48 protein-coding genes, 1 tRNA gene and 1 other annotated feature are annotated in these 55588 nt (G+C 37.9%); of the genes, 31 read left to right on the forward strand and 18 right to left on the reverse strand.

The genetic code is table 11. From position 1 onward, the window contains the following. Positions 1 to 172: 172 nt before the first annotated feature. Positions 173 to 1381 carry an NRAMP family divalent metal transporter gene (locus EF384_RS04825; protein ID WP_123779857.1) on the forward strand — a complete coding sequence of 403 codons (1209 nt, stop codon included), beginning with the start codon at positions 173 to 175 and terminating at the stop codon, positions 1379 to 1381. A 152-nt stretch (positions 1382 to 1533) separates the two neighbouring features. On the opposite strand, the gene EF384_RS04830 is transcribed toward EF384_RS04825, so the two are convergent. From EF384_RS04830 to EF384_RS04855, 6 genes are all read right to left on the reverse strand, one after another. Beyond that, on the reverse strand, positions 1534 to 1716 hold the full coding sequence (locus EF384_RS04830; RefSeq protein ID WP_123779858.1) for a hypothetical protein: 183 nt from the start codon (positions 1714 to 1716) through the stop codon (positions 1534 to 1536). A 176-nt stretch (positions 1717 to 1892) separates the two neighbouring features. Further along, a tRNA-Lys gene (locus EF384_RS04835) sits at positions 1893 to 1965 on the reverse strand. 164 nt (positions 1966 to 2129) lie between these two features. Beyond that, a complete protein-coding gene (locus EF384_RS04840; protein WP_123779859.1) occupies positions 2130 to 3422 on the reverse strand; it encodes an adenylosuccinate synthase in 1293 nt (430 codons plus the stop codon). 17 nt (positions 3423 to 3439) lie between these two features. Further along, a complete protein-coding gene (gene dnaB, locus EF384_RS04845; protein WP_123779860.1) occupies positions 3440 to 4828 on the reverse strand; it encodes a replicative DNA helicase in 1389 nt (462 codons plus the stop codon). A gap of 144 nt (positions 4829 to 4972) precedes the next feature. Further along, on the reverse strand, positions 4973 to 5425 hold the full coding sequence (rplI, locus tag EF384_RS04850) for a 50S ribosomal protein L9 (RefSeq protein ID WP_094518606.1): 453 nt from the start codon (positions 5423 to 5425) through the stop codon (positions 4973 to 4975). Positions 5426 to 5427: 2 nt separating this feature from the next. Beyond that, complete coding sequence (locus tag EF384_RS04855) at positions 5428 to 7455, reverse strand: DHH family phosphoesterase (RefSeq protein WP_123779861.1); 2028 nt, start codon at positions 7453 to 7455, stop codon at positions 5428 to 5430. 2838 nt (positions 7456 to 10293) lie between these two features. Here EF384_RS04855 and EF384_RS04860 point away from each other — a divergent pair. The 5 genes from EF384_RS04860 to opp4A are packed head-to-tail and all read left to right on the forward strand — an operon-like array spanning position 10294 to position 16056. Then, positions 10294 to 11322 carry an ABC transporter ATP-binding protein gene (locus EF384_RS04860; protein WP_233570039.1) on the forward strand — a complete coding sequence of 343 codons (1029 nt, stop codon included), beginning with the start codon at positions 10294 to 10296 and terminating at the stop codon, positions 11320 to 11322. Continuing rightward, entirely contained in the window at positions 11322 to 12278 is a 957-nt protein-coding gene (locus EF384_RS04865; RefSeq protein ID WP_123779862.1) for an ATP-binding cassette domain-containing protein, read from the forward strand. Before EF384_RS04860 ends, EF384_RS04865 begins: the two co-directional genes overlap by 1 nt. Before the next feature lies 1 nt (position 12279). Further along, on the forward strand, positions 12280 to 13242 hold the full coding sequence (gene opp4B, locus EF384_RS04870; protein ID WP_123779863.1) for an oligopeptide ABC transporter permease: 963 nt from the start codon (positions 12280 to 12282) through the stop codon (positions 13240 to 13242). Between the two features lie 26 nt (positions 13243 to 13268). Continuing rightward, positions 13269 to 14186, forward strand: coding sequence for an ABC transporter permease (locus tag EF384_RS04875; protein ID WP_123779864.1), 918 nt, complete (start codon positions 13269 to 13271; stop codon positions 14184 to 14186). A gap of 55 nt (positions 14187 to 14241) precedes the next feature. Then, positions 14242 to 16056 carry an oligopeptide ABC transporter substrate-binding protein gene (gene opp4A, locus EF384_RS04880; RefSeq protein WP_123779865.1) on the forward strand — a complete coding sequence of 605 codons (1815 nt, stop codon included), beginning with the start codon at positions 14242 to 14244 and terminating at the stop codon, positions 16054 to 16056. Between the two features lie 627 nt (positions 16057 to 16683). Here opp4A and EF384_RS04885 read toward each other — a convergent pair. Both EF384_RS04885 and EF384_RS04890 read right to left on the reverse strand, forming a co-directional pair. Then, the gene (locus tag EF384_RS04885) at positions 16684 to 16953 is read right to left on the reverse strand and encodes a Txe/YoeB family addiction module toxin (RefSeq protein ID WP_123779866.1); all 270 of its coding nucleotides are present in this window, start codon (positions 16951 to 16953) and stop codon (positions 16684 to 16686) included. Further along, the gene (locus tag EF384_RS04890; protein ID WP_123779867.1) at positions 16953 to 17216 is read right to left on the reverse strand and encodes a type II toxin-antitoxin system Phd/YefM family antitoxin; all 264 of its coding nucleotides are present in this window, start codon (positions 17214 to 17216) and stop codon (positions 16953 to 16955) included. Before EF384_RS04890 ends, EF384_RS04885 begins: the two co-directional genes overlap by 1 nt. Positions 17217 to 17629: 413 nt before the next feature. On the opposite strand from EF384_RS04890, the gene EF384_RS04895 reads away from it, so the two are divergent. The 3 genes from EF384_RS04895 to EF384_RS04905 all read left to right on the forward strand — a co-directional run bounded on the left by EF384_RS04895 (position 17630) and on the right by EF384_RS04905 (position 20390). Further along, a complete protein-coding gene (locus tag EF384_RS04895; RefSeq protein WP_123779868.1) occupies positions 17630 to 18664 on the forward strand; it encodes a branched-chain amino acid aminotransferase in 1035 nt (344 codons plus the stop codon). Positions 18665 to 18793: 129 nt separating this feature from the next. After that, positions 18794 to 19861 carry an iron-containing alcohol dehydrogenase family protein gene (locus tag EF384_RS04900; protein ID WP_123779869.1) on the forward strand — a complete coding sequence of 356 codons (1068 nt, stop codon included), beginning with the start codon at positions 18794 to 18796 and terminating at the stop codon, positions 19859 to 19861. Positions 19862 to 20009: 148 nt separating this feature from the next. After that, a complete protein-coding gene (locus EF384_RS04905; RefSeq protein WP_123779870.1) occupies positions 20010 to 20390 on the forward strand; it encodes a VOC family protein in 381 nt (126 codons plus the stop codon). 63 nt (positions 20391 to 20453) lie between these two features. Here the strand turns inward: EF384_RS04905 and rpsR are convergent, their stop codons facing one another. The 9 genes from rpsR to dnaA all read right to left on the reverse strand — a co-directional run bounded on the left by rpsR (position 20454) and on the right by dnaA (position 30954). Next, entirely contained in the window at positions 20454 to 20693 is a 240-nt protein-coding gene (rpsR, locus tag EF384_RS04910) for a 30S ribosomal protein S18 (RefSeq protein WP_094518639.1), read from the reverse strand. A 26-nt stretch (positions 20694 to 20719) separates the two neighbouring features. Then, complete coding sequence (ssb, locus tag EF384_RS04915; RefSeq protein ID WP_123779871.1) at positions 20720 to 21271, reverse strand: single-stranded DNA-binding protein; 552 nt, start codon at positions 21269 to 21271, stop codon at positions 20720 to 20722. A 36-nt stretch (positions 21272 to 21307) separates the two neighbouring features. After that, entirely contained in the window at positions 21308 to 21610 is a 303-nt protein-coding gene (gene rpsF / locus EF384_RS04920; RefSeq protein ID WP_070467755.1) for a 30S ribosomal protein S6, read from the reverse strand. A 222-nt stretch (positions 21611 to 21832) separates the two neighbouring features. After that, entirely contained in the window at positions 21833 to 24463 is a 2631-nt protein-coding gene (gene gyrA / locus EF384_RS04925; RefSeq protein WP_123779872.1) for a DNA gyrase subunit A, read from the reverse strand. Between the two features lie 18 nt (positions 24464 to 24481). After that, complete coding sequence (gene gyrB, locus EF384_RS04930) at positions 24482 to 26422, reverse strand: DNA topoisomerase (ATP-hydrolyzing) subunit B (protein ID WP_123779895.1); 1941 nt, start codon at positions 26420 to 26422, stop codon at positions 24482 to 24484. Between the two features lie 120 nt (positions 26423 to 26542). After that, on the reverse strand, positions 26543 to 27658 hold the full coding sequence (recF, locus tag EF384_RS04935) for a DNA replication/repair protein RecF (RefSeq protein WP_123779896.1): 1116 nt from the start codon (positions 27656 to 27658) through the stop codon (positions 26543 to 26545). After that, positions 27645 to 27893 (reverse strand): S4 domain-containing protein YaaA, encoded by a 249-nt coding sequence (gene yaaA, locus EF384_RS04940; RefSeq protein WP_199445743.1) that lies wholly within the window; start codon positions 27891 to 27893, stop codon positions 27645 to 27647. The genes recF and yaaA overlap by 14 nt, the downstream gene beginning before the upstream one ends. 346 nt (positions 27894 to 28239) lie before the next feature. Further along, positions 28240 to 29391 carry a DNA polymerase III subunit beta gene (gene dnaN / locus EF384_RS04945; protein ID WP_123779873.1) on the reverse strand — a complete coding sequence of 384 codons (1152 nt, stop codon included), beginning with the start codon at positions 29389 to 29391 and terminating at the stop codon, positions 28240 to 28242. Positions 29392 to 29622: 231 nt separating this feature from the next. Continuing rightward, positions 29623 to 30954 carry a chromosomal replication initiator protein DnaA gene (dnaA, locus tag EF384_RS04950; RefSeq protein ID WP_123779874.1) on the reverse strand — a complete coding sequence of 444 codons (1332 nt, stop codon included), beginning with the start codon at positions 30952 to 30954 and terminating at the stop codon, positions 29623 to 29625. Between the two features lie 736 nt (positions 30955 to 31690). Here dnaA and rpmH point away from each other — a divergent pair. From rpmH to msrA, 22 genes are all read left to right on the forward strand, one after another. Beyond that, positions 31691 to 31825 (forward strand): 50S ribosomal protein L34, encoded by a 135-nt coding sequence (rpmH, locus tag EF384_RS04955; protein WP_094518627.1) that lies wholly within the window; start codon positions 31691 to 31693, stop codon positions 31823 to 31825. A gap of 46 nt (positions 31826 to 31871) precedes the next feature. Then, positions 31872 to 32237, forward strand: a complete 366-nt coding sequence (gene rnpA / locus EF384_RS04960; RefSeq protein ID WP_123779875.1) for a ribonuclease P protein component — start codon at positions 31872 to 31874, stop codon at positions 32235 to 32237. A 44-nt stretch (positions 32238 to 32281) separates the two neighbouring features. After that, positions 32282 to 33109, forward strand: a complete 828-nt coding sequence (yidC, locus tag EF384_RS04965) for a membrane protein insertase YidC (protein ID WP_123779897.1) — start codon at positions 32282 to 32284, stop codon at positions 33107 to 33109. 15 nt (positions 33110 to 33124) lie between these two features. Then, entirely contained in the window at positions 33125 to 34075 is a 951-nt protein-coding gene (gene jag, locus EF384_RS04970) for an RNA-binding cell elongation regulator Jag/EloR (protein ID WP_123779876.1), read from the forward strand. A 288-nt stretch (positions 34076 to 34363) separates the two neighbouring features. Further along, complete coding sequence (locus EF384_RS04975) at positions 34364 to 35593, forward strand: mechanosensitive ion channel (RefSeq protein WP_123779877.1); 1230 nt, start codon at positions 34364 to 34366, stop codon at positions 35591 to 35593. A gap of 195 nt (positions 35594 to 35788) precedes the next feature. Next, positions 35789 to 37036, forward strand: coding sequence for a hypothetical protein (locus EF384_RS04980; protein ID WP_123779878.1), 1248 nt, complete (start codon positions 35789 to 35791; stop codon positions 37034 to 37036). A 453-nt stretch (positions 37037 to 37489) separates the two neighbouring features. After that, positions 37490 to 38881 (forward strand): tRNA uridine-5-carboxymethylaminomethyl(34) synthesis GTPase MnmE, encoded by a 1392-nt coding sequence (mnmE, locus tag EF384_RS04985; protein ID WP_123779879.1) that lies wholly within the window; start codon positions 37490 to 37492, stop codon positions 38879 to 38881. A gap of 25 nt (positions 38882 to 38906) precedes the next feature. Next, positions 38907 to 40805, forward strand: a complete 1899-nt coding sequence (gene mnmG, locus EF384_RS04990; RefSeq protein ID WP_123779880.1) for a tRNA uridine-5-carboxymethylaminomethyl(34) synthesis enzyme MnmG — start codon at positions 38907 to 38909, stop codon at positions 40803 to 40805. Between the two features lie 322 nt (positions 40806 to 41127). Further along, positions 41128 to 41844: a 16S rRNA (guanine(527)-N(7))-methyltransferase RsmG gene (gene rsmG / locus EF384_RS04995; RefSeq protein ID WP_123779881.1), complete on the forward strand. Its 717-nt coding sequence runs from the start codon at positions 41128 to 41130 to the stop codon at positions 41842 to 41844. Positions 41845 to 42053: 209 nt separating this feature from the next. Next, positions 42054 to 42830 carry a ParA family protein gene (locus EF384_RS05000; protein WP_123779882.1) on the forward strand — a complete coding sequence of 259 codons (777 nt, stop codon included), beginning with the start codon at positions 42054 to 42056 and terminating at the stop codon, positions 42828 to 42830. Next, positions 42811 to 43773, forward strand: coding sequence for a ParB/RepB/Spo0J family partition protein (locus EF384_RS05005; RefSeq protein ID WP_123779883.1), 963 nt, complete (start codon positions 42811 to 42813; stop codon positions 43771 to 43773). Before EF384_RS05000 ends, EF384_RS05005 begins: the two co-directional genes overlap by 20 nt. A gap of 32 nt (positions 43774 to 43805) precedes the next feature. Continuing rightward, on the forward strand, positions 43806 to 43997 hold the full coding sequence (locus EF384_RS05010) for a DUF951 domain-containing protein (RefSeq protein ID WP_199445749.1): 192 nt from the start codon (positions 43806 to 43808) through the stop codon (positions 43995 to 43997). Positions 43998 to 44051: 54 nt separating this feature from the next. Further along, entirely contained in the window at positions 44052 to 45146 is a 1095-nt protein-coding gene (gene ychF / locus EF384_RS05015; RefSeq protein ID WP_123779884.1) for a redox-regulated ATPase YchF, read from the forward strand. Positions 45147 to 45172: 26 nt separating this feature from the next. Next, positions 45173 to 45910, forward strand: coding sequence for a DUF1129 domain-containing protein (locus tag EF384_RS05020; RefSeq protein ID WP_123779885.1), 738 nt, complete (start codon positions 45173 to 45175; stop codon positions 45908 to 45910). A gap of 127 nt (positions 45911 to 46037) precedes the next feature. After that, positions 46038 to 47123, forward strand: a complete 1086-nt coding sequence (locus EF384_RS05025; RefSeq protein ID WP_123779886.1) for a thioredoxin domain-containing protein — start codon at positions 46038 to 46040, stop codon at positions 47121 to 47123. Positions 47124 to 47135: 12 nt separating this feature from the next. Next, positions 47136 to 47648: a thioredoxin domain-containing protein gene (locus tag EF384_RS05030; RefSeq protein WP_123779887.1), complete on the forward strand. Its 513-nt coding sequence runs from the start codon at positions 47136 to 47138 to the stop codon at positions 47646 to 47648. A 303-nt stretch (positions 47649 to 47951) separates the two neighbouring features. After that, positions 47952 to 49439: an IMP dehydrogenase gene (guaB, locus tag EF384_RS05035; protein ID WP_123779888.1), complete on the forward strand. Its 1488-nt coding sequence runs from the start codon at positions 47952 to 47954 to the stop codon at positions 49437 to 49439. Positions 49440 to 49633: 194 nt separating this feature from the next. Next, positions 49634 to 50317 (forward strand): response regulator transcription factor, encoded by a 684-nt coding sequence (locus EF384_RS05040; protein ID WP_123779889.1) that lies wholly within the window; start codon positions 49634 to 49636, stop codon positions 50315 to 50317. Between the two features lie 111 nt (positions 50318 to 50428). Next, positions 50429 to 51559: a sensor histidine kinase gene (locus EF384_RS05045; protein ID WP_233570040.1), complete on the forward strand. Its 1131-nt coding sequence runs from the start codon at positions 50429 to 50431 to the stop codon at positions 51557 to 51559. After that, positions 51560 to 52975, forward strand: coding sequence for a D-alanyl-D-alanine carboxypeptidase family protein (locus EF384_RS05050; protein ID WP_123779891.1), 1416 nt, complete (start codon positions 51560 to 51562; stop codon positions 52973 to 52975). 73 nt (positions 52976 to 53048) lie between these two features. Further along, positions 53049 to 53288: a binding site (T-box leader), on the forward strand. Positions 53289 to 53341: 53 nt separating this feature from the next. Beyond that, complete coding sequence (gene serS, locus EF384_RS05055; protein ID WP_123779892.1) at positions 53342 to 54649, forward strand: serine--tRNA ligase; 1308 nt, start codon at positions 53342 to 53344, stop codon at positions 54647 to 54649. 52 nt (positions 54650 to 54701) lie between these two features. Further along, on the forward strand, positions 54702 to 55229 hold the full coding sequence (msrA, locus tag EF384_RS05060) for a peptide-methionine (S)-S-oxide reductase MsrA (protein WP_123779893.1): 528 nt from the start codon (positions 54702 to 54704) through the stop codon (positions 55227 to 55229). A gap of 146 nt (positions 55230 to 55375) precedes the next feature. On the opposite strand, the gene EF384_RS09825 is transcribed toward msrA, so the two are convergent. After that, a partial coding sequence (locus tag EF384_RS09825) for a hypothetical protein (protein ID WP_233570041.1) occupies positions 55376 to 55588 on the reverse strand: 213 nt, incomplete at its 5' end.

The following is a 55588-nucleotide window of genomic DNA, read 5'->3' on the forward strand; positions in this document are numbered from 1 at the left end:
AAATTGTAAATTCGTCATACAAATATAAAATTTTAAAAAACAATACGGAGTGTCTTGCTCATGATTGTTTCCAATTGTACAATACATACAATTGATAAAATGATCGATTGGCTCATGAAAACATAAATGAATAGCCTTTCAAAATTAAACTTCAAATTAGGAGCATGAACCAATGTCGAAACAAATAAATGATACAACACAAACCATCAAAAAATCTGATCGTCGTGCGTTAATTGGTGCAGCCTTCATTATGGGTACCTCAGCAATTGGACCTGGCTTTCTTACCCAAACTGCTACCTTCACTGAACAACTAGGAGCGAATTTTGGTTTTGTTATTTTAGTTGCCACAATCATCTGCCTTATCGTGCAGTTAAACGTTTGGCGCGTCATTTCCGTCAGTGGTTTGCGCGGACAAGATATTGCCAACAAAGTAAAACCTGGTTTAGGTAATTTTATTGCCATCCTTATCGTTTTAGGAGGTATTGCATTTAACACAGGTAATATTGGTGGTGCTGCATTAGGTTTGAATGTACTTTTTGGCATCGATACGAAAATTTCATCTCTTATTGGCACCCTCCTTGTTTTAGCTTTCTTTTTCAGAAAAGACATAGCCAACATGTTGGATAAACTTTCTACCCTTGTAGCAGGTGTCATGATTATTTTAATGGCTTACGTTGTTTTCCGTTCTCAGCCCCCTGTATTAGATGCGATTCTCAGTACATTTGTACCAACAAAATTTGATGTTTCAGCAATTTTAACTATTGTCGGAGGAACTGTTGGGGGATACATCACCTTCTCTGGTGGCCATCGCTTATTAGACGCCCATGTCACAGGAACAAACGCTGTTAATCAAGTCGATCATTCTGCTAGTTCAGGTATCGGTGTATCGACAGTGATGCGCATTCTTTTATTCTTAGCTAGTCTTGGTGTCGTATCTCAAGGTGTTCATCTAGATCCAAATAACCCAGCAGCTACTGTATTTCAATCCTCTGTTGGTCAATTTGGCTATATTGCTTTCGGCATTCTAATGTTTACCTCTGGACTTAATGCCATCACAGGATGTTCTTATACATCAATTTCCTTCATCAAAACGCTCATTCCATGGGTTAATAAAAATGAACGTTGGTCAATTATTATTCTTGTCCTAATTGCTGAATTAATTTTCTTACTAGTTGGTCAACCCGCCCAAGTCCTAGTAATTGTAGGTGCCCTTAACGGCATGATTTTACCATTAACACTCGGTTCAATGCTAATTGCCTCTCGTCGAATCAATATTGTTGGTGACTATAAACATTCAAAATTACTCACCATATCAGGTTGGATTGTTGTTGTATTAACTGCATTTATGGCTGTTCGTACATTCATTACCTTATTCGTCTAACTTCAAAACTAAACGGTCTAACAATTTAAAATACGCGCTAACCTACTAATAAAAAAGATAACCCTCTGAGAAACTTGTGAGCAGAATTAGTATAAACATACTAATTCGTTACGCAGCTCTTCTCTTTGGGTTATCTTTTTATTCTGGAATTCTCATGCTTTATTTGTAGGTCCATATATGATACGTGTAACTAACTTATCACTCAAATACGCGGTAATAAATGAAAAAGGTACCAAAAAGCCCGTATTTAAATTTGGTAAAAAGACTAGAAAAATAGCAGTAAACCCCAGAAACAACACGGCCATCGAAAGGATATACAATACATCTTTATTCATCAACATTCTCCTATACAGAAAACGGTTACAGTAAATTTTAATGTAATTGTACGCTTTCTATTTTTATTTGCAAATATTAGTGCACAAAAGGGTGCACACTTTGACCTAATAGCCTCACAAAAAAGCCCCAAAAGATTGATAATTCAACCTTTTGGGGCTTTTACTTTTTTAAAATATGGACCGACAGGGGCTCGAACCCTGGACCCACGGATTAAGAGTCCGTTGCTCTACCAACTGAGCTATCGATCCATCAAATGTGCTTCACACATGTAACATTACTATTCTACACCCAGAAAATAGTAAATTCAAGGGTTTTAACTTTAAAAAATGATAAATACCAAAATGAACATTGCACAAAAAACAAAAAGGACCCCTTTCAGGATCCTTATCAATGCCAGAATAAACTATTAAAATTAGCTATTCCAGATATCTTCTAAAATATTTGTTTGTGTACGGTCTGGACCAACAGAGAATGTTGCAATGTTAACGCCAACTAATTCTCCAACACGTTCTACGTAACGACGTGCATTATCAGGTAATTCTTCTAATGTTTTCGCAGAAGTAATATCTTCAGACCAACCTGGTAATTCTTCATAAACAGGTTTACATTCAGCCAATTGGTTCAAGCTAGCTGGGTAGTAATCAATACGTGTACCATCAGCTTTTTCGTAAGCCACACAGATTTTCACTGTTTCAAGGCCTGATAAAACATCAATTGAGTTCAATGATAAATCAGTTAAACCTGAAATACGTTTTGAGTGACGCATTACTACAGAGTCAAACCAACCAACACGGCGTGGACGACCAGTAGTCGTACCATATTCGCGACCAACTTCACGGATTTGGTTTCCAACTTCATCAAATAATTCAGTTGGGAATGCACCTTCACCTACACGAGAAGTATATGCTTTCGCAACACCAACAACTTTAGAAATTTGTGTTGGACCTACACCAGTACCTACAGTAGCACCACCAGAAACAGGGTTTGAAGATGTAACGAATGGATAAGTACCTTGGTCAATATCTAATAGGTTACCTTGCGCACCTTCGAATAAAACATTTTCACCGCGGTCTAAGTATTCGTTGATGATAACAGAAGTATCCGCAACAAATTCTTTGATTTCTTGACCATAAGCGTAGTATTCTTCTAAAATTTCGTCATAATTTAAGGCTTCGCCACCATAAATTTTTGTAATAACGTCATTTTTGTAAGTCATATTTTCTTTTAACTTAGCTGCGAATGTATCTTTTTCAAGTAAATCACACATACGAATACCGCTACGAGAAGCTTTATCAGTATATGCTGGACCAATACCCTTGATTGTTGTACCAATTTTATCGTCACCTTTTGCTTCTTCTTGCAAACGGTCTAACTCAATATGGTAAGGCAAAATCACGTGAGCACGGTCTGAAATACGTAAACCACTCACATCGATGCCATGGTCTCTCAAGTAATTTAATTCTTTAATCAAAGCCTTAGGATTCACAACCACACCGTTACCAATAACAGATAATTTCTCAGATGAGAAGATACCTGAAGGAATCAAGTGTAAAGCATACTTAGTGCCATCGAATTGAATCGTATGACCTGCATTATCTCCACCTTGATAACGCACAATCACAGATGCATCTTTCGCTAGGAAATCGGTAATTTTACCTTTCCCTTCGTCTCCCCACTGAGTACCTACTACGACTATTCCTGACATATATAATTTTCCTCTCTTTAATTAAACATACCATCATCGGTTCTAAAGCTTACCGATGAAAATTTGTTAAATTCTTTTGTAAAAATAAGTTTCACTGTACCACGCGCACCAGACCGGTTCTTTTCAATAATCACTTCGACAATGTTATCTTCAAGTCTCGGCTCATCACTATCTTCGCTGCCACCTTCACCACGTTCATAATAATCATCACGATAAAGGAAAGCAACAATATCCGCATCCTGTTCAATAGATCCAGACTCACGAATATCAGACAACACAGGGCGTTTATCCTGACGTTGTTCCACACCACGAGATAACTGCGACAAGGCAATTACAGGTACATGTAATTCCTTAGCAATTTTCTTCAACTGACGCGAAATTTCAGACACTTCTTGTTGTCTATTTTCATTTCTTTTACCAGACCCTTCAATCAATTGAAGGTAGTCTATAACGATTAAATCTAGTTGTCCCCGTTCTTTAAGTAAACGTCTACTTTTAGATCTAATTTCGGTAACCCTAATACCTGGCGTATCATCAATATAGATATCCGCTTCTGATAAGGCACCTGACGCAACAATCAAATCAGACCATTCATCATCGGTTAATTGCCCCGTTTTCAAATGCCCCGCATTGATACTACCCTCGGCACAAATCATACGGTTAACCAATGATTCCGCACCCATCTCCAAACTAAAGACAGCTACCACGCCACCTTGCTTTGTCGCTACATTTTGTGCAATATTCAAAGCAAATGCAGTCTTACCAACGGCAGGACGTGCTGCAAGAATAATCAGTTCCTCGGGTTGTAACCCCGCAGTCATATGATCAAGATCTGGGTAACCCGTAGGAATACCTGTAACCTCTTGGCCATTTCTAGACAAATCATCCAGATTTTCCATACTTTCCAACACAACGTCTCGGATATGGATAAACCCATTTCGATTACGATTTTCAGCCACATTTAAAATGGCTTTTTCTGCCTCATCTAGGATAACAGAAACTGACTCTTCCTGCTCATAACTCTCGCGAGAAATTTTATTTGATGCTTGAATTAATTTTCTTAATAGGGATTTTTCTTCCACTATTTTGGCATAATACTCCGCATTCGCAGCAGTCGGTGTATCATTCGCCAATTGGAAAATGTACTCATAACCGCCCACGTTTTCGAGCATATGCATGTTATTTAACTTTTGTTGTACCGTTAATGCATCAATTGCCTCATCGTCCCGGCTTAGTTCTTCCATAGCTTCAAAGATCAACTGATTCGCACGACTATAAAAATCGTCAGCTGATACATACTCAAGCACAGAAATAAACACATCGGAATCAAGTAAGATCGCACCAAGTACAGCTTGCTCGGCTTCAATACTTTGAGGCGGTGTTATGTTATCAAAATTTTCCGCCAAATCAGCACCTCCATTACCTAACCATTATACTAAAAATCTAGCCATAAATGGAATAAATTCAACATCAATTGATAAAAGTCATAGCAACAAAAAAATGAGCTCGGGTAATTAGTCCCAAGCTCCATTTTTTGCTGTCTGAAATGATTATTCTTCTACAATATGAACACGGATAGTTGCTTCTACTTCATGGTGCAATTTCACCGGTACATTTGTAAAACCAAATGAACGGATTGGTTCATCTAAGTCCATTTTACGTTTATCTACTTTAATATCGTATTGTTTTAACAAAGCAGTAGCGATTTGTTTAGATGGTACTGAACCAAATAAACGGCCATCTTCGCCACCTTTAGCTTTAATTGTAACAATTGTTTTTTCATCTTCAATTGTTGCCTTTAATTTTTTAGCTTCTTCAAGTTCTTCTTGTGCTAATTTTTCATTTGCTTTTTCTTGACCACGTAAAGCAGAAACTGCACTAGAAGTAGCTTCCTCAGCTAAACCTTTTTTAATCAAAAAGTTTTGAGCGTAGCCATTTGGCACTTCTTTTACTTGACCTTTTTTACCTTGATTTTTAACATCTGCTAGAAAAATAACCTTCATGATTATTCATCCTCCTCATTCTTTTCAATAATAACTGATTTTAACATGTCTACTGCTTCAGAAACAGTAACATCTGCAATTTGGGTGGCTGCATTTGATAAATGGCCCCCACCACCTAATTCTTCCATTGCTCTTTGAACGTTAATCGTGCCCAAGCTACGAGCTGAAATACCAACCCTGCCATCTTCTCTTAAGTAGACAACAAAGGAAGCATCTACATTACGCATAGATAATAACGTATCTGCTGCCTGAGCAGCCGTTACAGAGTCATATACTTCATCATCTGCACCGTGAGCAATACCTAGATTACCAGATACTAATTCAACGTTTTCAATTAATTGGTTACGTTTCACATAGTCTGATAAATCTTCTTTTAGTAAGTTTTGAATCATATATGAGTCAGCCCCTACAGATTTTAAATAACTTGCTGCATCAAATGTACGAGAACCCGTACGCAATGAGAAGTTACGTGTATCAACGATGATACCAGCTAACATTGCTGTAGCCTCGATACGTTTAATTGGTTCCCCATCTTGATTTTGATACTCAAAGAATTCTGTAATTAACTCACTCGTTGATGATGCATATGGCTCAATATACTCCAGCATAACATTATCTGGGATTTCTTCGCCTTTACGGTGGTGATCAATAATAATAACAGGTCTATTTGAGGTAATCAAATCAGGTGCAATCGTAATAGATGGCTTATGAACGTCTACTAAGAATAATAGCGAATCTGATTCCATTAACGTAGCCGCTTGTTCTGGTGTAATTAAAGAAGCAGCAATGACTTCATCTTTACGTAATTCTGCCAATAAACGTTCCGCATCATCATTAATGCGAGATTCATCAATAATGATATAACACATTTGATTATTCATTTCTGCAATACGACGAATACCTACACTAGCACCGATGGCATCCATATCTGGATAGTCATGTCCCATAACAAATACCGATGATGTATTCTTGATCATCGCTGCAATTGTATTGGCAATTTGACGTGAACGCACATGCGTACGTTTTTCCATAGGATTCGTTTTACCACCATAGTAACGTGCTTTTTGATTCTTCGTACGAATAACTACCTGGTCTCCACCACGACTTAATGCCAAGTCTAAGTTAGATTGCGCTTGATCTGAAATATCATCAACATCAATCACATCTTCTTTTTCTTGATATGCAATACCCATTGAAATCGTTAACGGTGCGTTGGCTTTAGATGTTTTCTCTCTGATATTATCTACAATGGCAAACTTATTTTCTTCCATTAAAGTTAATTGGCCATACGTAGATACCAATAAGAAATGATCATCATCTAAACGTTTCACATAAGAATCATAGTTCTTAGCCCATTTCGATAAATCACTCGTCATAGAGTTATCAATCGTTGACTTACGTCTATCATTCATTGAAGAAACTGTTTCATCATAGTTATCAATTACGATATGCGCAATTACGATTCGGCTAGCATCAGCATTCTCAGCAATAATGCCATATTTAGTGGAATCAATGAAGTACATTGCATGTTCCTCACGCAAATAAGTCACTTCAAAATATGCATTTTTCCATTCAAATCGTTTAGATTTCAATGTTTTATCATCTTGAAACTCTTGATACAGGTCATTCAATTCCTCATCCAAATCACTAATATCTAAACCAATAATTTCTTTTTGATAGAAGTATTTTTGTAAAAAGGGATTTACCCATTCAATCGTAGTAGCATTCTCATCAAATACAATAATACCAATCGGCATCTTCAATAAAATCTCGCTTTGAACAGACTTTATTTGATTACCTAGACTTAAAATATAAGTATTTAAGGCATGAAGCATTTGGAAAGAAACAAATCCCAATAAACCAATTACTACGATGACGATTATAATAGTAATAATCCCCAACTGTAGATTTCCCATTAAACTCATCCCTGCAATAATGATTAATAAAAGCAAACTAATCACTAATGGCCAGATAATAATTGGTTGTAATAAGAAAGATGGAATTTTTGACTGCCAATTCTCTCTCTTCATAAATATTCTCCTTTAGGTCAATAATTAGACACTTTGACATTACCCATTTTAACACAATCTTTAAAAACTATCAGTTTTATGTATTGATTTAGGGTTATAGAACATATGTTCTTTATGAATTGTTTCACACGGAACAATTTACTCAATTTTAACGACATTTCATAAGAATAGTAACCTATTTTTTCCAAAAATCTCTTCTATTAATGTTTTTTTCAGAATAATGTTTCACGTGAAACATTATTCTTTCTAGTATCTCTATTTTGGGTGCTAATTAGTATTTTAATCCTAATACTTCCCCCTTTCCCTATTTTCTCGCTTCAATTCAACTAAACTCTTCGATCTCTATTATCCAAAACTTTGGTTTAAGTTTCGTAGATCCAATAGTAGAAAAATTACATTACAATACATCTACATTATTCATTCTAAATTCTTACAATTTTTTAGTTCAATAAACCTGTTATCATCCTTCTTCATCCCCCTCACCAGCAAGCAACCAATGGCGTTGATCAGAATTGAAAAATTAATTCTTTCCACTTTTATTTAACAATATAATAAACAACGCTATCTATATTTGATTCACCACCTACACCATCCCATTTCTATGCTATCTATGTATGGTTCGAATCAATCACAGTAATACTTCATATTAACTTACATAATTATTCTTCTAAATAGATCCAAATGTTTCACGTGAAACATTTATCTTTTAAATAAGTTACTAATAATATAAATAGTACTTAATACTTAATACTTCATTCATTAAGTTAACTAACCTGGAGGATACGGATACGGTTATATAAGCAAACCCTTCCCTCATCATAGTTGTCTTGTGGTCTGTGGTGTAATTGGTGAGATTGTTTCTTCATTTATAGTGTCAATGTCCTTACAAGTAAGCAGACAGTCTAGAGCAAACAGTTGGATACAAAATACTGATAATTATATCTTTTTATAACGTTATGAAGGCAACACGCACCAATGAAGCACCACTGTCACTATATTCATGACGATCGATGACATTTTCAAACTTAGCGCAATAACTCTCAAAAAATATTTGAATAAATTTCTACTGGATTTACGCAGTAGTAGCCTTATATACGAGACTTATAAATTCATTATTAACTACTTGAGAACTTGACGATAATATTTTCACAGTGATAAATGACACCTGCTGTTAGACATAGGACTAGCATAAACGTATACAAAATGACATAGATTACATTAAGGCACCACACCAGCTAATAATTACTTTACATTTGATTCTCTGAATTCAAATTGTTTCACGTGAAACAATCAGTATTCTAATCTATCAACCTAATAATGTTTCACATCATCAAGCTAAATTAGTTTATACATAATTACTTACTTATGTATAAACTAACAAAGAACAAAGAGAATGTTTCACGTGAAACATTCTCTTTGTCCTTCAATACCATATTAAAGCTCTATCATGATCAAATCTAGAATAATAGAAAGAATTCCTATCTTCATAGCTCATTTATGAGGATAAAACAAAAAATTCAAAATAACTAGTTAAATAAATGTTTATAATTATTTATCAATCGTTTCCATATCAATTCAATAACACCTGCAACACCACTCACATAAGGACTCGCATACAAAACGACACACAACGCGAGACAGTCAACATAAAAAATATGTCATACAACTTAAATTACTGGAATAAAAATACTTACAGGATCCAATAGGTACATAGAAATACGTTAAAATACAGCAAAAATAAGCGTTTTGACAGTTAGATTACCAAATAATTAATAACAATCATTAATTATCTGTCAAAATCACGATCTCAATGTTTCACGTGAAACATATATAAGCATTTATAGGCCTGTGAGGCGTGGGTTACTGGTACCAATAAGTACTTACTTAAAACTTCAACTAGCCAATGTCATTAAAATCCTCCTGGCAATCATCTCTGCATAGCTATGTATCAATATTCAATACATTTATTCAAAATAAACTTTCATTTTTCATGTTCAATCAACAGCAGAAAGAGATTAAACATAGCAGCATAGCCCACCTATGTATCCAACTAAGTAAGTATTTGTATCAAAATATAAGAATAGGGCTCAGAAAAACTAGAGGTCCAACAGCAATAATAATAGTATCGTTTATTACTCTCTATTACTCCATATGCAAACTAGATACATTCATCCGTTCTTCAGCCTCTCATACATTATTTACACTTTTTTCTTATACTACCTCTTATATGTCTTTTTCTATTTTCTACCATCTTCTTTCTATCTCTTCACTTATTTCACCATTCGTCTAATTTCACACCTTCATCTTTATTCACTTTTTCTCATTTATTTTTCTTATATTTACCAAAAATTCTATCAACTGTACTACAACAATTATTGTATTCACCTGTTACATAAGCTAACATCATTTTTGCTACATCAGCTATTATTTTCCCCAAAATCAAACTTCATTTACTCACCTGAATCAAATTTCCACATGTGTATAAGTTGTTTCAGACAGTTAATTTCGGTCAAACTTGTTCGTATTTGTCCACAAGTCAAAGTAGCGAATATACGGTCTTTATACAAGGTAATGACGACTTACTCACACACTTATCCACAAACGTTTGTTTCCCTGTATTCATCTGATAAAAACCATACATGTTTATTAAAACTACATTAAATGGTAACGGTTACCAATACATACAAATATTAAAAATTTATGAAGAAAATGTAACATTTTTAATTATTTAACTTGAAATATATTTCTGAGTAAGGTAAGGTATTTTAAACACGAACATTAGAATAAGATTAATTATCTCTAATTAAAAATATCTTACATAAGGAAGAGGTGACTATATTGCCTTCTGAGCATCTATTGTCAATCAATCATTTAGAAACAGGTTTTCGTTTCGGTGATGAGTACTTCAATGCTGTTGACGACGTCTCCTTAACTTTAAACAAGAACGAGGTCCTCGCAATTGTTGGAGAGTCTGGATCAGGAAAGAGTACTTTAGCCACTTCCATTGTAGGTTTACATGATAAGGGTAATACTCGTATCTCAGGTGAAATTATCTATAATGGAAAGAATTTGTTAGAAAACACTGAAGCAGAGTTTAATGAACTACGTGGAAACGATATCGGTATGATTTTCCAAGATCCATTAGGGTCCTTGAATCCATTAATGACCGTTCAAGATCAAATCGCTGAAACGTTGCTTTACCATTCAACACTTAATAAGGAAGAACGTTACGCTAGGGTAGAAGAATTGCTAGAACAAGTGCAAATTCCTAATCCTAAACGCGTGATGAAACAATATCCTCATGAATTATCAGGTGGGATGCGCCAAAGGGTAGTGATTGCTATTGCCTTGGCCAATAAACCAGCAATTATTATTGCGGATGAGCCTACAACAGCACTTGATGTAACCGTTCAAGCGCAAATTTTAGACTTAATGACTGATATCCAGGATGAAATTGGTTCAGGAATCCTATTAATTACCCATGATTTAGGGGTAGTTGCACAAACAGCTGATAAAGTAGCTGTGATGTATGCAGGTGAAGTTATCGAAGTTGCAGATGTATTTGAATTATTTAATAATCCGAAACATCCATATACGCGTTCACTTCTAAATTCCGTACCACAAGGATTAGAAAATGAACAAGATGAGCTTCACGTAATTCAGGGAACCGTACCTTCTTTACAAAACCTACCTCGAACAGGGTGTCGTTTTGCAGATCGTATTCCTTGGATTGATGCAAGTGAGCATGAGGAGAATCCTACTTTCCATGAAGTAACACCAAATCATTTCGTGAAATGTACTTGTTGGGAACATTTCCACTTCCCAGAACAAGAAGATGTCGACGAGTTTAAGGATGGTGTTGTCTAATGGGATTTATTGAAGTAAAAGATTTAAAAGTCCATTATCCAATCCGCGGTGGCTTTTTTAACACAATTCAAGACAATGTTTATGCCGTAGATGGTATTAATCTTGAGATTGAGAGCGGTAAGACGTATGGACTAGTTGGTGAGTCGGGTTCTGGTAAGTCAACCATTGGCCGTGCCATTATTGGGTTAGAGAAAATTACATCCGGCCAAGTTTTATATGAGGGAACAGATGTTACAAATAAAGCTCGGAAAAAACATGGCAAATACGGTGAATATAACCGTAACGTGCAAATGATTTTCCAAGATTCTACAATGTCATTGAATCCGAAAAAACGGATTTTAGATGTAATTGCAGAACCAATTAGAAATTATTACAACTATTCTGATAAAGAAATTAAACATCGCGTGATTGAGTTATTAGAAATTGTTGGATTGAATGAAGATACCATTTATAAATATCCACATGAATTTTCAGGTGGTCAGCGACAACGTTTAGGTGTTGCTCGAGCTGTTGCAAGTAATCCCAAGTTAATTATTGCGGATGAACCAACATCGGCCTTAGACTTGTCCGTTCAGGCACAGGTTCTAAACTTTATGAAGCGCATACAAAGTGAATATAACTTGAGTTACCTGTTCATTTCCCATGATTTAGGGGTTGTGGAACATATGGCAGATGAAATTGCCATCATGCATAAGGGTCGTTTTGTGGAACATGGTAGCAAGAAAGAGATTTTTAGAAATCCGCAACATATTTATACAAAACGCTTGCTTGCAGCTATTCCAGAGATGGATCCTGGTAAACGGGTTGAAATTAAACAAAGACGACAAGCAATTGATGCTGAATATCAAAAGACTTCTAATCAATATTATGATGAAAATAATCGTGTATATGATTTAGTACCTTTTGCAGCCAATCATGAAGTCGCTTTAAATCCAAATACGAAAGGGGGCAATTAAAATGTGGAAAACCATTTTAAGACGGGTCATCCTGATGCTCCCACAAATTATGATTTTAAGTATCTTGGTATTTATCGTTGCACGTTTTATGCCTGGAGATCCTTTTACCGGTTTGATTACACCAGAAACTGATCCTTCTACTTTAGAAGCTTTAAGAGAACGCGCAGGGTTGAATGACCCACTGCCAGTTCAATATTTTAATTGGCTAAAAAATGCACTACAAGGGGACTTTGGTATGTCCTATACCTATAAGGTTCCGGTCGCTACTTTAATAGGTGACCGTGCAATTAATACGGTTTTCTTATCATTGATTTCCTTGATATTTACGTATTTAATTGCCTTGCCACTTGGTATCTTAGCTGGTCGCTACGCGAACTCTGCTTTTGATAAAGGGGTAGTACTTTATAACTTCATTTCATATGCAATTCCAACCTTCGTTCTAGCCTTATTAATGGTCTGGTTCTTTGGTTATGAATTGCAGTGGTTCCCTACAAATGGTTCGGTAAGTACTGGTGTTACAGAAGGTACCTTATCCTACTACTGGGACCGCATTTACCATATGCTATTGCCTGCAATTACTTATGCGTTACTTGCGACAACGGGGATTATTCAATACCTACGTAGTGAAGTAATTGACGCAAAACAACAAGATTATGTTAAGACTGCTCGTTCTAAAGGGGTACCAGAAAATATGGTGTACAACCGTCATATTTTCAGAAACTCTATTTTACCAGTCGCTTCAACATTTGGTTATGAAATTACTGGTCTGATTGGTGGTTCTGTCTTCATTGAACAAATCTTTGCTTATCCTGGTATGGGACAATTATTTATTCAATCCATCAACAGTCGTGACTACTCAGTCATTACAGCATTAGTATTATTGTTTGGTATTACAACCATTGTAGGTACACTACTTTCTGACATTATTATGACTATCGTAGATCCTCGTATACGGATTCAGTAGGCAGATGAAGGAAGGAGTGAAAATAAATGGAAAATTTTAAAAAGACAACCGATCAAGAAGCTGTTGCAAATGAAGTAACCAGTACCCCGCCATTAGGCTTCCGGGTAATCTGGCGTGAATTTTTAAAAGATAAAGTGGCTTTATTCAGCCTAATCTTATTGGTATTCATTGTTGCCGGTGTTTTCATCGGTGCATTGGTCTTAGATCAAGATGAAATATTACGCATATCCTTACTAGATTCTTATATGCCACCAGGAGAAGATTACATCCTTGGTACTGATTCCGGTGGTCGCTCAATATTCGGTCAATTGATTATTGGGGCTAGAAACTCCATTGTCATTGGTTTTGCGATTACTGCAATTACAAGTATCGTAGGGATTACAGTCGGCTTAATCGCTGGCTACTACGGTGGTATTGTAGATGACATTTTGATGCGTATTATCGACTTCATTATGTTATTACCTACAACCATGTTAATCATCGTTTTCATTACATTAGTTTCTGACTATAATGTTTGGACTTTTATCTTAGTAATGAGTGCTTTTTATTGGGTAGGTCAAGCACGGTTAATCCGTAGTAAAGCCCTATCTGAAAGTAGACGTGATTACATCAGTGCCTCAAAAACGATGGGGACACCAACAATCAAAATCTTATTTCAGGAAATACTTCCTAATTTAAGTTCCTTAATTATCGTAAATTTAACTTTAAACTTCGCCGCAAATATTGGTATTGAGACTGGTCTTTCTTATTTAGGGTTTGGTTTACCAACCTCAACACCAAGTTTGGGAACACTCGTAAGCTACGCGCAGTCACCAGATATTCTGGAAAATAAAACATGGGTATGGCTGCCTGCATCACTACTAATCTTAGTATTGATGCTTTGCATTAACTATGTGGGTCAAGCTTTAAAACGATCTGCAGATGCAAGACAACGATTAGGGTAATTATTTTTTTATAAAAAATTACAAATTTGACCTTAGGGGTTAAGGAGGAAAATATATGAAGAAATGGTATAAACTTTTGGGATTAACGGCCGCAGCGGCACTAGCTTTAGTTGCGTGCGGTACTACAAGTGATGAAACTGCAGATTCTTCATCAGCTTCAGGTGAATCATCAACTGAAGGTGAAGCTACAGCACCAGAATTATCAACGACTGTAGACAACGAAGGTGATGCAATTGATGGTGGTACTTTACAAGTAGGTTTAGTTACAGATACTCCATTCCAAGGTATTTTCTCTTGGGAATACTATGAAGATGCTTATGATGCTGAAATTATGCAATTTGCCTTTGACTCATTATTCGGTACTGATGAAAACTTCCAAATCGATGATTCTGGTAAAGCGACTGTTGAATTAGATCAAGAAGCTAAAAAAGCAACAATCACTTTAAAAGAAGGCTTGAAATGGTCTGATGGTGACGACTTAACGGCAGAAGACGTTGTTTTCCCATATGAAGTAATCGGTTCTCCTGACTACACTGGGGTACGTTACGATTCAACATTCATGAACATTGTTGGTATGGAAGAATACCACAATGGTGAAGCTGATACGATTTCTGGTATTACTATCGTTGATGATTTAACTGTTGAAATTCAATACATCGAAGTAGGTCCATCTATGCTTCAAGCTGGTGGTGGTATCTGGTCATACGCAATGCCTAAACACTACTTAAGCGACGTTCCAGTTGCTGATTTAGCATCATCAGAAAAAATCCGTTCTACACCAGTTGGTGACGGTCCATTCCGTATCACTAAGGTTACACCTGGTGAATCAGTTGAATTCGAAGCGAATGAAAACTACTGGTTAGGAACACCTAAATTAGATAACGTAGTCTTAGAAGTTGTACCATCTAGCTCAATTGTAGCTGCCCTTGAAAACGGTACTTACGATATTGCTTTATCTATGCCAACTGACCAATACGAATCTTATGCAGAACTTCCTGGCTACTCTTTATTAGGTCGTGATGAATTATCATACACTTATATCGGATTTAAACTAGGTAAATGGGATGCAGAAGCTGGGGAAGTTGTACCAGACGAAAATGCGAAAATGGCAGACAAATCATTACGTCAAGCTATGGGATACGCACTTGATAATAATGCTGTTGCAGAGCGTTTCTACAATGGTTTACGTTCTAATGCGAATACTGTTATTCCACCAGTATTTGGTTCATTTGGTGCAACTACTGAAGAAGTACCTGGCTACACTTATGACCCTGACAAAGCCAACCAATTATTGGATGATGCAGGATATGCAGATACTGATGGCGATGGTTTACGTGAAGATCCAGACGGGGAAAAATTAACAATTAACTTTGCCTCTATGGAGGGTGGCGAAACTGCTGAACCAATCGCTCAATACTACATCCAATCATGGAATGAAATTGGTTTAGACGTTCAATTAACAGATGGTCGTTTACTTGAATTCAACAGCTTCTATGACCGTGTACAAGCCGATGATGAAAATATCGATATCTATCAAGCCGCTTGGGGTACTGGTACTGACCCAGCACCAAACGGATTATACGGACGTAATGCTGAATTCAACTTCTCTCGTTGGGCAACTGAAGAAAATGATAACTTCATGGCTGACTTCACTAGTGCTGAAGCCTTTGATGCTGAATTCCAACAAAATACATTCATCGAATGGCAAAAATACTTCTCTGAAGAAGCACCAGTTATTCCAACATTATTCCGTACAGAAGTCTTACCAGTTAACAACCGTGTGAAACACTATGACTTCGGTTATGATGCACCAGCTGACTTTGGATGGCACTCAGTTGAGTTAACAGCAGACGCACCTGTCACAGAATAAAATAAGGATGTGAGGACCGACGCTCAGAAAGCCACCGGTGGAAGATTAGGGCAGACGATGACGGTAGTCATCGGCAATCTAATCTGAAGCGCAAGGCTTTCTGGAGGTCCGAACTCAACTTTAGGATGCGACTATAAGCGCTTAGACCCAAACACTGGAAGACTATAGCAGTGACGCACGCAATGTGGCGCAATATAGTCTGAAGTGGAATTGGGTCTGCTTATTGGAGCTCAACTTCAGGATGTGAGGACCGACGCTCACCTTTAGGATGCAACTATAGGCGTTCTATGCTTAACTCAAACAATAAAATAAAAAATGCCTTAGTCCACTTTGGTGGATTAGGGCATTTTTTACTCCAACTTTTTTGGGGGGCACTACAAAATGACTTGTGTACGCCTTTTGCTATATTCAAAATATATACTTTTTACAAGATATGAGGACTAGAAGTGTAGTTCCTATGCCGTGGGATAAGATATCCGAAGAGTTGCTAAAAGCACCTCTAGCGGCTATCAAAAGTTTGGAGACCTTGGCTCCAAACGGTCCCACGGCTATAAGGAACGTACACTGCAAGGACGAAAATCGAAGATTTTAGACTTTTTCCCAGCTTTGGTATCCTTCTGAATTAGTTTAATCGCGATAATGACTCTCTGCAGAGTATATAGTTACGATTTTCTGATCTTCATCAATTGTATAAACTACCCGATGTTTAATATTAATTCGTCTTGAATAAAGACCTCTTTCGGGTGGAAATAGTTTTTCAAATGATTGAGTTGGTTCATAGGGATTTCTTATTAAAGTTTCGATTATGGATTGGAAACTTTCTCGAAGCGGCCTTTCTTTTATTTTTATTAAATCGGATGTTGAAGAATTTTTGATTTTTATTGTGTAATTATCCATTAAAGATCATCCCAATCAATATCGTCAATATCTGTTGTGCCACTATTATCTTTCATTCTTTCGTGGACTTTATCTAATACACCATTATCTTGTAGGAATAAAGTTTCTTGAATTGCATTCCAATTTGCACGACTAATTATCACGGCATCATTTTCTTTGTTTTCACTAATAATTTCTACTTCGTATTGATTTTTATTAACATCTTTCAAAATTTGGTAGAAATTTTTTCGAGCAGCAGTAGGATTCATAATTATTTTACTCATAATTTAGCCCTCCTTATATTCATATTATAACGTACTTAACTACGTACGTAAATGATATGAATTTGAATATCTTAAAGAGTCTCTTGTTATTGATTATTAAAAATATTTTAATATAATTATGAAATTTATTAACTTTTTTTCATTTTGGTCTTGCAATCTATTTTCAATTGCGTTATATTAAATTTACATTAGAAAATGAAAGAGGTAGTCTCATGAAAACATTAGCACGAGTGATTATTGTCATTAATAACAAGGACTTTACGAATTAGTGGTTACACTAATAATTAATCGTAAGTCCTATTCGTGTTGAACAACTGAATGGGACTTAGGCCTCCCATTCAGTTAGCTGATTGGGAGGCCTTTTTCTTTACTAATAAAAATAAGCAAAAAATAAAATTAAAGGAGCTGCTTTTATGACTGACAAATTGAACTGGGACGAATTAGACTTTTCTTACACTGAGGTACCTTACCGTTGGCGTGCATACTGGAAAGATGGCGAATGGTATAAAGCTGGATTAGAAACTGATCCACAATTACCAATCCGCGAAGCAGCACCAATCGTAAACTATGGACAAGGTGTATTTGAAGGAAACAAAGCTTATGGTACCAAAGACGGTAAAGTTGTTTTATTCCGTCCAGACGAATTCGGTGAACGTTTAAACCGTGGTGCTCGTCGTATGGCAATGCCAGAAGTGCCAGTTGAAGAATTTGTCCGTGCATGTAAAGAGGTAGTTAAAGCAAACCGCGACTACGTACCACCATATGGACACAATGGTGCAGCAATGTTTATCCGCCCTATGTTATTAGGTGTTGGTGACCATATCCAAGTTTCAGCTGCTGAAGAATACTTATTCACTATCTATGTTTCACCAGTTGGACCTTTATACAAAGGTGGTTTAGTACCACATAACTACATCATCGACCACGAACACGACCGTGTTGCTGCCGATGGTACTGGTAACATTAAAGCAACTGCTAACTACGCATCTACTTTAGCTACAGCTAAGAAAATCAGAGAATCTGGTTACGATGACGTTTTATACTTAGACCCAGCTACACATACAAAAATCGATGAATTCTCATCTGCAAACTTCTTTGCTATTGAAAAAGACACAAACAAATTTGTAACACCTAAATCTGATACAGTATTACCTTCAATCACTAAAAAATCACTATTATGGTTAGCTGAAAATCGCTTAGGTTTAGAAGTTGAAGAAGGCGACATCAAGGTTGACGAATTCGACAAATATGCTGAAGCAGGTGCTATGGGTAATGCGGCAATCATCTCTCCAGCAGCTTCTGTTACTTACAAAGATGACCGTCACGTATTCTATTCAGAAACTGAAGTTGGACCTGTTTCTAAAGCATTATACAAAGAATTAACAGCTATCCAATTCGGTGAAGTTGAAGCACCTGAAGGATGGATCGTAGACGTAGACGAAGATTAATTTTTGTCAATAAGGCCCTAGAGGTTGGTGACTTCGACCATCACCAATCTCGATGAGGGGTTTAAACCGTTAAGATAATTGACCAAATACAAATGATTACTTTTATCAAGAAGAAAGAAGGAACGAAATATGTCTCTATCTGTAAATCTACCTAGTTTAACAATCGGTACTGATGCTTTCGATGCAATTGAAGAGTATTGCAGTCAGTTTGGTACGACTGTTGCGATTCTAGGGGGCGAAAAGGCCTTAGCAGCTAGTAAAGAAAAGTTATCTGCGGCCCTAGAAAAAACATCATTAGAAGTGCTTACTGTGCAAGTGTATGGTAAAGAGGCTTCTTATTCTAACGTTGAAAAATTAAAGGCTATCAAAGAAGTGCAAGATGCTGATATGATTTTTGCGGTAGGTGGTGGTCGTGCGATTGATACGATTAAGGTGGTTGCACGTGATTTAGACAAACCTTTATTTACGATTCCTACTTTGGCATCTGTTTCAGCACCTACTTCTGCTGTTTGTGTCATGTACCATGATAACCATGAGATGGCTGGTTTAGCTTTTAGAAAAGCGCCTGCTGATCATACCTTCATCGATACGCAAATCATCGCTGAAGCGCCTTATGAATACTTATGGGCTGGTATTGGTGACTGTATGTCTAAAGAAGTGGAAACAAGCTTCTCTTCTCGCGGTAGAGATTTATCTTTTGAAAACCGTTTAGGTGTAAATGTTGTAAAAGGTACGAATGATAAATTGATGGCTGCTGGTGCGAAAGCATTGGAAGCTGTGAAAAATCAAGATCCTAATAAGGAATTAGAAGAAGTAATCTTAGAAATCATCGGTGCTTCTGCTTATGCATCAGTACTTGTTGATAATGATATTAACTCTAATATGGCCCATGCTTACTACTACGGCTATACTGTATTGCCTCAAGCACATGAACACTTACACGGTGAGGTTGTATCTTACGGTATCTTATTATTACTTACTATGGACAAACAATTTGAATACCGTGACCGTATGAAAGCATTCATGGAATCTATCAAATTACCAACTAAATTGGCTGATCAAGGTGTAACAACTGAAGAAGAAGTACAACAATTAGTTGATAAAGCGATGACTATGGGTGACTTAACTTACTCGCCATACGAAATCACACGTGAAATGTTTGAACAAGCAATTAAAGATGTTGAAGCACTAGCATAATCCTATTTCTTCCTCCCAAATAGAAATAATCAATATGCATATTCAAATGTTGATGGGACCAGGCCGCGTTGCCTGGTCTTTTTTTGTGTGTTTATGAAAACGCCTTCTGTTATAATAGGGCTAAAGAAAAAGAATGGGGTGTTTCAACTTGAAGATTGAACATGTGGCGTTATGGGTAGATGATTTGGAAGGGATGCGTACTTTTTACGCCAAATATTTCGGTGCTAGTGTCGGGGAAAAATATGAAAATCCAAAAACGAGATTTTCTTCATACTTTCTGACGTTTGATGAGGGGAGTCGCTTAGAATTGACCAATAAAAAGCATTTAAGCCCCCGTATAGCCGATGCATTAGGTTATGGGCATATTGCCTTATCTGTAGGTGATAAAGCGGCTGTAGACGCAAAAACGGCCGAATTAGTGGCTGATGGCTATCCATTACTATCTGGACCCCGGACTACAGGGGATGGTTATTATGAATCTGTAGTCCAAGATCCTGAAGGCAACCTAATCGAGATTACGACCGATTAAATTATCTATATATACAAAAAAAACCATTTCATCATGAAGATGAAATGGTTTTTTGGGCTGGAATTAGTCAGCTGCTGTAAATGGAATTAAAGCCATAATACGAGCGCGTTTGATTCCTGCTGTTAAAGTACGTTGGTGTTTTGCACATGTACCTGTTACACGACGAGGTAAGATTTTACCTTTTTCAGAAATATAACGTTTCAATAAGTCTGTGTCTTTGTAGTCTACATGATCGATATGGTTAGCGCAGAAGAAACATACTTTCTTGCGTCTGCGGCCACCACCACGGCGTTGTGCTGCCATATTGTTAACCTCCTTTTCTTATACCATTAAAATGGTAAGTCATCATCGGTAACATTGATAGAACCACTGCCATCGTTTGAAGAAGGGAATGGATTATCGTTACCAGCATTAAATGAAGAGGAGCCTTGATTAAAGCTGCTTCCACCAAATGGATCAGCATCTTGGTTGTTATTGTAGCTGTTATTATTGGCATTATTGTTATTAAATCCACCAAAGCCGCTATTGTCATTAGTAGAGGCAGGGCGAGATTCAGTAACAGATTTTGATTCTAATAAGCTAAAGTTATCAACCAAAACTTCTGTAACGTATACACGTTGACCTTGGTTGTTCTCATAATTACGAGTTTGAATGCTACCTTCAACACCTACAAGGGAACCTTTACGTGTAAAGCGAGCAAAGTTCTCTGCTGCTTTACGCCAAATGACACAGTTAATAAAATCTGTTTCACGTTCACCTTGGGCATTTTTAAAGTTTCTCTCAACAGCAATGCTGAAAGAACCTACGGCAACACCACTTTGCGTAAAACGCACATCGACATCACGAGTCAAACGGCCGACCAGTACAACATTATTAATCATGAAATAACTCCTCTCTCACGAATTATGTATTGTTAATTAGTCTTCGATTTTTGTAATCATATGACGTAAGATATTGTCATTGATTTTGGCAAGACGGTCGAATTCGTTGATTCCTTCCGCATCGTCAGCTTCAATATCAACTAGATGGTAGATACCTTCTTTATAATCGTTGATTTCGTACGCAAGACGACGTTTTGCCCAGTCTTTAGATTCGTTAATTGTTACACCGTTTGAAGTTAAGATTTGATCGAATTGTTCAACCAAAGCTTTTTTAGACGCTTCTTCCATATCAGGACGAATAATGTATAAAACTTCGTATTTAGTTGTGTTTTCACTCATCAGACTTTTGCACCTCCTTTTGGTCTATTGGCTCTCAATACCTTTGAGAACAAGGAGAGTATATTAATACTCACAATAATATATGTTATCAAACATTCAATCAAAAAGCAAGATAAATATATCCTTTCAGTAATGAGAAAATGCTCATAAAAGCTTAAGTATGCGTATTTCTTTTAAAAAACGGCCGAGCGTCATTTTACTCAGCCGTTACTTTTTTATAAATTAGATATCATCCGGATCTGCATCATCTTCATCTTCGTCAACTTCGGCAGCATCATCTGCTAATACATCGTCTGCAAAAGCTTGCATACGGTCTTGCATTGCTTCAGATGGTGTGTCATTGATTTCAGTTGTTTCGCTGTTTTCACCAGTGACGTCAAGATTTGCTTCCGTCGTTTCATCTTCCTCTTCTAAGGCTTCCACCTTAGTGATGGTAGATACGATTGCATCATCTGCTAAACGGATCAAGCGAACACCCTGTGTTGCACGTCCTGTTTGCGAAATGTTGGCAACGTGGAAACGAATCGCTACTCCTTGGTTGGTCATTAACATAATGTCTTCTGGACCAGAAACAGTGGTTAAACCAACAAGGGCACCATTTTTCTCAGTGACATTGATTGTTTTCACACCTTTACCACCACGGTTTTTAATACCATATTCGCTGGCAGGTGTTTGTTTACCATAACCATTTTCAGTAACAACAAGGACGTTGTCATTTGGCGCAAGTACGGACATACCAATTACACGGTCATCATCTGATAAACGAATACCACGTACACCAGTCGCTGTACGACCCATACTACGGACATTTGTTTCAGAGAAGCTGACAGCATAACCATTGCGAGATGCGATGATTACATTGTCGTTACCGCTTGTTAGGATAACCTCAACTAATTCATCACCCTCAGCTAATTTCAATGCAATCAAACCATTGTTACGGATATTGAAGTATTCGCTGGCATTTGTACGTTTTACGGTACCATTTTTCGTTACGAATAATAGATGTTCATTCACATCTTCTTCGCCATCGTTGATTGGCGTTACGTTGATAATTGCTTGGACGGTTTCATCTTGTTGTAAGTTCAATAAGTTTACAACTGGGATACCTTTGGCTGTACGACCAAATTCAGGAATTTCATATCCTTTCGATTGGAATACACGACCTGTGTTGGTAAAGAATAGGACAATATCATGCGTTGATGTGGATAGCATGGTTTCGATGAAGTCATCATCGTTCATTGTCATCCCTTTCACACCGGTACCACCACGATTTTGGGCTCTAAATTCATCATCGCCCATACGTTTGATGTAACCATTTTTTGTTAAAGTAACGATAACATTGGTTTCTTCGATAAGATCTTCATCTTCGATATTGTTGATTTCGCCGACCATTAATTCAGTACGACGGTCATCACCAAACTTACCTTCGATTTCAACCAATTCATCGTAGATAATTTGGTAACGTAATTCTTCTGACGCTAAGACTTGGTTTAAGTAGTCGATTTGCGCCATTAATTCGTTATATTCTTTATCGATTTTTTCACGTTCCAAACCTGTTAAACGGACCAAACGCATGTCTAAGATGGCTTGGGATTGTTTATCAGACAGGTTATATTCTTCGATGAAACGTGTTTTGGCTTCATCACCTGAACGTGATGTACGTAAGATATTTACGATGGCGTCGATATGATCTAAGGCAATTTGTAAACCTTCTAGAATATGTGCTCTAGCTTCGGCTTTTTTCTTGTCAAAAATCGAACGACGACGGATGACTTCTTCTTGGTGAAGTAGGTAGTTTTCTAGAATTTCTTTTAAACTCAAGGTACGTGGTACACCATTTACGATGGCTACCATATTGATACCAAAGTTTGTTTGTAATTGCGTGTATTTGTATAGATTGTTGACGATAACAGATGCGCTGGCATCTTTACGACATTCAATCACAACACGCATACCTTCACGGCCAGATTCGTCACGTACAGCGGTAATACCGTCAATACGTTTGTCTCTAGCTAATTCAGCAATACGTTCAACCAATTTTGCTTTGTTGACCATATATGGAATTTCATGAACGATAATGCGTTCCTTACCGTTCGACATGGTTTCAATATCTAATTTGGCACGTACGATGATGGTTCCTTTACCCGTTTCGTAAGCCTTACGAATACCTGATTTACCTATAACGATACCGCCTGTAGGGAAATCGGGTCCAGGTAGGGCCTCCATTAAATCAGCAGTTGTGGCATCAGCATTTTGCATCAAAATTTTGATGGCACCGATAACTTCACTTAGATTATGGGTTGGAATGTTGGTTGTCATACCAACGGCGATACCGGTTGTCCCATTCACTAACAAGTTTGGGAAACGTGCCGGTAATACCTCTGGTTCACGTTCTTCACCGTCGTAGTTAGGAATAAAGTTAACCGTATCTTTATTCATGTCACGCACCATTTCATGGGCGATTTTACTCATACGTGCTTCGGTATAACGCATGGCTGCGGCTTGGTCACCATCGACTGAACCGAAGTTACCATGACCATCTACAAGCATATAACGGTATGAGAAGTCTTGGGCCATACGAACCATTGATTCATAGATGGCAGAGTCACCGTGGGGATGGTATTTACCCATAACGTCCCCAACGATACGTGCTGATTTTTTGAATGGTTTATCAGAGGTTACACCTAATTCATTCATGCCGTATAAAATACGACGGTGAACTGGTTTTAACCCATCACGTACATCCGGTAGGGCACGTGCCACAATAACAGACATGGCATAGTCAAGGAATGACGTACGCATTTCCTTGGATATCTCACGTTGTGGGAATTGTTTTTTTATTTCTTCACTCATGTAACTTTTCCCCTCTTTCTATAAATCAATGTTAGCGTAAGTGGCATTTTCTTCAATGAACTCACGTCTAGGTTCTACATGATCACCCATCAACATATTAATAATCAAGTCAGCTTCAACGGCATCATCTACTGTTACTTGAAGCAAGGTACGGTTTTCTGGGTCCATTGTTGTTTCCCATAATTGTTCCGCATCCATTTCACCAAGCCCTTTATAACGTTGAATTGCTGGTTTTGGTGTCGTTGGAATTGTTTTTAAGTATTCTTCTAAATCTTTATCAGAGTCTAGATATTGAATCTTTTTACCTTGGCGTACTTGGTACAAAGGTGGTACCGCGATATACACATAACCCGCATCCAAAATAGGACGCATGTAACGATAAATCAATGTTAATAATAGGGCACGGATATGTGCACCATCGACATCGGCATCGGTCATAATCACTAGTTTGTGGTAACGCGCTTTGGTAATATCGAAATCATTTTGCCAACCTGTACCCATAGCTGTAAATAATGAACGGATTTCTTCATTGGCCAAAATACGATCCATAGAAGCTTTTTCAACGTTCAAGATTTTACCACGGATAGGTAAGATAGCTTGGAAGTGACGAGAACGACCTTGTTTTGCAGAACCGCCGGCTGAATTCCCCTCAACGATGAATAATTCAGATTCTTCTGGGTTCTTACTTGAACAATCGGCTAGTTTCCCTGGTAAGTTGGAAATTTCTAAACCTGATTTTTTACGGGTCATTTCACGTGCACGTTTGGCAGCCAAGCGTGCTTTCGAAGCGATTGTCCCTTTTTCCACGATTTTACGTGCAGTTGCAGGGTTTTCTAATAAGAATTTTTCAAAATGGGCTGCGAACAAGTTATCAGTAATTGTACGCACTTCAGAGTTACCCAATTTCATTTTTGTTTGACCTTCGAATTGAGGATCTGGATGGCGAACGGATACAATCATAGTAATCCCTTCACGCACGTCTTCACCTGTTAAGTTGTCTTCATTTTCTTTGATCAATTTTTGATTGCGTGCATAGTTGTTAATGACACGTGTTAAGGCTGTTTTGGCACCAGACTCGTGGGTACCACCTTCAAAAGTATGGATGTTATTCGCAAAACTCAAGATATTAGAGTGGAAACCATCTGTATATTGAAGTGAAACTTCCACTTCGATACCATCTTGTTCATCTTCTAAATAGATTGGTTCTTCAAATAAGACATCTTTATCCTTATTCATGTACTCGATATATTCTTTAATACCACCTTCATAGTGATATGAAGCAGTGCGGTCATCCGCTGTACGCGCATCGTTAATTGAAATGCGTAAACCTTTGTTTAAAAAGGCTAATTCACGAATACGACGATTTAAGGTATCAAAGTCAAAAACAGTGGTTTCTTGGAAAATTTCAGCATCCGGTTTAAAGTGCACAGTAGTACCGTGTTTATCAGTATCACCGACTTCTTCTACGTCTTTGACGATAGCACCTTGACGGAATTCTTGGTGGTAGATACGGCCATTTTTATGCACGTATACATGTAACCATTCAGAAAGGGCATTTACTACTGAGGCACCAACCCCGTGTAAACCACCAGATACTTTATAACCGCCACCGCCGAATTTACCACCGGCATGTAGGACTGTAAAGACTGTTTCTAAGGCAGAACGGCCAGTGTTTGCTTGAATGTCGACAGGAATCCCACGACCATCATCCACAACCGTAATGGAATTATCTTCTTCAATCGTTACTTTGATGTGACGTGCAAATCCTGCTAGGGCTTCATCGATAGAGTTATCTACGATTTCCCAAACTAAATGGTGTAAACCACTTGCAGCTGTTGACCCGATATACATACCAGGACGTTTACGTACGGCTTCTAAACCTTCTAAAACTTGGATTTGACTGGCATCATAATTTTTGGCCAATTCTTGTTGTTTGGCTCTTTTTTCTTCTTCACTGATGACAATCTCAGCTTCATTATCAGCTTGATTTTGCATCATTTCGTTTTCTTCATTGTTTGCCATGTTTCCACTCCTATCACTTAACTAGGGAAGCCTAGACTAATCAATCACTATTAGTCGCTATTCGGCTATTTGTCCCGCATCAATATTAAATACTTTTGGTTCGTCGATTAATTCTCTTTGAATCCCTTCTAAACTTGTCGTCGTTAGAAAGGTTTGTACTTTGGATTGGATGGACTTTAAAAGGTGTGTTTGCCGTTCATTATCTAATTCACTTAAAACATCATCCAATAACAAAATTGGATATTCACCTAATAATTCGTGCATCAATTCAATTTCTGCTAGTTTCATACTTAACACTGTCGTTCGTTGTTGGCCTTGAGAGCCAAATTTTTGAACGTCACGACCGTTTACTTTAAAGGTCAAATCATCTCTGTGGGGACCAACTAAAGTCACGCCACGTCTTAATTCATGTTCCTTTTGCTCTTTAAATTTTTCCATGAGTTGGTCATAAATCACATCTTCACTCATATCCATGGTCAACTCAACCGGTCCACGATAACGCAGTGTTAACTCTTCCAATTGATGCGAGATAGTCGCATGGATTGGTTTCGCTAAATTTTCAAGCTGATCTATAAAATGTATTCGTTGATAAATCACGTGGGTAGCCGAAGTTGCTAGCTGTTCGGTCAGAATGTCTAAATAGACTTGATCTTTACTTTCATGATTCAATAATTGCTTTAAATATACATTTCGTTGTTTTAAGAGGTGATGATACTGTACAGATTCATATAAATATTTTGGACTCATCTGACCGAGTTCCATATCAATAAATTTACGTCTTAACTGCGGTGCACCCTTAATCAGTTCTAAATCTTCCGGGGCAAAAAGGACTACATTCAATTTGCCAATGTAGTCACTCATGCGACTTTGATCCAAATGATTCACTTTCGCTCGTTTACCAGATTTGGTAATGGTAAGTGTAAGTGGTAAATGCGGATTTGTTTTGGTTGCAACATTGCCCTCAATACGAGCAAATTCTTGCTGCCAACGAATCGCATCTTTTTCATTTGATGTCCGGTGGCTGCGCGCCAAAGACAACATGTAAATGGCCTCAAGTAGGGAGGTTTTCCCTTGCGCATTTTCACCGATAAAGACATTTACGCCTGGCGAAAAAGAGACATCTAGGTCATCATAATTCCTGAAATCTTTGAGTTGAATATCAGTTAGCTGCATGACCATCACCATGTGTTTCATGGCTTTCGATGATAAAGTCACCTTCTTCAGGTACTGAAATTGTCATACCTGGATATAATTTACGGCCACGACGATTGTCGTATTCACCATCGATAATGACATCATTTTCTTGTAAATACCATTTCGCTTCGCCACCAGTACCAATTGCACCAACTATTTTCAACAATTGACTTAAGGTAATGTATTCTTTATCAATTTTAATTGCTTGAGCCATCGTTTCACCCCACATTCAAGATTTGTTCGTTCTATTCTCATTACAAAGCTGTCTATTCATAAAAATAAATCGTCGTTTCTAACTTTTTGGAGTCGCGCATTTCGGCTCAAGCAGATTCAACGATTTAGCTTCATTTATACCTCTTAATTATACGCTAAATTGGCTAATTTAGCAAATAAAGGGGCTATAATTCATTTTTTGCTTTTTATCTAGGAAATACCATGTTTATATCGTATACGCCTTAAAAGCCAAAAATTGGCGCATTTTTTATATAGGGGCATAAAAAAAGACCAAATCCGGTCAAATGGACTTGGTCTTTTATTTTTTGTTCTATCTTTAAGCGAAATTAAGCTCTTGGTGTACGAATTGGGGTAATCAATTGTACAAAGTTGAAGTTATCTGTTTGATCACTTGGTAATAAAGTAAACGGATGTGACGGTGATTGGAAACCGATGGATACGTTTTGTTGGCCAAATGATTTCAAGGCTTCACGTAGGTAGTCGGGGTTGAATGAGATTTCAAGTGCGTCACCCTCAGCTTTTACAACATTGATGGATTCTTCAACGTTACCAACTTCGGCAGATTGACTTGATAACACGATGTCGTCGTTTGTAATGGTTAGACGAACGACATTATTTTTCCCTTCATGACTCAAAATCAAGGCACGTTCAACAGCGTTTACTAATTCGCTGGCAGATACTTCGATAGTTGTTGAGTGTTCAGTTGGTAATAAGCGGTCTGTGTTTGGATAGTTACCTTCAAGTAGACGTGAATATAGGTAGATATTACGTGCTTTGAATAGTACTTGGTTATCTGTAACCATCATTTCGATATCTTCATTATTGTCGACAATACGGATTAATTCTTGTAATGAACGACCAGGAATGTTGATGTCTAATACTTCGTCACCTGCGTTTTCAGGCATTGTTAATGGCATGATACGTTGGCTCAAACGGTGTGAGTCAGTTGCAACAGCTTTTAATTCGCCATTTCCAATTTCAAAATGGATACCAGTGAAGATTGGACGGATTTCTTGGTTAGATACAGAAATAATTGTTTGGTTTACAACTTGTTTGAAAGTATCAGTTGGTAGTGAGTATGTTTGTTTTGCATCAATTTCTGGTAAGCGTGGGTATTCATTACCATTTACACCTTTTAGTTTGAAAGATGCGCGATCTGATGTGATTTCAGTTTGGAAGTTATCAATCACTTCAACATTCATGATATCAGAAGGTAATTTCTTAACAATTTCACCTAAAAATCTAGATGGTAAAACAATATCACCAGTATTTTCAATTTTTAGTTTATTGTCATCATCTTTTGCATCGATAAATGCTTCGATTGAGATTGTTGCATCAGAACCTGTTAGGTAAATACCTTCTTCTTTTGCAGAAATTTTAACCCCTGTCAAAACTGGAATGGTAGTTCTTGAACTGATAGCTCTTTGAACGTCTGTCAAATTTTGAATGAATACAGATCGATTAATTGAGAATTTCATGTGTGCGCTCCTTATATATAAATGAATTATAAATAAAAAAATAGTAGTAGTAATAGGTCCTGTTAATCCTGTTGATAACTTAGCCAACACTAGACGGGTATTACTTTTCCACATGTGTATATCTTGTGGAAAAACAGAGAGGTTATGAACAATTATCCACAACCTCTTTTTCTAGTCTCTATTTTAGCATAAGTCATCCGATTAACAGCAGTATGCGATGCATATCTACGATTATTTTTCTAATAGTCTACGAATGCTGTCAACATCGCGTTCTACTTCACTTTTTTCTTCGATGTCTTTTTTAATTTTTTCATAGGCATGTAACACGGTTGTATGGTCTTTACCACCGAACTCTTGGCCAATTTTTGGTAATGAGGCATCTGTTAGTTCGCGGCTTAGATACATGGCAATTTGGCGTGGTACTACGATTTGTCGTACACGTTTTTTACCTTTTAGATCAGATACTTGCAGATTGAAGTACTGTGCTACGGTGTCTAGAATATTTGGAATACTTGGCGAATTGCTCTTCACATTACGTTTGTAATTGCGAAGGGCTTTTGCTGCTGTATTCGGTGTTAAATCTTCCTGATTCATTACGGCAAAGGCTTGTACGCTAGTTAAAGCACCTTCTAATTCACGGACGTTGGAATCGATTTGACCTGCAATATATGACAAGGTGTCATCAGGAATTTGCAAGCCATTTACGTTGGCTTTGTTACGTAAAATCGCAATTCGCGTTTCTAAATCTGGCGGTGTAATGTCAGTTGAAAGTCCTTGTTTAAAGCGGGATACAAGACGATCTTCCAATTCTGGAATCTGACTTGCATCACGGTCGCTAGTTAGGACGATATGTTTATTGTTGTTATATAGTTCGTTAAATGTATGGAAGAATTCTTCCTGGGTTGATTGTTTATTCCCAATAAATTGGATGTCATCAACTAATAACATATCTACTGAACGATATTCTTTATGGAAGGCATCTGTTGTGTTCTTCCGAATCGCATTAATGAAATCATTGGTGAATGTTTCACTAGAGACATATTTAATTTTGGCGTTCGGATTTGTCCGTAATACTTCATGTCCAATTGCTTGCATCAAGTGTGTTTTACCTAGGCCTACACCACCAAAGAAGAATAGGGGATTGTAGTCACGTCCGGGTCCTTCAGCAACGGCTAATGCAGCGGCATGAGCCATTTTGTTGCCTTCTCCGACGACAAAATTATCAAAGGTATATTTAGGATTTAAAAGGTAAGAGCCGTTATTTTCATTATTATCGGATGTATTTACTTGAATATGATTTGATGACGGTGTAGCTTCTGTCTTCAAACTTACAATTAAATTCACGTCATGATTTAAGTATTCAAATAATACTTGTCTAATCTGAATCGAATAATGTTTTTCAATATGATCCTTATGCAGCGCTGAAATAGCTTGCAAATACAAGGTATCATTCTCAAAAGCAACGGGTTCTAAGTCTTTAATCCAGGTGTCGAAACTTGTTTTAGGCAACTCTTCTTTGAAGTATTTGGTGACATGATCCCAAATTTGGTTCAATTCACTCATATAATTCATAGCTCCTTATTCTGCATAAATTTCTATATTTATATAGATATTAATTTTAAATCGACGAATGGATTAGATTCGTAAAGCTAATACATAATATCATGAAAAAACAAGGTTTTCCACAGAAAATTATGGATGTGTATAAAATTTATCCCAATATTTTGAAAACTTTATCCACAGGTTGTGAATAATTCTGTGAAAATAAATCATGAAAATGATACTGTGCATAATTTTGAAGATATAAAGCTTGTTATATAGGTGTTTTCATCAAGTTGTCCACAGGTGGGGATAAGTTTTGCAAAACTGGGGATATGTTGATAGGTGCTGGTAAAAGCCTGTGGATGAAAAGAAGAAATTTTACTTTGTGAACAGGCCTGTACAAAGTTCGTACACATTTGTGAATAAATTTTAACACGTTGTGATTCACATGGCTTGTGAAATTTTAAAAATGAGTTTGTGAAAAATGAAATCTAAAATTATGCTCATGTTTCGATTATGTTTTGATTGTTCATTTGATTTCATGTAAAATAGGGGAGAAAGTGAAGAGATGGTCTTCAAAAAAACCAATGTTTGTACAAAAAGTCTTGTTATGACCCGATAAATATGCTAAAATTGTGATTACGAGTGCGAATTTCGCATCTGAAATTGAATTTCGACTTTTTATTGTATATAATATTACAGTCGTTTTGTATTGACTAAAAAACGAAAGATTAAACCCTAACAGGAGGTGCAACTAATGAAAAGAACATACCAACCAAAAAAACGTCATCGTCAAAAAGTTCATGGCTTCCGTAAACGTATGAGTACTAAAAACGGCCGTCGTGTTTTAGCAGCTCGTCGTCGTAAAGGAAGAAAAGTTGTTTCTGCATAAGATCACATAATCATGTGGTCTTTTTTTATTAAGGAGGCGAACTTACGTGCGTAAATCATTTAGAGTAAAATCTGAAAAAGATTTTGGCAACGTATTTCATAGTGGTCAAAGTACCGCTAATCGTCAATTTGTGGTTTATAAGTTGAAGAAAGAGCAAGCCCATTTTCGAATTGGCATTTCTGTTGGTAAGAAAATTGGAAACGCTGTTACGCGTAATGCAGTGAAACGAAGAATTCGTCAAAGTATTACGGAACTCAAGCCGCAAATTGAATCTAACTACGATTTTATCGTTATTGCCCGTAAGCCTGCTGCAGAAATGACAACAGCTGAAGTGAAAAAAAGTTTGATTCATGTGCTTTCTTTGGCAAAAATTTACCGACCAAACGAAGAGGATGCGAAATCTGAGGCATAACCACATGAATAGTAGAATTCGTGGAGGATTTGTAAAAATTGAATATTCGAAGTAAAAAAATGTGGAAGATGTTAGCCATCGTAATGGGTGCTGTCATCTTTTTGGCAGCTTGTGGTACTACACCGATTGATGCCAACTCAACAGGTATTTGGGATCGTTACATTGTTTATAATTTCTCTCGTATTATCATTTGGTTGTCTGAACTATTTGGTAACTACGGTATCGGTATTATTGTCTTTACCTTGATTATTCGGGTTCTTTTAATCCCTTTAACCAAATATCAAACACAAAGCACTGAAAAGATGCAAATGATGCAACCTGAATTAAAAGAGTTGCAAGAAAAATACGCATCTAAAGACCCAGAAACACAACAAAAATTACAAGAAGAAACAGCTAAGTTAAATGAGAAGTATGACTACTCAATGTGGGCTGGCTGTTTACCAACGTTGATTCAATTACCAATTTTGATGGCTTTATACCAAGCTATCTCAAGAACTGAAATTTTGAATGAAGGTCACTTCCTATGGTTACAATTAGGAAATCCGGATCCATATTTCATTGTACCGGTAATTGCTGCTATCTTAACTTGGTACAATACTCGTTTGACTACTATTAATACGGCAGGTAACAATTCTTCTATGGCTATGATGCAATGGACGATGCCAATCATGATTTTAATCATGGGTGTTGGTCTACCGTCTGCCATCTCACTTTACTGGGTAGCTTCAACAGGTTTCACGATTGTACAAACGCTTATCATGAGTAACCCGTACAAAAAACGTGAAGCACGTGAAGAACAACTACGTAAAGAAAGAGAATTGGAACGTCGTTTAGAAAAAGCCAAACGTAATCCGAGTGGTAAGAAGAAATAGCAGGAGGTTTTTGTATTGAAAACTGAAAAATTTGAAGCAACTTCAGTGGATGCTGCAGTTGCAAAAGGTTTGCAATTACTTCATTTAACGCGTGAGGATGTTACAGTGCAAGTCATTCAAGAACCTAAAAAAGGTTTCTTAGGTATTGGCGCTAAAAATGCTGTTGTAGCATTAACTTATAACGAAGCGGATGTCGCGGTTGAAAGCGAAGAATTGTTAGATTTTTCTACTTTCCGTCGTACGGCACCAGCTGAGGATGAAGTATCGGAAGAAATCGTACAAAATGAATCAGTTGTTGAAGAGACAATTGAAGCTGAACCAGAAGTCGAAGCAAGTGAAGTAACAACACCTGCAACAGATGAACCATCTGTCGAAACTGTTGAAGCGCCCCTTGAAGCAATGGAAACACCAGTTGAAAATGATGAAGTAATCGAAGCGGATAACGAAGAACTTTCAATTGAAGCAGAAGCAGTTGATGCTACTGAACAAAGTGAAGAAGATTTAGTAGATGCAGATTACCGTGATGTTGAATATGTCGCTAGCTATATCATTGATGTCTTAAAGGCATACTTGGTGGATGCTACGATTAATGTTGAAGATCGTGGCCGTGAAGTAATCTATAACATTCAAACCGAGAAAAAAGGTCTTGTTATTGGTAAACACGGTAAAATCATTAATTCATTAGAAACTTTGGCTCAAGTCATGACACACCAACATGTGCGTCCACACGTTCGCGTTACTGTGAATGTAGGAAACTATCGTGAACGTCGTCATGAAATTTTGACTAGATTAGCCCGTAAAACAGCTGACCAAGTGGCGAAAACAAAACGTCCAGTTGTGTTAGAACCACTACCAGCTACTGAACGTAAGATTATCCATGCACAATTAGCTAAGTATTCTTACATCTCAACACATTCAGAGGGTAATGAACCACATCGATATTTAGTTGTTTCATACAATGATTAAATTTATAGAAAGGTAAGGATCTCGTATCCTTGCCTTTTTTCTTTGCCTAAAATGTTGATTTAGTAACATTTTCACTGAAATAAAATACAATAAAAGTGATGGATTGTATTATAATTGTATTTTTAAATTTAATAAAATAATCAAAGTGTTGATATGATAAAGAATATAAAATAACCTTTATTATATTGTCTGATTATAACTTATAAATATAGTAAAATAGAGAAGTCTTAAGAATTTCTTTATAAAGTAAGGAAATTATATTTTTACATCAAAAGGAGATGGAGAAAAATGGATTTTTCTAGTTTATGGTCAGGTTTCATCGGAAGCCTACCAGCAGTAGTTGGGGGGATTGTGTTAATCCTCGTTGCTTGGCTAGTAGCTGTATTAGTAAAAAATGCAGTTTCTAAAGGGTTAAAAGCAGCAGGTTTAGGCAATCGTTTTGTTCAATGGCATCTTGCTGAATCTGCAAGTCAAGCAGAGGCAACATTTGATACGATTGGTCAAATTCTATACTACATCGTTTGGGTATTATTCTTACCTGGTATTTTCGAAACATTTGGTTTAACATCAATCGCATCACCAATTCGTGATATGACTGCTACTGCCTTAGCCTTTATTCCGGCTATCATTGGTGCCATCATCATCATGATCGTTGCCGTTGTTGTTTCTCGTTTAGTAAAACAATTGGTTTACTCTTTAGTGAAAACAATCAATGTTGACAAATACGTAGCAAAATTCACTGGTAACAAAGCACAAAATGGTCAATCAACGGATACAATTGCAAATGTACTATCTTGGATGGCTTACATTGTAGTGTTCGTACCAATTGCCGTAGTTGCGCTTGAAACACTAGGTATTTCTTCAATCGCACAACCAATTATTGGTGTGTTAAATAGTATTGCAGCTGCCATTCCAAATATCTTAGTTGCTGTAATCTTATTAGCTGTTGGTTTAGCAATTGCTAAAGTATTAGGCGATTTAGTGAAAAACTTGTTAGAAGGTACTGGTTTAAACAACCTATTTAACCGTGAAACAGGTGATAAAGCGCCAAACATCAATATCTCTGAAATTATTGGTCAAGTAGTTGCTGTAGTTGTAGGTTTATTCTTCACTGTTGAAGCTTTAAATGCTTTAGACTTAGCAATCTTGAATACAGTTGGTGCAGCAATCATTGCTTACTTGCCAAATGTATTAATCGCTTTAATCATCTTAGGTTTAGGTATCTTCGGAGGTCGCTTCGTTGGTGACTTAGTGAATAAAGCAAGTGCTGGTAAATGGGTTGGTGAAATCATCAAAGGTGTCTTCATCGTCTTCTCAGTATTTATGGCTTTAGACCAATTAAACTTTGCAAATAGCATTGTGAACATGGCCTTCCTATTCATCATCGGTGGTTTATCAGTTGCCTTTGCCTTATCATTTGGTTTAGGTGGACGCGATTTTGCCAAAAAACAATTGGAAAAATTAGATCAAAAAATTGAAGAAGAAACACATTCAAACAATGATAACAATCAATTCTAATGTGTGCATCTTGCGAAAATAAGGAAGAGTCAGGGCTGAAAAGTCCTGGCTTTTTTCTTGGGTAATGTATAGAAGATATGCTGTCAGTGTAAAACTTAAATGATTGATAAGATTGTACATATTCCTTTATTTAGCTAATGGAAGCGTATACAATTATAGATGAAGAAACAATGGTATAGATTGGGGGGCTTTGAAATGATGATGAAAAAGTTAGGGTTATTACTGGTAGGATCAACAATCCTACTATCTTCATGTAGCTTATTTGATAGGGGTCAAGGTAATGGAGATATTTACGGATCATCTTCGTCATCTCAAGTGGTGAGTGAATCATCAGAGTCTAGCTCCTCAAATAGTAGTCAATCAAGTGTTAGTACGTCTAGTCAATCAAGTTCATCCACTACATCAAGTCAATCAAGTCAATTAAGTAGTTCGTCAAGTGAGGCTGCTTCAAGTTCCTCATCTGCTAGTTCATCTTCAAGTGTCGTAGCGGATAGTGTGGCTGCTTATTTCCCCTTAAGTAAAGGTTATAATGCCTGCTTTACAGGGGATGGTATTGAATATTCTAGCTTTAAGCGAACCTATGATTTTATCGATGGCAATCTGCTATATATGCGTTCAGATAATGGTGGTACCACGACGTTAGAAGTGTTGCGTATAACGGATGACAAGGTTCAATCCCTATTCCATAGACCGGAAGCCTACGCTCATGAAGCGATTCCGCAAGATATGGTCACACAAATGGATGAACCAGGTACGATTTACCTACAAGCACCACTAAAAGTTGGCAATAAATGGCAGACTACAGATGCTAGTCGAGAAATTACGGGCATGGATGTAGCGATTAAAACACCTACGGGTAACTATAAAACCATCGAAGTGATTGAGAAACGAAAAGATGGTAGTACGCGAACCGAATACTATGCTAAAGATGTTGGTCTTGTATATGCGGTAGACGAATTGAAAGGTGACAGTGGGTATCGTGTAACACAAAGTCTTAGCAAATTAGCCTATAAAGGTTGGACTGAGCCATTACCATATCAATTTGTGACGGGGCCGGATGCTTTTGGTACAGCAACTGAAAAAGCCTGGATGACAACCAATACATCCATGGCCCTCATTTTCACAGAAATGTTTCAAGGCAAATATACAGTGGATGAGGTAATCATGCCGAATAAAGCAAGCATTCAAAGTATTACGACCAATGGACAGATGTCTGGGCAAGGTAAGGAAATCACGGTTGATTTTACCGGTGATATCGCCAGCTTAGCGACGGATGATTTAGGTAAAGAAAAAATGGATGCGATGATTACGAGCATTGATCAATATTATAATGCGGATAATGTAATCGTTACAGTGAATGGTAAACTGATGGATATTCAAAATGTGGTGACCCTAACTAAGGAAGCACCATATTATCCAATTGAACAAGGAAGTCAAATGTAGATATGTAATTAGGATGCGAATTGCTTTTTCTCGCATCCTTTTTAGTTGAGTTCGCTTGGGCAGACAGGTCTCCACTTCGGAAATATTTGCAGCAAGCTCTGCTTGCTACTGCATATTCCCTCCAGTGTTACCTGTCTAAATGCCCGCGCTCTCATCCTTTTCATTTGCTTTATATGAAATAAGCGTTTATAGTTTACAATTGAAGAGGTATTGCGTATAATACCCAATGTATANTGCCCGCGCTCTCATCCTTTTCATTTGCTTTATATGAAATAAGCGTTTATAGTTTACAATTGAAGAGGTATTGCGTATAATACCCAATGTATAAAATTTATGTCTGACAGTCAAAGTGTCTTTCTACCGGTTCCAAGAGTGAGGGGTAGATTGGGCGCTTTTTTATTTGCACAAATATAAACAATATTAGATAAATTCTCCATAGAAAGGAAGTTATGCATGATTACAAGTGGTTTTGATACAATTGCGGCGATTTCATCTGCACCAGGCGAAGGCGCGATTGGGATTGTTCGTCTATCTGGCGACAATGCTTTAGCTATTGCCGATAAGGTATATCATTTAGGAAAGAAAAAATTAAGTACACAAGATTCTCATACGATTCATTATGGTCATATCGTTGATCCAGAAAATGGACAAGAAATTGATGAGGTGATGGTAACGGTAATGCGTGAACCAAAAACCTTTACTCGTGAAGACATCGTTGAAATCAACACACATGGTGGGATTGTGGCAACAAACCGCGTACTAGAATTGGTATTACGCGAAGGTGCAACATTAGCCGAGCCAGGTGAATTTACCAAACGTGCCTTTTTAAATGGCCGTATCGATTTAACTCAAGCAGAAGCTGTAATGGACTTGATTCGTGCAAAAACAGACCGTTCTATGGACTTAGCAGTCAAACAATTAGACGGAAACTTATCTCATTTAATCGAAAACTTGCGTCAAGATATCCTAGATACGCTTGCCCAAGTAGAGGTAAATATCGACTATCCAGAATACGATGATGTTGAAGAAATGACCTTGAAATTATTGAGTGAGAAAACAAAACTCATTAAAGAACGTATTGAAGGTCTATTATCAACTGCTAAACAAGGGAAAATCTTACGAGATGGTATTTCAACTGCCATTGTTGGGCGTCCAAATGTAGGGAAATCTTCATTATTGAATACACTTTTACATGAAGACAAAGCTATCGTAACAGATATTGAAGGAACAACCCGTGATACGGTTGAAGAATACATCAATATTCGTGGGGTACCTTTGAAATTAGTGGATACAGCAGGTATTCGTGAAACGGAAGATGTTGTAGAACGTATTGGGGTGGAACGCTCTAAGAAAGCTTTGGAAGAAGCTGAATTAGTACTGTTACTATTGAACCAAGCTGAACCACTAACAGACGGTGACCGTGCTTTGCTTGAATTAACGCAAGATCATAAACGTATCATTATTATGAATAAAATCGACTTACCTAACCAATTAATGAAAGAATCATTACTTGAATGGGTTGAAGAAGATGAAATCATTGCGACATCAATGACTACCCAAGAAGGTATCTCAGAACTTGAAGCAAAAATTGCGGATTACTTCTTCTCAGGTCAATCTGGTGAACGCGATGCGACATATGTATCGAATGCACGCCATATCGACTTGTTACAAAAAGCGAGCCAAGCCCTTGATGAAGTAGCAATGGGTGTTGAAATGGGTATGCCAGTTGATTTGATTCAAATCGATTTTACTCGTGCGTGGGAAATCTTAGGTGAAATTATCGGTGAAAATGCACCGGATGAATTATTAACACAATTATTTAGTCAATTCTGTTTAGGAAAATAATCAGAAAAAAGGAAAGGGTGAAAAGATGCAAACTTATGAAGCAGGAAAATATGATGTCATTGTAGTTGGTGCCGGTCATGCAGGAAGTGAGGCAGCACTAGCAGCAGCGCGTATGGGTGCTGAAACAATGCTAATTACCATTAATATTGATATGGTCGCTTTTATGCCATGTAATCCATCAATTGGGGGACCAGCTAAAGGTGTCGTTGTACGTGAAATCGATGCCTTAGGTGGCGAAATGGGCCGTAATATTGATAAAACATACATCCAAATGCGTATGTTAAACACAGGTAAAGGGCCAGCAGTACGTGCCTTGCGTGCGCAAGCAGACAAAGACCAATATGCCAAAGAAATGCGTAAAACCATTGAAGGACAAGAACACTTAACTTTACGTCAAGGTTTAGTGGACGATTTAATCATCGAAGATAACGTTGTAGCTGGTGTTGTGACAAACACAGGAGCAATCTACCGCGCTAAAGCCGTTGTTTTAACAACTGGTACAGCAGCTCGTGGTCAAATTATCATCGGTGACTTGAAATATTCTTCAGGTCCAAACAACTCGCAAGCAGCTGAAAAATTAACTGGTAATTTGGCTGAAAAGTACGGTTTTGATATTGCACGTTTCAAAACAGGTACACCACCACGCGTCGACAAACGTACAATCAACTATGATGTAACAGAAATTCAACCTGGTGATGAAGCGCCTAACCATTTCTCATTTATGTCTAAAGATGAAGACTACCTACCATTATCAGAACAAGTACCTTGTTTCCTAACTTACACAAACGAAGCAACACACGAAGTCATTCGTGAAAACTTGTACCGTGCACCAATGTTCACGGGTATTGTGGAAGGTGTTGGGGCACGTTACTGCCCTTCAATCGAAGATAAAATTGTACGTTTTGCGGATAAACCAAAACACCAAATCTTCTTAGAGCCTGAAGGATTAGACAATGAAGAAATCTACGTTCAAGGACTATCTACTTCACTACCTGAAGATGTACAAAATGAAGTGATTCATTCAATCAAAGGTTTGGAAAATGCACGTATTATGCGTACTGGTTATGCAATTGAATACGATGTAGTAAAACCAAATCAATTGAAAGCTAACTTAGAAACGAAAAAAATTGCGAACTTATTTACTGCAGGTCAAACAAACGGTACATCAGGTTATGAAGAAGCTGCAGGTCAAGGTTTGTATGCTGGTATTAATGCCGTATTAAAAATCCGCGGTGAAGAACCATTTATCATTGGCCGTGACCAAGGTTACATGGGTGTCATGATCGATGACTTAGTAACAAAAGGAACAACTGAACCTTACCGTTTACTAACTTCTCGTGCAGAATACCGTTTATTATTACGTCATGACAATGCAGATGTACGTTTAACTGAGCAAGGTTACCAATTCGGTTTAGTTTCTGAAGAACAATACCAATTGTACAAATCTAACCAAGCACAAGTAGCAGAAGAATTAGAACGTCTATCAAATACACGTTTGAAACCAACTGCTGAATTACAAGCTTACTTAGCAGAACGTAATTCTGCTGAATTAAAAGATGGTATCATGGCTGCTGATTTATTACGTCGTCCGGAATTAAAAATCGGCGATATCTTAAAATTTGCACCAAGTGATAAAGAATTATCACGCCAAGTAACCGAACAAGTTGAAATTCAAATCAAATATGCTGGTTATATCGTGAAAGAACAACGTAAAGTTGAAAAACTACACCGTTTAGAACAAAAAGAAATTCCTGAAGATATCGACTGGGATGCAATCGAAAGCCTAGCAACTGAAGCACGTCAACGTTTGAAAGAAATCGGACCACGTACCTTAGCACAAGCTAGCCGTGTATCAGGTGTAAACCCTGCAGACGTATCTATTATCATGGTTTACCTACAAGGCGGACACGTCGCACGAGTATAGTAAGGATGTGAGGACCGACGCTCAGAAAGCCACCGGTGGAAGAATAGTGCCGTGGCACACACAGTGTGACGCAAACTATTCTCGAAGTGGAGACCTGTCTGCACAAGCGAACTCGACTTCACAGGATGAGCGCGGTCTCAATTTCATAGAAAGAGAGGAAGTTTGGATAATGTATTTTATCCATGCTTCTCTTTTTCTGTGTCTATTTATTTTCACCTCTATGGTATACTTTAGGGGCAGAATGCGTGAAGCTTCAAACAAGTCTTCACTTGAGTATTCGAATGTCTATGTCATCCGAAATTTAAAAAGAAAGTAGTAGTTTATGAATCCAGAAATGTTTCAAAAAGCCCTTGCTGAAGCAGGGATCCAATTAAATGACCAACAAATGGCACAATTCAATCGTTACTTTGAATTGTTAGTCGAATGGAACGAAAAGATCAATTTGACCGCTATTACTGAACGTGATGAAGTGTATTTAAAACACTTTTATGATTCATTAACAGTGGCAATGCATGTGCCAATGACTGGTGACAACTATCGTTTAGTTGATGTCGGATCAGGTGCAGGTTTCCCAAGTATTCCATTGAAAATTGCTTTACCTGAGCTAGATATTACGATTGTCGATTCATTGAATAAACGTATTCATTTTATCGAAGAAGTAGTGAAGGAATTAGGTTTGGAAGGCGTACATGCCTACCATGATCGTGCTGAAACCTTTGGCCAAAATCCAGCATTTAGAGAACAGTTTGATTTTGCTACAGCACGTGCAGTTGCACGTTTGAACTTGTTGGCTGAATTCTGTTTGCCGTTAGTTAAGAAACACGGGCAATTTTTAGCCATGAAAGCGCAAAGTGCTGACGAAGAGATTGAAGAAGCGAAAAATGCCATTGCTACACTAGGTGGGAAGTTCTTAGAAGATATTCAATTCGATTTACCAGAAGATGCTGGGCAACGTCACATCTTACGCATTGAAAAGGCAAAAGAAACGCCAAACAAGTATCCGCGTAAACCCGGAAAACCAGCGAAAAGTCCGCTTTAAAGAGGAAATAACAAGTATTTTTGCAAATGCTTGATTTACTTGAACATGGGCTTGCATTTTTTGGTACAATGGTAAAGAATTAAATGATTTTTTCATGTAGAAATAAAGCGAGAAATAGTTGAACTATTTTGAATGAATGCGAAAGGAACGGAAACGCATTCCGTTCCTTTTTTTAAATGAATTACAAGCAAATTGTAGGGGGTTAGAAAATGGGTAAAGTAATCGCAGTTGCCAATCAAAAAGGTGGTGTTGGTAAGACAACAACTACCGTCAATTTAGCATCGGCACTTGCCTACCAAGGTAAAAATATTCTATTGATTGATAGTGATGCGCAAGGTAACGCAACAAGTGGTCTAGGTATTGCTAAGGGATCCGTTGAAAATAGTATTTACGACGTATTGATTAATGGCGTACCAATGAAGGATACAATCGTTTCTTCATCACGTGAAAATCTATCAGTAGTACCAGCAACAATTTCATTAGCTGGGGCAGAAGTTGAATTGACGAGTGTGTCACACCGTGAGCAAAAAATGAAGGAAGCGATTCAACCCTTACGTAACGACTACGATTTTATTTTTATCGATTGTCCACCTTCTCTAGGACATTTGACCATCAACGCTTTTACAAGTGCTGATTCAGTCTTGATTCCGGTTCAAAGTGAATACTATGCCTTAGAAGGTTTGAGTCAATTATTAAATACGATTCAATTGGTACAAAAACATTTCAATCCATCTTTAAAAATTGAAGGTGTATTGATGACAATGTTTGATGCTAGAACTAACTTATCAAATGAAGTAGTGGACGAAGTACGTAAATACTTTGGTACTGCCGTATACGAAACATTGATTCCAAGAAATGTACGATTGTCTGAAGCTCCATCATATGGACAGTCTATTATTGATTATGATATCCGTTCCCGAGGCGCTGAAGTGTATATTGAATTGGCAAAGGAAGTGCTAAAGAATAATGGTCAAACAAACGAATAAACATAATAAAGGTTTAGGTCGCGGTATTGATGCTTTTTTTGGTGGCGATAGTATTTTTTCACCAGAAGAAGTTACTGAAACTAACACAGAAACTACTGAAGTGACTGAAGAGGTCAGTGAACCTGCTGTGACAAGCGACAAAATGGTCCAAGAGATCGAATTGGGCGAAATCCGTCCGAATCCATATCAACCACGTCATCAATTTGACGAGGATGCCTTAAATGATTTAGCCAAATCAATTCAAGAGCAAGGTATCTTCCAACCAATTACATTACGTAAATCAACGATTAAAGGGTATGAAATTATCGCGGGTGAACGTCGTTTTAGAGCTGCTAAAATTGCAGGTTTATCAACAGTGCCAGCCATTGTTCGAGAATTTACTGATGAACAAATGATTGAAGCGTCAATCATTGAAAACTTGCAACGTGAAGATTTAACCGCCCTTGAAGAAGCTTTAGCTTACCAACAATTGATTGATGTTTTGGATATTACTCAAGAACAAGCTGCGCAACGTTTAGGTAAATCAAGAGCCTATATTGCTAACCACTTGCGTTTGCTTGGGTTAAGTGATGATATCAAGGCTTTAGTACAATCTGGTGATTTATCAGCGGGTCAGGCACGAACAATTTTAGGTTTGAAATCGAAAAAAGACCAATCTCGTTTGGCTAAGAAGGTTGTTGCTGAGGGCATCACCGTTCGCCAACTGGAAAAAATGGTCCAAACCTTAAATGAACCAGCTGACAAGGAAGTCAAAAAAGACGACGACAAAAAACCAGCTGTGCCTGCATATATTCGCGAAAGTGAAGATCGCTTGATGGATAAATTTGGTACTAATGTCCAAATTAATACACGTGGTAAACGCGGTAAAATCGAGATTGAATATCTTTCAGAAGAGGATTTAACCCGTATTTTAGATATACTCAATATTAAATTTGAAGATTAGGGGTGTATGTCTTGGTAGAGAAAGAATACGGCATGCATGATGTCGTGCAAATGAAGAAACCCCATCCTTGTGGGGAAAATGCTTGGAAAGTCATCCGTTTAGGCGCTGACATCCGCATTAAATGTCAAGGTTGTGGTCAATCAGTGATGATGCCACGTCGTGAATTCGAAAAGAAAATGAAGAAAGTATTAGTGAAGGCAGACCAAGCAAGTACAGAAGCTTAGTGATTTTCGCCAATATATGACCATAATTTTAAGAAAAGAAAGTAGTGTGAAAAAATGGCATTAACAGCCGGTATCGTAGGATTACCAAACGTAGGTAAATCCACTTTATTCAATGCAATTACCAAGTCTCAAGTTGAGGCAGCAAACTATCCCTTCGCAACTATCGACCCTAATGTTGGGGTAGTAGAAGTACCAGATAGCCGTTTAGAAAAATTAACGGAAATCTATGTACCAAAGAAAACAATCCATACAACATTTGAATTTACAGATATTGCGGGTATCGTTAAGGGTGCCAGCAAGGGTGAAGGTTTAGGAAACAAATTCTTAGCCAATATCCGTGAAGTAGATGCGATTATCCATGTGGTACGTAGTTTTGATGACGGTAATATTACTCACGTGTCTGGTAAAGTAGATCCAGCTGATGATATTGAAACAATCAACTTGGAATTGATCCTTGCTGACTTAGAAACTGTATCAAAACGTTATGAAAAAGCAGCGAAAATGGCCAAATCAAAAGACCATGATGCCGTTGTTGAAGCAACTGCTTTGAAAAAAGTAAAAGACGTTTTAGAAGCAGGTAAATCAGCACGTACTGTTGAATTTACTGAAGAAGAACAACCATTTATTGACCGTATGTTCTTACTAACTGCGAAACCAATTTTATATGTGGCGAACGTTGATGAAGATTCAGCAAGTACAGGTAATGACTATGTTGAAGTAATCCGTGAAATTGCTAGCCAAGAAAATGCGGAAGTAGTGATTGTTTCTGCTCAAATCGAAGAAGAATTAGCGAGTCTTGATGATGAAGACCGTGCCATGTTCATGGAAGATTTAGGTATGGAAGAATCTGGTTTAGACCGTCTAATCCAAAAAGCTTATACTTTATTAGGTCTTGAAACATACTTTACAGCTGGTGAACAAGAAGTACGTGCATGGACCTTCAAAAAAGGTATGAAAGCACCACAAGCTGCTGGGGTTATTCACTCTGACTTCGAACGTGGTTTCATCCGCGCCGAAACGTTATCTTATGAAGACCTATTAACATATGGTAGCGAAAAAGCAGCCAAAGAAGCAGGTCGTTACCGTTCAGAAGGTAAAGACTATATCGTTCAAGATGGCGATATCATGCTATTTAGATTCAACGTGTAAGCAAGCAGAAGGAGATCTAACTGATTATGGCATTAGGAACTGACAAACAATCAAATGAAGCATTACAAGCGCAAGAAGCAGCAGAACGTCAACGTTTTGCGTCTGAACGCCCAGAACTATTTGCAGCCTTAACAAAACGTAACCAAGAATTCATGAATAAATTTATGCATGAAATTACATCTTTGGGCTACGATGGTGATTTAGACCGCAAAGAAAATGAACTTTTACATACGTTAGTGGAAGAACAGAAAAAAGGTGTAACTGCGAAACAACTTTACGGTACACCAACTGCTTATGCGCACCAATTACATGGTAATCCTGACGAATCAGCAGATGGCGAAGGGGCAAAAAGCCCATTCTGGCAATACTGGGTTGAGGGTGGTTTATTAATCGGTGGTGTCTTCGCAGGTATCTCTGGTTTAACCCTATTACTAGGTTCTAACGGCTCTGATGCTGCCTCAGGTCCAGCGGGTATTTTGACCCTATTATTGAACTTCGTTGTAGGTGGGGCAGCTATGGCTATCCTAACAACGAACCAACCAGATATGTCTAAACCGAAACAAGAACGCGGTACAATGCGCTATATCTTGATTTCAGTTGCAGTATTATTGGTGTGGATTGGTTTGATTTCAGTGACTGAATTCCTACCAGCGACAATGAATCCTGAATTACCAATCTTCGGTTACCTAGCTTTAGCTATTCTTGCTTTGGCCGCTAGATGGTGGTTTAAACGCGAATACAAAGTGACGAAAACATTATTCTAATCGACATATGAAAAGTCTGTCCAATTGTTGGGCAGGCTTTTTTTGCATTTCTTGAGTTGTTCTCTTTGTGAAAATGATGAAGATTCGCTAAGATTAAGGTAGTAAATATGAAAAGGACGTGTAATACATGGATGCAACAAATATTGATTTTTCTAACGTTTCAGATGATTTAGGATTCCGTTATGGACGACCGGATGCACCGGTTAAACTATACGCCTACTTGAATGTGGAATGTCCTTTTTCCAGAAGATATGAACAAACAAATACGGCTTTAATCAACGAATTTGTGGATGCCGGTAAAGTGCAATATATTGTGAAGCCTGTAGACCGTCCTACTGGGCACTTGCGTAAGGGAAATGTGATGCACAGCTACCTTACTTACGATGATCCTGAAAATGCCTTTAAACAATTAACGACGATGTTCGCAACACGTCAAGAATGGACGAAGTTGGATGAAGACGGCGTGGCGAAATATGCGGAAGAGGTATTGGGCTACACGAAACAAGGTAATGATGAAGTTCAAGAAGCTATCAAAGAAGAAGCAGTGAAAGTAGGCGCGAAAACTGTACCGACTGCTTATGTATTTGGTGAAGCTTTTGACGAACATGAAGACAACAACACTGTTCGTGACTGGTTGAACGCTGCTTATGCGACTGCAACTGCAGAAGAAGCTTTTGATTTCGGTGCTGACAAGTTAAATCTTGGTGCCGTGACAGATAAACGTGCCATTAAATATGGTTCTGACGATGCACCTGTGAAGATTACGGAATACATCAACTTCCGTTGCCGTGGGTCAAAACGTTTTGAAGATGCGATTTCAGAGAAATTAGAACAATTAGCTGATGCGGGTAAAGTACAACGTATTATTAAACACGTGGATATCGATGCTGCTGGTTTATACAAGGGTGAAGTGATCAACCGTTTTGTAGATTACAAGGACCAAGACCGTGCTTACCAACAATTTAAAGAAATCTTTGCGCGCCACGGTGAATGGTCTGCTTATGATTTCGGTGGTATTGCTGATGTAGCGATTGAAACTTTCTCATACAGCTACCAAGGTAACAAAATTCAAACAGAAGTAGTCAAAGAAGAATTCAAGAACTTAGGTGGTGTTGCGACACCAACTATCGTTGTGAATGGTGAAAAAGCCTTTGTTGGACCAAATGCAGCCCAAGAATTGGATGACTACTTAGCTAGCGTTATTGAAGATTAAGGAGGTCAACCTGTGTTTGATACTAGTAAAATTACTTATCAAGATGCCATCAAAGTAGGGGAAGATACAGCCAAGGTGAAAATCGTGGAATATATCAACCTTGCTTGCCCGGATGCCTTAATTTACCAAGAAACCTTTGCGTCATTTTTGGCACCACTAGTGGCGACAGGCCAAGTGCAACGCATCTTGAAACATTACAATAAAACGTCTAACCGTCTGCAAAAAGGTAATGTAGCCAATGACTTCATTGCCTATGATGGGGACCATGCGACTGCCTACAATTTCATCGACCAATATATGCGTAAGCAAAATGATTGGGCAACTTTGGCGTTGGATGAAGTCGCAGGCTATTTTGAAGCTAAAGGCTTTGAAAAACAAGATAATGCTGAGTTAGCTGAGCGTGTCTTTGCGGAAGCGCAAGCGGTCGGTGTGGGCGCTGTGCCTACTGTTTTTGTGGGTGACCAAGCCTTTATTGAAACGGTTGATGCTGATGCTTTTAAGAAAGCCATTAGTAGTCAATTATAAATATCATGAACAGTTCTGAAGTAGTGATGCTTTAGGGCTGTTTTTTTCTTGTCACAAGGGCTTGCAGTAGTTGGTGAATATAGGGGATTTAATAAAACCGAACTATTATTTTTCTTGGATGCCGTTTATGGGATTTGGATGCTTTTTTCACAAATAAAACACGAACATTAAATTTCATTAAGTAAAATATCGAATTTATTTACGAAATATAGAGTTGACGACTTGGGTTAAAGGTGTTAGGATAATAAAAATATATTTTTAAAGCCAAGGGGAAAACATTTATAAGAAGGAGTAATTAATATAATGACTACAGCATGGGAAAACAAATTTGCAAAAGAAGGACTTACATTTGATGATGTCCTATTAATGCCAGCACATTCAGAGGTATTACCTAACGAGGTTGACTTAAAGGTACAATTAGCACCAAATTTAACATTGAACGTACCAATTATCTCAGCGTCTATGGATACTGTTACTGATTCAGCTATGGCGATTGCAATGGCACGTCAAGGTGGTTTAGGTATCATCCACAAAAATATGACAATTGCGCAACAAGCGGATGAAGTGCGTAAAGTAAAACGTTCAGAATCTGGTGTGATTTCAGATCCATTCTACTTGTTCCCAGAAAATGCTGTTCATGAAGCGGAAGCTTTGATGGCAAAATACCGTATTTCTGGTGTGCCAATCATTGATAATGAAGAAAACCACAAATTAGTGGGTATCTTAACAAACCGCGATATTCGTTTTATCGAAGACCATGACCAAGAAATTGGTAATGTGATGACGAAAAAAGATTTAGTTGTGGCACCACAAGGAACTTCATTAGAAGAAGCAAGCCACATTTTATACGAAAACCGTATTGAAAAATTATTATTAGTTGATGACGAAGGTCGTTTAACTGGTTTAGTGACAATCAAAGATATTGAACGTGTGACTGATTATCCAAATTCAGCAAAAGATGCTAAAGGTCGTTTGATCGTTGGGGCAGCTGTTGGGGTAACTTCTGATACATTTGAACGTGTAACAGCTTTACTTGAAGCTGGTGCTGATGCAATTGTTATCGATACAGCTCATGGTCATTCAGCAGGTGTTTTACGTAAGATTGGTGAAATTCGCGCGGCATTCCCGGATGCAACTTTAATTGCAGGGAACGTTGCAACTGGTGAAGGTACACGTGCTTTATACGAAGCCGGCGTTGACGTTGTAAAAGTTGGTATTGGACCTGGTTCTATCTGTACAACTCGTGTTGTTGCAGGTGTTGGGGTGCCACAAATTACTGCTATCTACGATGCAGCAACAGTTGCCAATGAATATGGCAAAACAATCATCGCTGATGGTGGGATCAAATATTCTGGTGATATCGTGAAAGCTTTAGCAGCTGGTGGTCACGCAGTAATGTTAGGTTCTATGTTAGCTGGTACTGATGAAGCACCAGGTGAATTAGAAATCTTCCAAGGTCGTCAATTCAAAACTTACCGTGGTATGGGTTCTATCGGTGCAATGAAAAAAGGTTCTGCTGACCGTTACTTCCAAGGTGAAGTTAATGAAGCAAACAAACTTGTGCCAGAAGGAATCGAAGGCCGTGTAGCATACAAAGGTCCAGTTTCTGGTATTATCTTCCAAATGATTGGTGGTATTGAATCTGGTATGGGTTACTGTGGTGCTGCTAACGTTCAAGCCTTACGTGAAAATGCACAATTCATCCGTATGACAGGTGCTGGTTTGATTGAATCACATCCACATGACATCCAAATCACGAAAGAATCACCTAACTATTCTCGTGGTAACTAGTACAATTTAAAAGAAAATTTCAAAAGGCAATCAGGCTTGCAAAATCCTGGTTGCCTTTTTACAATGAGGGCAAGAGATGTGTAGAAAAGCGTATCTTAAGGCATTCTTAAATACTTTTAAATAGAAATATAGTACTAATTCGCCCGTAATTTGTTAAGATGGTGGAAGAGAATATAGCGTATGGAGGATGACAAATGAAAATATTAATTACAGACGACGATAAAGATATCGTTGAATTACTAACAATTTACGCGACCAACGAAGAATATGAAGTTATCCAAGCTTTTGATGGTGATGAAGCCTTAAAGAAAATCGCTGAGAATCCTGATATTGCCTTAATGGTTTTAGATATTATGATGCCAGTAAAAGATGGTATTACCGTAGTGAAAGAATTACGTAAACGTGATGTTGATATGCCAATTTTATTATTAAGTGCCAAATCTTCAGATATGGACAAGATTTCTGGTTTAACAACAGGTGCGGATGACTATGTAACCAAACCATTTAACCCGCTAGAAGTCATGGCCCGTATCAAATCATTGTTACGCCGTGCAAATGTGGGCGAAAGTGATTCAGCAACCATTGAAATTGGTCCATTAGTGATCAACAAAAATTCCCATGAAGTTTCAACAACGGATGGCGAACAAATTCAATTAACTGCCTTAGAATTTGGGATTTTATACTTGTTAGCAAGTCACCCAAATAATGTTTTTTCTGCGGACGAAATTTTCGAACGCGTATGGCAACAAGAATCTGTTGTATCAGCCAAAACCGTTATGGTTCACGTGAGCCACTTACGTGATAAAATTGGTGAAGCAACAGGTGGCGATAAAGTAATTTCTACTGTTTGGGGCGTAGGTTACAAAATTACTGCATAACAAGTAAAGGGCTTGAACACATGTGTTGAGCCCTTATCTATGTATTTGGTGAATGTCAGCATGACATAATGAAGAAATTGAGGTGGGCACTTGCAAAAGAAGAAAAGTAGAATGCATACAGAGCTTTTCTTTGAAGCGATTGTTTGGCTAGCGATATTGATTATCTTGTATTTTGGGATTATGTTCGTATTAATTACGGCCTATGAAACCAACTATTCCCATTTTTTACGAGCGTATCCTGGCTCTTTTTTGGTGCGACCACAATTTCAACAAAACTTCTTCCTAAGCTTTACCATGGTGTACATCGTATTAAGTATCACCTTCGTTGGTTGGCGGATTTATCGCCGCTTGCGTGCGGTGCAACTAGGCTATGTATTGGATGAACTCCATTATATTTCCCAAGGTAATTTTCACCATAAAATTGCCGTTGATGAAAAAAATGGGATGCAACCTGTTGTCGACTCTATCAACCGTTTAGTCGATTCCACGGTAAAGGCACGTGAAGAAGAACGTCGGATTGAACAATCGAAAGATGATTTGATTACCAACATGAGTCATGACATTCGAACCCCTTTGACATCAGTCATTGGATACTTGACCCTGTTAAAACAAGAGGAACTCAAAGATCCAGAAAAAGCCATGAAGTATATCAATATTGCCTACGACAAGGCCTTGCAGATGCAACGCATGACCGAAGACTTATTCGAATATACCAAGGTGAAACAAGTGGATACGAAATTGGCCATTAGTAACATTAATGTGGTACGTATGGTCGAACAAATTACCGTGGAATTTGAATTGGAGTCAACGAAGGTTGGCCGTGAATTCCAAATTATTGCCCACCCGGCAGATAATATCATGGTGGATATTGATCCGGAAAAATTTGTCCGTATTTTTAGCAATCTGTTTACCAATGTCTTTAAATACGGTGGCAAGGGCAAATACATTAAAATAATCATTGTCCAAAATCAAGAAGATACAACCTTTACCGTGGAAAATGACGGGGCTAAAATTCCGAAAAATCAGTTGAAAGACCTCTTCCAACGATTTTATCGAGGGGATAAGTCTCGTACCGAACCACAAACCGGTAGTGGTCTAGGTCTTGCGATTACGCAGTCGATTATTGAATTGCATAGGGGTGAAATATACGCGGAATCCGATAACAAGGGGACGCGATTCATTTTTACAATTCCTAATCGCTTTGAGACGGACGATAAATATGAAGAAATGGAGCGAACATAAGTGAAGAACAACTGGACGAAAATGTTAACAATTTTCCTGGTCGCCTTGATAGGGGTTAATCTGACTATCCTACCGACGACAGCATTAGCAACAGGTGCGGGTACGGTGGATGCGAGTAGTAGCACAACAGATGATGGTACAGTTGAGTCTTTTTCTACGCAAATTTCAGAAAATATTGGGTTAGGCGTCGATGCAGCAATGGCCATTGATAGTGAAACCGGACAAATTCTCTTTGATCAAAATGGCGCGACCTTACACGGAATTGCTTCATTAACCAAATTGATTTCTCTATTTGTGGTTTACGATGAAATTGCAGCCGGAAATTTGACGTTGGATACCAAAATTCCAGTGTCAGCTGAAGTAGCTGCCTTATCGACAACTGCAGGTTTATCTAACGTACCTTTAGTGGAATCAACTGATTACTATACAGTCGACAATTTAATTGATGCAGCTATTATCGGTTCAGGGAACGCAGCTGTTGTTGCCATGGCCGAATATATTTCTGGCTCTGAACTAGCTTTTGTTGAAAAAATGGGTGAAAAATTAAACGCTCTTGGCATCAAGGATTTTGAATTATACACGGCTAGCGGTTTAGCTGGTGCTTGGTTAACGACGACGGATGGCTCAGCTTCACCATATACCATGGATCAAGAAAACAGCATGCAAGCCCGCGACATCTTGTTCGTGGCGCGTGAAATCGTGAACCAATACCCAGATGTGTTGGAACGTTCAAATATTACGTCGAAAACATTTAACGTAACCGATACAGAGACGGTAACTTTGGAAAATACCAATCTCTTTTTACCAGGAAATACTTATGAGCGTTCGGATGTTTCTGGTCTGAAGACGGGGACGGAAACTTTGGCCGGTCGGTGCATTATTATTATGAGTCAAATTGATGGTCATGATGTGATGTTGGTGACTTTAGGCGCTGATTCTGAAGCACAACGTTATGAAGATACAGGTAATTTGCTAACGGCTTTACAAGAGAATTTAGCTTGGACGACCTTATATGGCGAGGGAGCGACTTGGTTAAATGCTGAGGACACAACGATTTATCAAGGTGCTGTTGAAGGCGTGGATTTACAATATGCGAAAACAAATGCCATGTTCTTGCCAGTAGATTATGATTTAGATAGCCATCTTGTATCAACATACGATGCCGCCTTCCAATACGACGCAGAAGGCAAGTTATCTTTATCTGCGCCATTAAGTGTGGACGAATCGATTAACACCTTTAATACGACTGTGGATTTTGATGAAACATTGTTTAATCAACTAGATTTATCAAATGCCATCGTGCCAGCTGAGAATGTTGAGAAAGTAAGCATTGTCGTTCAAGTTGCGCGCATTATGGAAGATCTATTTAGTGGTTGGATGAGTGATTTGCAAGGTATTATGGGTGGCAGTAACTAAGCAATAGCAAGGCTTTGCCCTTTTTCCCTAGATTGACATTTGATATGGGCATAGCTATAATGATGGTAATAAGAAAAAAGTACTGATTGTGACTAGTAATATTGCCTAATTTTAAGAGAGCTTGCGGTAGGTGAGAGCAAGTAATGACGTAATATGAATCCACACAATCGCTGACTGTGAACGTAAGCACGACTTACTAAGCAGAACCGGGTTAGCCGTTATCTAATGAGCGTAAGATATGCTAAGACTAGCTATCTTAAAGTAGGGTGGCACCGCGCAATAATAGAAAATTTCAAGCTATTTCGTCCCTTCCATTTTGGAAGGCCGGAGTAGCTTTTTTTATACGAAAAATTAGGAGGAAATAACATGATTGATATTAAATTATTACGAGACAATTTTGATGCAACAGCAGCAAAATTACAAACACGTGGGGTAGAAGTTGCACAACTAGAAGAATTAGTGACTTTAGATACACAACGTCGTGAAGTAATCGCGGAAACAGAAGCTTTAAAAGCAGAACGTAACGCGGTATCTGATGAAATTGGTTTATTACGTCGTAACAAAGAAAATGCAGACGACAAGATTGCCCGTATGAAAGCTGTCGGTGAAGAAATTTTAGCCTTAGATGAAAAACTTGCTGGCTTAGATGAAAAAGTTTCATACATCATTGACCGTATTCCAAACTTACCACATGACTCAGTACCAGTTGGTGCAAGTGAAGATGATAACGTAGAAGTACGTCGTTGGAACGAAGCGCGCGAATTCGATTTTGAGCCAAAAGCACATTATGAAATTGGTGAAGACTTAGGTATTTTAGACTTCGAACGTGGTGCGAAGGTATCAGGTGCTCGTTTTGTATACTACCGTGGTTTAGGTGCCCGTTTGGAACGTGCCGTTTATAACTTCATGTTAGACCAACACCAAGCTGAAGGTTATGAAGAGTTAATCACACCATACCTAGTGAACGATACTTCTATGTATGGTACTGGTCAATTCCCTAAATTTACAGAAGACGTATTCTCAACGACAAATGATGACCGTCACCTAACATTAATTCCAACAGCAGAAGTACCTTTAACAAACTACTATGCAAATGAAATTATCCCAGGTGAAGAATTACCAATCTACTTTACAGCAATGTCTCCAAGCTTCCGTTCAGAAGCAGGTTCAGCTGGTCGTGATACGCGTGGTTTAATCCGTCTACACCAATTCCAAAAAGTAGAAATGGTGAAATTCGCACGTCCAGAAGATTCTTATGAAGAATTAGAAAAAATGACCAACAATGCTGAAAATATTTTGCAAAAATTAAACTTACCATACCGTGTAGTAGCACTATCAACAGGGGACATGGGCTTCTCAGCTGCAAAAACATACGACTTAGAAGTATGGCTACCAGCACAAGAAACTTACCGTGAAATTTCTTCATGTTCAAATACTGAAGCATTCCAAGCGCGTCGTGCTATGATTCGTTTCCGTAATGCAAATGGTAAACCTGAATACGTACATACATTGAATGGTTCTGGTCTAGCTGTAGGTCGTACCGTAACTGCGATTCTAGAAAACTACCAAAATGCCGATGGATCTGTAACAATTCCAGAAGTATTAGTACCATATATGGGTGGCATCACTGAAATCACAAAAGATAATGCGTCTGGCGTTTCAAAACTAAAATAGTGTATTACAATTAGAGCAGATTCATTTCTTAAGGAAAAAGGAGGCAATTCATATGTCTAAAGAAACAGCAGTATTTGCCGGTGGATGCTTCTGGTGTATGGTAGAACCATTCGAAGCAATGCCAGGTATTGAAAAAGTGACATCAGGCTACACAGGTGGTCACAAAGAAAATCCTACTTATGAAGAAGTTTGCTCAGGAACCACTGGACATACTGAAGCCGTAGAAGTTGTATTCGACAACGAAACAATTTCATATCCAGAATTATTGAACATCTATTGGCAACAAACAGACCCAACAGATGCAATGGGTCAATTCGTTGACCGCGGTGATTCATACCGTCCAGAAATTTTTGTGAATAGCCCAGAACAAGCAGAAGCTGCGCAAGCATCTAAAGAAGCTTTAGACGCAAGTGGTCGTTTCAATAAACCTGTTTTGACAAAAATCACGAAAGCATCAACTTTCTGGCCAGCAGAAGATTACCACCAACAATTCTATCAAAAGAACCCAGCCCACTATAAACGCTACTCTGAATTATCAGGTCGTAAAACGTTTATTAAAGAAGCTTGGGAAGAAGCATAGATCAATTTTATTATCGTAAATTGAGCAATAGGGAACTAGCCATGTTTTGGCTAGTTCCCTATTTTTTGTTTTTATCAAAAAATAGCAGAAAAACTATTTACAAGATGCGTATAATCTGCTAATATATTTTTCAGACGTTATCCATGTTATTGCCCTTTGGCAATTGATATTTTTTTGAAAAAAGTCGTTGACAAGTCAGTGTCACGCATGATAATATCTAATAGTTGCGTTACAGCGTAACAACAACCGAGAAGACAACGATTTAAATATCTTTTAAAAAGTTGTTGACTTCCAATCAAACTCGTGATACTATTAAATAGTTGTCGCGAAGGCGATAAATAGACCTTTGAAAACTGAAC

The sequence above is a fragment of the Aerococcus agrisoli genome (assembly GCF_003797145.1).
GTDB classification, from domain to species: Bacteria; Bacillota; Bacilli; order Lactobacillales; family Aerococcaceae; genus Aerococcus; species Aerococcus agrisoli.

Excerpts from the sequence above, each read along its gene's own strand:
- EF384_RS04825 (WP_123779857.1), top strand. The coding sequence starts at position 173 with ATGTCGAAACAAATAAATGATACAACACAAACCATCAAAAAATCTGAT.
- EF384_RS04830 (WP_123779858.1), bottom strand. The coding sequence starts at position 1,716 with ATGAATAAAGATGTATTGTATATCCTTTCGATGGCCGTGTTGTTTCTG.
- EF384_RS04840 (WP_123779859.1), bottom strand. The coding sequence starts at position 3,422 with ATGTCAGGAATAGTCGTAGTAGGTACTCAGTGGGGAGACGAAGGGAAA.
- rplI (WP_094518606.1), bottom strand. The coding sequence starts at position 5,425 with ATGAAGGTTATTTTTCTAGCAGATGTTAAAAATCAAGGTAAAAAAGGT.
- EF384_RS04855 (WP_123779861.1), bottom strand. The coding sequence starts at position 7,455 with ATGAAGAGAGAGAATTGGCAGTCAAAAATTCCATCTTTCTTATTACAA.
- EF384_RS04865 (WP_123779862.1), top strand. The coding sequence starts at position 11,322 with ATGGGATTTATTGAAGTAAAAGATTTAAAAGTCCATTATCCAATCCGC.
- opp4B (WP_123779863.1), top strand. The coding sequence starts at position 12,280 with ATGTGGAAAACCATTTTAAGACGGGTCATCCTGATGCTCCCACAAATT.
- EF384_RS04875 (WP_123779864.1), top strand. The coding sequence starts at position 13,269 with ATGGAAAATTTTAAAAAGACAACCGATCAAGAAGCTGTTGCAAATGAA.
- opp4A (WP_123779865.1), top strand. The coding sequence starts at position 14,242 with ATGAAGAAATGGTATAAACTTTTGGGATTAACGGCCGCAGCGGCACTA.
- EF384_RS04885 (WP_123779866.1), bottom strand. The coding sequence starts at position 16,953 with ATGGATAATTACACAATAAAAATCAAAAATTCTTCAACATCCGATTTA.
- EF384_RS04890 (WP_123779867.1), bottom strand. The coding sequence starts at position 17,216 with ATGAGTAAAATAATTATGAATCCTACTGCTGCTCGAAAAAATTTCTAC.
- EF384_RS04895 (WP_123779868.1), top strand. The coding sequence starts at position 17,630 with ATGACTGACAAATTGAACTGGGACGAATTAGACTTTTCTTACACTGAG.
- EF384_RS04900 (WP_123779869.1), top strand. The coding sequence starts at position 18,794 with ATGTCTCTATCTGTAAATCTACCTAGTTTAACAATCGGTACTGATGCT.
- rpsR (WP_094518639.1), bottom strand. The coding sequence starts at position 20,693 with ATGGCAGCACAACGCCGTGGTGGTGGCCGCAGACGCAAGAAAGTATGT.
- ssb (WP_123779871.1), bottom strand. The coding sequence starts at position 21,271 with ATGATTAATAATGTTGTACTGGTCGGCCGTTTGACTCGTGATGTCGAT.
- rpsF (WP_070467755.1), bottom strand. The coding sequence starts at position 21,610 with ATGAGTGAAAACACAACTAAATACGAAGTTTTATACATTATTCGTCCT.
- gyrA (WP_123779872.1), bottom strand. The coding sequence starts at position 24,463 with ATGAGTGAAGAAATAAAAAAACAATTCCCACAACGTGAGATATCCAAG.
- recF (WP_123779896.1), bottom strand. The coding sequence starts at position 27,658 with ATGCAGCTAACTGATATTCAACTCAAAGATTTCAGGAATTATGATGAC.
- yaaA (WP_199445743.1), bottom strand. The coding sequence starts at position 27,893 with ATGGCTCAAGCAATTAAAATTGATAAAGAATACATTACCTTAAGTCAA.
- dnaN (WP_123779873.1), bottom strand. The coding sequence starts at position 29,391 with ATGAAATTCTCAATTAATCGATCTGTATTCATTCAAAATTTGACAGAC.
- dnaA (WP_123779874.1), bottom strand. The coding sequence starts at position 30,954 with ATGAGTGAATTGAACCAAATTTGGGATCATGTCACCAAATACTTCAAA.
- rpmH (WP_094518627.1), top strand. The coding sequence starts at position 31,691 with ATGAAAAGAACATACCAACCAAAAAAACGTCATCGTCAAAAAGTTCAT.
- EF384_RS04975 (WP_123779877.1), top strand. The coding sequence starts at position 34,364 with ATGGATTTTTCTAGTTTATGGTCAGGTTTCATCGGAAGCCTACCAGCA.
- EF384_RS04980 (WP_123779878.1), top strand. The coding sequence starts at position 35,789 with ATGATGATGAAAAAGTTAGGGTTATTACTGGTAGGATCAACAATCCTA.
- mnmE (WP_123779879.1), top strand. The coding sequence starts at position 37,490 with ATGATTACAAGTGGTTTTGATACAATTGCGGCGATTTCATCTGCACCA.
- mnmG (WP_123779880.1), top strand. The coding sequence starts at position 38,907 with ATGCAAACTTATGAAGCAGGAAAATATGATGTCATTGTAGTTGGTGCC.
- rsmG (WP_123779881.1), top strand. The coding sequence starts at position 41,128 with ATGAATCCAGAAATGTTTCAAAAAGCCCTTGCTGAAGCAGGGATCCAA.
- EF384_RS05000 (WP_123779882.1), top strand. The coding sequence starts at position 42,054 with ATGGGTAAAGTAATCGCAGTTGCCAATCAAAAAGGTGGTGTTGGTAAG.
- EF384_RS05005 (WP_123779883.1), top strand. The coding sequence starts at position 42,811 with ATGGTCAAACAAACGAATAAACATAATAAAGGTTTAGGTCGCGGTATT.
- EF384_RS05010 (WP_199445749.1), top strand. The coding sequence starts at position 43,806 with ATGCATGATGTCGTGCAAATGAAGAAACCCCATCCTTGTGGGGAAAAT.
- ychF (WP_123779884.1), top strand. The coding sequence starts at position 44,052 with ATGGCATTAACAGCCGGTATCGTAGGATTACCAAACGTAGGTAAATCC.
- EF384_RS05020 (WP_123779885.1), top strand. The coding sequence starts at position 45,173 with ATGGCATTAGGAACTGACAAACAATCAAATGAAGCATTACAAGCGCAA.
- EF384_RS05025 (WP_123779886.1), top strand. The coding sequence starts at position 46,038 with ATGGATGCAACAAATATTGATTTTTCTAACGTTTCAGATGATTTAGGA.
- guaB (WP_123779888.1), top strand. The coding sequence starts at position 47,952 with ATGACTACAGCATGGGAAAACAAATTTGCAAAAGAAGGACTTACATTT.
- EF384_RS05040 (WP_123779889.1), top strand. The coding sequence starts at position 49,634 with ATGAAAATATTAATTACAGACGACGATAAAGATATCGTTGAATTACTA.
- EF384_RS05045 (WP_233570040.1), top strand. The coding sequence starts at position 50,429 with ATGCATACAGAGCTTTTCTTTGAAGCGATTGTTTGGCTAGCGATATTG.
- serS (WP_123779892.1), top strand. The coding sequence starts at position 53,342 with ATGATTGATATTAAATTATTACGAGACAATTTTGATGCAACAGCAGCA.
- msrA (WP_123779893.1), top strand. The coding sequence starts at position 54,702 with ATGTCTAAAGAAACAGCAGTATTTGCCGGTGGATGCTTCTGGTGTATG.